Here is a 57671-nt window from a genome sequence, read left to right as displayed (position 1 = left end):
AAACGTCACCGCCCCCATGATTAACAGGGTGATCATCGAGGTCAAAATCATATCCAGGTTATCGGGTATACATTTGCGCACCGTACGTTCGACCCAGGCCCCCAGAATCGTGGCGATCAGCACGCCGATAATGCTGCCTCTGGGATCGATAGGCAGGCCAAAGAAACTGTCGATACCTGAATAATAACCGACCTTGGCGTCCGGGACGTAGCCAAGCACAAACAGCGAGGCAATAATGGCGCCATTCACTCCCGTGCCACCAAATGCCTTTTGCGCATTATAGCCAATCAGAATACTCAAAAAAGCAAACAAGCCTTTACTGAATACTTTCATGTAGCCGATGATGCCAATCGTCCAGGCATTGGGTGACGCAACGCCGATGACCAGGCTTTGTTCTAGCAGAGTGGCAATCCCCAGCAGCAATCCGGCAGCGATAAAACCGGGGATCAGCGGGGTAAATATGGTGGCGAACTTGGTGAAAAAGTTCTGAATTGCGCTGTTTTGTTGCGATCTGAGCTGCTTTTTATTCTTTAAGGCGATGGCACCGAGGTCGCGGGGGACATCGGTGTCGTTGGTCTCAGCGCGGCCCAATAAGGCATTCATCATATCCGCAGCGGTTTGTGCTTTGCCAGGACCCAAAACGATCTGTAACTGCTGGTCTCCCTCGATTACGCCCATCACACCGGCGATTTTTTTCAGTGCATCCCGGTCGACTTGATCTTGGTCCTTAAGGGTGAGACGCAACCGCGTCATACAGTTACCGCAAACAATAATATTGTCGCGACCGCCAACATGATCAACGATGTGTTCGATCATTATCCCATTAATTTTTGCCATCGGATTGACGCCCTGTTCAGTTTCTGGTGAGACTGCCCGGATAATATTGTTGTTATTGTCAGTTTCGCGCCGCGTTTGGGCGTTGTCTATTGCGTAGATATCAATAACGTCGGTATTGATCCCAAGAGACAAATATAACGTAAAACGCCTATCGATACCTATTGATGAACCCTTTGCCTATTTCACAATAAATTACCGCCATTATAAGCACAGGATCTGCCCAAGCCAGGGCGGGCAGGTCAAAGCGGTTAGTGCGGTCGCCAACAGCGCGCCGGTATGGATATTAGCTAAGTCGAACGTTGACTTCAGTGGCCCAGCCTCACTCAAAGGCAAACGTATCGCCGTGGGCTTGGCACCCGGGACTTCCAATACCCTGTTGCTGAGATTGCTGCAGCAAAACCATCTTGACCCGAAAAAAGATGTCAAGATCCAGGAAGTGCAGAACGGCTCGGAGCTGGGACCCGTTCTAGCGGGTCAAGCCGATGTGGCGGTCGCCTATGAACCTCAGGTTGATCAGGGCGTGGGACAGGGATTGAAGGTTATTTATGATTTTACCAAGGACTATCCGCAGTATGCTTTTTCCACCATTAATACCTCGGAGAAACTGATTCAGGATAATCCGGATCTGGTGCGGCGATTTGTTGGCTCCATCAATGAATCCCTGGCATTTATCCGCCTACACCCGGATATCGCCAAACAAGTGGCGCGTAAGGAGTTTGGTTCGTTGGACGGCAAACTGGTGGATGCGGCGGTACAACGCATGATAGACAGCAACGTGTATCCCGCCAACACCCGTATCAGCCCCGAGGCGTTAGCCACCGCTATCAACATCCAGAAATTCGTCGGTAATATCACCGGCGACATGCCCTACGAGAAAGTTGTCGACCCACAGTTTGCCGCTCAACAATAAGGAAGAGTAAAATATGACATGTTTATCGGACGCCTCGGCGTTCGCCAGCATCGCCGCAACCCGGCGTCAATTGCAGGACGCCAAGGTGTCGCCCAGTGAACTGCTGGAGCATTTTTTCACCCGGATCGCATTACGCGATCCGCAGGTGAAAGCCTGGGTTCGGTTGAATGGGGACGCGGCGCGTCTGCGCGCGCGCGAACTGGATAAACAGCTGGGCGCCATTGCCAGCAAGACCGCGTTGTTCGGCATTCCTTATGGCGCCAAGGATATCTTCTTTACCCAGGGCATCGCTACCGAAGCCGGATCTCGTGTGCTCAAGGGTTTTGTACCTCAGGATAACGCCAGTGTCATCGACCGGTTGCACGCGCAGGGAGCGCAGTTGCTTGGCAAAACCTCCACGACTGAATTCGCCAACCTCGGTACTCCACCGGCAACCAGCAATGCTTGGAACCCGGCGCATACACCGGGGGGATCGAGCAGTGGTTCCGCTGCCGCCATGGGCGCACGCATGGCGCTGATGACACTTGGCACTCAGACCGCCGGTTCTTTGTCACGCCCTGCGGCTTTTAACGGCGTCTCAATATTGAAGGCCAGCTATGGCCGCATCAGCAAAGCCGGGGTGATCCCGGTGAGTGAGACATTGGATCATGTGGGTGCGTTTACGCTCAGTGTAGAGGACGCCATACTGGTGTATAACGCGCTTGCCGGCCCCGACGCCCGCGATCCCGCTACCGAGCGCCTGCTCTTCGCGCCCTTGGTCTGCCGGGAGTGTGGCCCCTTGCGCATAGGTATAGTAGAGCATCCATATTTCGCCAGCGCCGATGATGCTATTCTAAGCGCTTGCCAACAGGCGATGACACTATTGGAAAATGCCGGGACCAGTCTACAACCTGTTGGCATGCCGGACAGCTTCATCGCTGCCAATGCCGCCCATCAGACGGTAATGATGGCCGAATGCGCCAACTATCACCGGGAGACGTTCACACGCACCCCTGAGCGTTATGGTCAGTACCTGCAGGAATTTCTGCGCGAAGGCATGGCCGTGTCGGCCCATGACTATCTGCAGGCGCAGCATTGCCGGGCTCGTTACCAGGCAGAGTTGGCAGCGATGTTCGATGATGTGGACATTCTGATGACGCCCGCAACCCAAACGCTGGCGCCCCATGGCCTGGAACGCACCGGCTCGCCGGCGTTCAATATGCCCTTCACAAACGCGGGTGTGCCTACGCTCACTGTGCCGGTTGGGTTCTCCTCCTCTGGCCTACCTATCGGCATTCAGTGGATAGCCCGCACCGGCAACGAGCAGGCACTGGTGGATCTCGGTATGCGTTTCCAGCAGTTAACCGACTGGCATACTCTCCTACCCCCAGTTTGTCGGCAGTAAACGATCTCATTGCGCCTCTGTACTGGGGGCGCGACAGCCGGGCAGCTTCACCGTATAATATCTTTTCCTCGGCGCAACGTTGACTTTCATCTGAAATTCCAGGACACACCACCATGTACGATAAACTGCTGACGGTCTCCGATGCGGCCAGGATGTTAGGCATTTCCGCCAGCACATTGCGTCGGCTGGAGGAAAACGGTGAGGTCAAAACGTTCGGACTCAAGGTGGTCTATACCCCAGGTGGTCAGCGGCGTTATCTGGCCGACGAAATCCAGCGCATTTACGCACAGGTTGGCTTCGCTGGCAAAATTGGCTTCGGCCAGCGGGCAGCGGTGCTGGTGCGCGATGTCACCCATGCATTTTTGGATGTGGGTTCAACCCTGGCGATCAGCACACCGTTGGATAAAATAGCGCTCCATCGCCTACTGACCCAGGCCGGCGACCATCAGTTGCCGAGGATCTTCACGAAAACCATCTACCGGGCGGACCATGAATTTTCCCGGCTGTGGGGCAAAAAATTCCCCTCGCTGACCGTCCTCAAAGACGATAGCTATCTCAACCAGATCGATGATGCACTGGCTGATATCCCATTCGACCGCTGCCAAGAGACCTGCTACATTTCCGATCTCCATCATGATGATTTGATGGGTTATCTGGCCAGCCAGGGTATCGATACGCTTATCCTGGCGGGTGCTACTGCCAGCGGCAGCATCCGCGCCACCGCCATCGAGGCGTTCCAGCAGGGAATGCACGTCATCCTTCCCCGCGAGGTGATTGGCGATCGCAGTAAGTCGCTGCTGGATTTTACCTTGCTGGATTTGAACGCCCGTTATGCCGACGTGCTGAACGTTGAAGACGTACTGGCATGGATGGCGGAAAAGTAACAATTTTTCGCCCGGTTATACTCAGCGAGAATACCACTAGTGGTGATCCTTTTGTCTTCGGTCAGAATCCGGTTGACCTGCATCTCCGGCGATGCGCTGATAAAAGAAACGGTGACAACCCCCAACAACTCATATAGCCCTGAGCACTACAATACCCGGGGTCTTTCTGATGTAGGCCAAAAAGGGCGAGTCCACGACCTTTCGATACCCCGCGCGGGAAGACGCATTTCGTAATACCGGTCCTCGGTCGGTCATGATAAAAATTCCGGTATGGGTGACATCCATACCGGCCGTCGGGGTATAGATACCGATAAAATCGCCGCTTTTTAGCCGGCCGATGACCGCACTGCTGACAGCCTTGGCCGGGATATAGCTGACAGCACGGGTTTCAACGCCTAACGACGGAAAAATCTTGCCTCCGTTGGCAGTCTGGTTGAGCGTCTTAAGGATAGTGATGGCACTGGGGCTGACAGCGCGGGTAATATCCATGGCGTTTAAGGGCAATAAAGATGACCAGTCGGTAAAAAATTGTTTTCGGTGCGCGTAGCTGACATCACCATTGATATAGCGGGTTTGCCTGAGCCGATCGTTAAATTGTTCCGGACTGGTGGATTTACTCAGTGCATCGACATAATCCAGGTAAGTAAAACAATCGACCCCGCGAAAATCAATAACCAGCCGTTCCGCTACACGATGTGAACCCACCAGTCGGTTTGCGACATAAGGCGTGCCTAAAAAGTTGGCGGAAATGGCCGTGATGCGCTCACCCAGATCGCGCTGCGACGCCTGGGCGCGTTGGCCGACAATGATCTGGTCGATTTTGGCCAAGGTGCCGTTATCGATATCCACCGCGGGTAAACCGGCTTGCGCCATGGGCTGATGGCCACCAACGCATCCTATGAGTGAAACTGCCAGCAGCGCTGGTATATATTTACGCATGTCCTCCTCCAGAGAGGGTATTATGATGGCAGCCCTTGGCCGCCATCATGACAAAACCACAGTAGGTTAGCGCACCGTAACCTTTACTGGAAATCACTTCTGTTGCGCCGCATCCACAGGGCTTGCGGCGGAAAGATTCACCATAAGCGTTGCCATCAGCAGCAGACCGCAAGGATTGACCAGAACGAGCAATAGCCCATTCAGCCTGCGGGCCTGAAACTCCGTCTGCAAAAATCGAGGGAGCAGTGCTGGATTGGTCAGTTCATCACCAGAATTACCGGTCATGCCTGCTCCGTATTGCGCGATCTCTGGTGTCACATTGCCAACCCGCCATATCGCTGTGCACGAGGTTCATTCTAAAAGTATCGTCACTAGTATTTGGCGTGACTTTATAATATCACCAACTATCCAAAAACAGCTTTATTGGAAATAACGATGTAACCTTAATTTTCAATCTGCCCCAAAGGACGAGGGGCCTATTGCATTCAGACCGAAATCCACCTTGTCTCAGTAACTTCCTGTTTCATCAAGCGGCCTGAAGCGGCCCTCTCCACCGGTTAATACGACATATCCTGTTGCGAGAATTATAGAGAAACTATGCGGTGACTTTTCCAGCCGGTGTGATGGTATCGGTGTTAAATGAGTTGGAATGGGTGGTGAGAACGATTACGTTCTTTTGCTGATCAATGGCATTGCCGCAGTGAATGCTTTGGTTTACCCATAAAAAAACACCTTACTCAGTTAGGTGTCCAACTTTTGGGGTGCAGTTCAGAAGGCCAAGGTTATCGGTGCCACCAGATAAAAAAATACTGGCAATAAATGCGTATCGATAATAATTACGAGTAATTATTAATTGACCAAATCAACAAGTTCTTTTTCAGATAAACCGGTATATTTTTTGACCGAGGTGGTATCAAGGCCATCTAACATCATCGCTTTGGCGACGAAAAACAGTCCATCTACTCGCCCTTTTTCGAGGCCTTTTTCGAGGCCTTTTTCAAGGCCAACCTGTTCTAATTGTTGCGCATATGTCATTATTTCCTCCTGATAATCTTTATTCTGCAGCGCCAGTTTAGCAAAAAATGCCTTAACATCATCACTATCACCGGCCTTAGCAATATAATACAGCATGCTTTTACGTAGCCCCAACGAAAGCTGCGACTGGGACATCAACTCACTTATTCGATCAACCTGAGCGAGCAAATCACGTAAGAAGATATGCTTTTGCACCAACTCCAGGAGCGCAATCCGACGATGTGTCATTATCTCCTTATCAGGCATTGTTGCCACATCGACCAGCAGAAAAGGAGCAGAATAGATCTTTCTTGCTAGCCCGGTGTCAGCGAAACAGTCGAGCCAATCCGTGCTATAAGGGTAGGGCCGGGTTCCCTGATGAAATAGCAGGGGTATCACTACGGGTAATTGCTTAAAACCCTGATCTACATGTTGCTTCATCGCCGCTAAACTATAACGCAACAAGCGAAATGCCATCATTTTGTCTGGACGACTCTGGTGTTCTATCAAACAATAAATATAACCCTCACCGTAAGTTGTGTTTACAGAATATAACATATCGCAGGCATGATGACGCAGATCCTCTTCGATAAAGGTATTAGAACAGGTTTTTAATGTCGTAAAATCACATAACCTCTGTAATGAAGGAGGCAAATGTATCTTAAAAAAATCTTGCGCAACGCTCACCTCACCCAAAAAGGCTTTGAACATTGCATCATGATTACAATTATTATCTTTCATATTGATTACTTATATTGCAATGAGTACATTATTAACAGCAGGCTTTATAGAGACTATAAAATAACATGCAGCATAACTGTCCAAATCGGCACAGCCGAAATACTTCCGTTTTTATACGGCATTCGTACAGTAGCAGTGTTTAGCCATTAGCGGTTTTTCCCAATTCAAATGAATGACTTACATAATAGACATCCTTATTAACCGTCCTATTTAATAAAACACATAACGAATAACTAATTAATTTATCAGGAAAATAAACCATTCATTAAATCAATCACCTAACGTATTATTTACTTGACTGGCATTAACAACATTCACCATTATCGTCTTTTCATCACCTACTTTATCCAACGATAATCCAGTATAACGTCTACGATGATTAAATCACGCTTAATAAAACGTATAAGGTACTAAAAATTAAATATTGTGAAGTGATACTCAGTTTATAGCAACAACCGATGTAATTCAGTCAATGTATTAAAGGTACAGTTAATATCTAATCAATGAGAATTTTTATAAAAATAAAATTCGTCGTTATCCATCAAAGACCATGATGTGACCGAAATAATAAACCTTTGTCTTATACCGCAAGGTGAAGCATGTTTTTTTGTACTGGAAGGCCTACTCTGCTATTTGGATGAAACGCAAGTCGAAGCGCTATTTTCAGCGATGGCACAACACGCCGGTCCGCTCAGTGAGATCGTTCTTGATTATGTTCATGCCGAAGTGTTGCACACTGGAAAATGCCATCATCCTTAAATTTTCATGATCAAACTTGCCACCGAAACCAAGCAAAAAAAACGTTGCCGTTATTTCTTGTGCCGGGAATATAGGTGCCTTGGAATGTCATCTGTCGATAACTTATCGAGGCGAGTGGCAAAACAGCGGGTATAGGAATGTAACTATAGTTATCACGCGCGGTCACGCCTAAGGTAAAACCGATGCCCAGTTTAACATCACGGTTGACAAAGGGTAACCACCGCGACTCCCAGGCATAACCGGCAAAGGGCTCCCATTGGTTAAATGAATCCTTAAATATCATTGCATATAAAGCATGCCAGTTATCCTTGTTATCCTGGCGCGAAACGCCATACCCCAAACCCCACGGGTTTTCATTATAGCGTTGCAGATGTTCATCATCATACAAATATCGGTTATGCCAGGTAATTACCGGTATGTAAACATCCTGACTGTTGGATAAACTCCAGGTTTCCTTTATATTCTCAAAAAAGATTTCCGTTTTTTTTGCATGCTGTTCACCTATTTCATTTGATGGACTTGTTGCATAGGATGCTGGCATCACGAATAAAGCTGTTAATGGAATTGGCATCCATTTATTGAAGCCCATCATTATTATACTCCCCGGTAGTGATTTAATAGTCTCATCACTGGAACTGTGGCCATCCTGCCGTACAAGATCGGCGTCGACCCATTTATCATAAAATAAGCTACAGCCAGGCTTTATGCCACAAAACGGTTAAACAGTATTTAAACGACCCTTCAAACCCGCAATGTAAAACTGCCAGGCTAAACGGTTAACCCCATGGTTAAGCGCCTTCCATTAACAGTATAGCGTATGTCGCGCCAACGAATACCTGCGGTATTTTCACGACCACAGTTTTGGATTCGTTTGATGGGTCAATGCAGATTTGCCGGTCCACGTGGCCTTTTTTTGTTAAATATGGTTGATGAGTCACAGCGACCCAGCACCATAACAGCCATGATTTATCTTAGGTAAACAGGAGGTGGTCTATGCAAACTAACGACATCACTTTTTTGGCCGGACTCGCCGTGATTATCATCGGATTTGTGACATTTATGTACGCTTAAGATGGGTGATAAAATACCCTTGTTGACAGAAAAGCGCACCGACAACTTTTGCTGTACTCCCTCAGATGAGGAGGTAAGTAGCCGATGCGCTTTTATGTGAAATTGCCCCCATTAGCCCAGGGCAAAGGTGCTCAATAATTACCCTTCCCGGCGCTTATCTCCAGCACCCAATAGATTATCTTGGAGAAGACTCGGTAAAGGACGGCGTCATCCTAAGATTATTCTTAATTCTTATCAGTGATAGCAATCACAATTCAGTTGATCTCCACTTGGGATAAAGGGTACAGAGTCCACCCAGTTCCCCCCGGCTATGCCGCACCCTCCATATCGTGCTTAGAGCGGCCCGGCGTTGAACGCGTTGGGGGCCCGGCCCAGTCAGTACTCACTCTTTCATGTTCCTATTGCTGTTATGACAGCGTACCACCTGCTAGTCATAAATAACCCTCTCGTTTTTGCGATGAGATATTTTTATATTTATCCGGCGTATTATAGCGTTTATACCATCCCACCGAGTAAATTAAGCTCACCAGCGTGGTTAACAACGCGTCTGTTTTTTTGAATTTAACGGAGAATGAATATGACCCCATTGCATACACCGGTCTGGTTTATTACAGGTTGCTCTACTGGTTTTGGTCGCGAACTCGCCGCCTATACCCTGTCGCTCGGCTACCCGACCGTGGTAACCGCCCGGCATCCAGAACAGGTGAGCGATCTGGTTGCCGGCCATGAAGACCAGGCCTTGGTATTAGCGCTCGACGTTACCCAACAATCACAAATTGACGCTGCCGTTGGCGCTGCTATCACGAGGTTTGGCCGCATTGATGTACTGGTGAATAATGCCGGTATCGGTTATTTCGGTTCGTTTGAAGAGAGTGATTTAGCCGCCGTGCACCGGATGTTTGATATCAATGTTTGGGGGTTGACCGCGATGACCCGCGCCACGTTGCCGGTGATGCGTCAACAGCGTAGCGGTACCGTGGTCAATATTTCGTCCATTGGCGGCATAACCACCTTCCCCTCGCTGAGTTTTTATCACGCCACCAAATTTGCGGTGGAGGCGCTATCAGAGTCCCTGTCACAGGAAGTGGAGCCCCTGGGAATTAAGGTACTCATTGTCGAACCCGGTCCGTTTCGTACTGATTGGGCTGGGCGCTCGGCCGATGAAGCACCGCAGACCATTGCCGACTATGCCGAAACGGCCCATCTGCGCGCCCGCGCCAGCCGTGATAATAGTGGTAAACAAGCCGGAGACCCAGTACGTGCAGTAAAAGCTATCGTTAAGGCGGTGGAAGCCAAACAACCGCCGCTACGCTTGCTTTTAGGCAATCCAGCACTGGAAAATGCGCATAAAAAAATCGCGCTTTTGCAACGCGATTTCGATGGTTGGGCCGATGTTACCCGCGGAGCAGATTTTCCCTTAGATGAATAAAACCTGTCAACCGAGGCTTACGTCATTCGTCCGTAGTAGGCCGAATGACGGTTCACCAAACTATTAATGTGGCAAATATTCATTGGTGTAATACTGATCAGGCTTTAAGGGTTGTTTAACAATACCCAACGCTGAAACCGCATCCAACAACGCGCTCCAGGAACGGTCCTCAAGTTTCAGCCTGTCGACATCCGTCCGGCCCAATACGTCCATGGTGTCCCGCCACTGCTGCTGGACAAAAGCAGCATCGTAAGATTTGCCGTACTGGGCGACAAATGCAGCGGTGGCTTCGTCAGGATGCGCAATGGCGTAATTGATACTTTTGGCGGTAGCGCGCAAAAAAGCCTTGGCTAAATCTGGATGTTTTGCTAACCACTGCTGGTTGCCGGCAAACATAAATATTGGTGTGTCTGGAACACCGTGCGCTGTGGCCGGCAAAAATTCAGGTTTTTTCCCGGTGGTAACCGCAATTTCCGTCCCTTCCGCATTGGTGATACCGGTGGTGGCGTCAACCCGGTTTTGCAGCAGCAAAGGAACGGTATCATCGGAGGCGGCGACCATAGTGACGTCATCCGGGGTCAAACCAGCGCTTTTGAGCATCAACGTCAATTGCGCTTTGGTCCAGGCATCATTGTAGGTCCCGATTTTTTTACCTTTCAGCTCGTGCAGGCTGATAGGATGACCGTGCTGGGTAAAGATCCCCCAGTTATTACCAAGACCATATCGGCCAATAGCTATCACAGGGGCGCCCTGTTCTTTGGCAAAAATAATATCCATTACGGTAGTGAACGCCACATCAGCCCGACCGGTACCGAGAAACTTCATGGTATCAGCCACCGTGGGCGGAGCGACAATATTAAGATCAATACCTTCTTGGGTATAAAAACCCTTGGCCTTCCCCAATGTCCAAGGTATCCAGAACCCATCCGCCACCGGCCATTCCTGCACGAAAGTGACCTTGGTGGTTTCAGTGGGGGTAGTCTGTGCCCGGGCCGGCAGGGCAACCAGCTGTAGCATGAGTAACCCGACTGCGGCCCACCCCGCCCCGGTTGCACCCCGTCTAAACGGTGATATTCTGTTCACAAAACGCTCCTTGATAGGTCGATATGGCATTTAGTGATCCACACTCCGCCATTTCTTTATTTTGTTGTACATTATTTTGTTGTAAAAAGGCAGCGAAACTTGAGGGGGGTAAATCAGGTTGGGATGCAAGGTTCTCAGGTGTGGGAGGAATGCAGCCTCCTCCTCCCACACGGCTAAATTATAACGTTACCAACGTATATTTGCTTTTGAACCGATCAGAATTGATACTGTAAGCCTAATGCCACGATATTATCCTGCTTAATACCTGCTTTTTCGGTGAACTCATTCCCCTCAAGTAAATTAATTTTATAATCAATAAAGGTCGACATGTTTTTATTGAAATTATAGGTTACGCCGAGATCAATAAATTTGCGTAGATCTTGACGACCGTAGTTCTCAATGCGATGACCTTGGGTCTGTACATAAGCTAATGAAGGGGTCAGGCCAACGTCAAAAAGATATTGTGCAACCACTTCAAGTGTACTGGCCTTATTGGCAAAACCACTGATTTGCTCATTTTTCTGCTCCGTTGTTTTGAATTCACCAAAACGCAGCAGGTTATAACTTTGGCTATACATTACTGCCAAATAATATCTTTGAGCTTCATATTTTAGCGCCGCGGCATAGGCATTAGCTTTATCGCCACCATGACCATACGCGAGTGTCTTTTGCGCAGTAGTCCGGTTAGAGCTGGTAAAGGCACCGGTAGCGCTGATGCCAAAGCCGAAATCGTACGCAATGGACATACCGTAACCATTGCCGTTGGCGTACTGGACACTACGCCCCTCACTCACGGTCTCACCAGCACGATTTTCTGCTTGGTACTGTACAGCAACGTCCAGCCCATCCACCAGGCCGAATAAACCTTTATTGCGATAGGTAGCCAGGTTATTACCACGCTGGGAAAGATAATTGTCGGCACTGAAGGCATCACCAGCCAACTCCGGTTGACGGTCGGTCAACGCCAGCACATCATAAAGCACACCAAAATTACGACCGTAATCAAATGACCCATATTCGGCGAATTTGATGCCGACAAAACCCAGGCGGGTGAAGGATTCTTGGGTGCTATCTTTTTCCGCATGCCCCAGTTGCGCCTGATATTGCCACTGGCCGTAACCTGTCATGAGCGGATTGATTTGTGTTTCCCCCAAGAAACCGAATCGCGCATAAGAATTATCTTTGTCGACGCCACTGTTTCGGAAATGATGTACACCAGCCACCGTTCCGTTTATATCCAGTTTATGCCCATCCTGGTTGTAAATCTCAGCCGCGCCCACGTTGCCGGCAACAAGTAAAACGGGGATTATGTTACAAATAAGACGTGATTTCATTATATCATCCTCATATAATTATATTATTATATTTCCACTTGGCTACATATGAATTATTGGCGAGATAAAAACCTCACCAAGAATATATTTATGTGTCGAATCGCGATAATACTAAATAGAATTTAGCGTTTCAACCGCCAAAGAGTGTTATTGAAGATGGAAATTAAATACTCATTAAACCGTTATGTATAAATATCACAATTCCATTCTAATACAACACTCACAATAATGAGATGGCAATTAAATAAAGCAGGTAAATTAAATCAAAATAGAACGAAATAAAAAAATAATATAATTTTATTGACAGTACTATACTGCAATTAGAAGCCTAGAACCTACATCCTGCTTGTCATCGGTGTTATTATCACCAGCCCTACCCAGGTTACTCCCCCTGGCCAGGTTGTCGGCGACGAAAGGACCCGGCCAACGTCAAACTGATAATGGGCGCAAGCTTCAACGTTTTGCGTTTTGCGTTTTGCGTTTTGCGTTTTGTCAGCAGACATGCCATCGTCATTCCCGTTTTGACCGAGAACGTCGAGTCCGTTGGCCGATTCCATCGAATCGCCGTTGCTTGTTATGACTACATGTTTTTGGCAGGTCATTTATTGACGTGTCACTTTTCAATAATTTATTTCATTTTGCGATATCGGCAATAATATTCCAAGAATTAAATGATACCACGTGTAATTCATTGTTTAAAAATGCAGTATTTATATATTTGATTGTAAAAAAATGGAATCTTATCATTAATCAATAAAGTAAAAAATAAACGTTTTCTTATACGGCATATTTATTAAAAAATAATTAAACCAATAAAGTAAAGTAAGATATTTTTATAGCACTTTATGATAATTGAATTTAGCGCCCTTGTTATAGGATTATTGCTCTATCATCATTGAATTATCATTACTCCCTTCATGCTTTTTTATGCTTACTCTAGCCGGCTAAATCCGGTTTTTTTGTCTTCTTTAAACATATTAATATCCATTATTTTTTTATTCACTGCACTGTTCAATGTCTACAAACATAGCTAATTCTATTTTCAATGTGCCAAGTGGTACCTTCGTTTTTAAAAATTGATTTTGACGTTCTGGGGTATATTCCAAGGATGGCGACACATTCGCGGCAGGTTTTCTGGTCATCGAGACTTTCTTGGTACCGCCACTTCGTTATCAGCATAATCACATGGTACACTTTAACACCTGTTTCTTTCGCTGGCGCCCGGGAGTGGCCTATCAGGGCATGGGATAGCAGAGGTGAACATGCAACAAGATCAAGATATCGAGCTTATTTGGGGCCGCTTACAGCGTTCGGCCTTTCGGTCTGCTATCCAGCTTAATGCCAAAGATCAGACCTATTTGTATAAAAAAGGTCTGGAAACGGTGCAATCCCACGCACGGGATTTTATCGCCAGCCGGCTGGCGCCCGCGTTTCCGGCCAAAGACGGTAAGCAGACACCCTGGCGGGGTCATCCGGCGTTTGTCGCCCAACATGCCACCGCCACCTGCTGTCGGGGATGTTTGGAAAAATGGCATGGCATCATCAAAGGGCGGCCACTCAACGACACTGAACAAGACTACGTAGTACAAATCATCATGTATTGGCTCAAGCGCCAGTGCGACGAAAACATCAGTCTTGGTGATAATCTATAACCAATAGATGTTGAGTCGCTCGAAGGCGGCAACGCAAAGACAAATCTGTCTGGCACAGAGTTGAACAGCAATAGGTATTACGCTTTATGACAACGACGCTCACAACAGAACAGCGCGCCGCACGACCAGTACGTAATGCTACCCGTGCCGTCTTTTTTATCGCCGGTTTTGGCATGTCCGCATGGGCTCCTCTGGTGCCCTTTGTGCAGTTGCGACTGCAACTCAATGACGCCTCGCTGGGGTTGTTACTGCTGTGTTTGGGCATTGGTTCCCTTGTTGCCATGCCGCTCGTTGCGCCAATGGCCGGACGTTTGGGCTGTAAGCCGGTAATTATCGGTGGTGCCGTACTGTTGTGTTTAACCTTGCCAGCGTTGGTGTTGACCCCGAATAATGTGTCTCTCGCAATCGCACTTTTACTGTTTGGTGTGGGCCTTGGCATCATAGACATCGCCATGAATATCCAAGCGGTAACGGTGGAAAAAGCCAATGGGCGGGCAATGATGTCCGGATTTCACGGTTTTTTTAGTATTGGCGGCATTGCGGGCGCCGGGCTGGTCAGTCTCTTATTATGGCTGAATTTAGGTCCCTTTTGGTCCATAGTGGTGGTCGATAGCGTCATTGTGCTACTGCTGCTGCTTAATGCCGCCCATTTTTTGTCAGACCGCCCACAACACAATAGCGAGCCGTTATTTGTCTGTCCCCGAGGCAAAGTGCTGTTTATCGGACTGCTGTGTTTCATTTTATTTTTAACCGAAGGCGCAATGCTTGACTGGAGCGCGTTGTTCCTGACGATGGAGCGGGGACTCGACAGTTCCAAGGGTGGACTGGGTTATGCCTTATTCTCCATTGCCATGACCGTTGGCCGTCTCAATGGCGATCGGTTGATTAACGCCATCGGCCGATATTACACCTTGCTGGCCGGCAGTCTGTGCGCGTCGGTGGGTTTCGCGCTGGCGATAGGGGTCAACCAGCCGTTTTTCACTCTGTTGGGGTTTATGCTGGTGGGTATTGGTGCGTCGAATCTGGTACCCTTGCTGTTCAGCATGGCGGGCAATCAAACCGATATGCCGCCCAATTTGGCGCTGGCGGCAATATCCGGCGTGGGTTACGCGGGCATCTTGGCCGGCCCGGCGCTGATTGGTTTTATTGCACATTTGACCAGCCTCAAGGTTGCGTTTGGCTGCGTCGCATTATTATTACTGCTGGTGACCCTTAGCGCGCGACGGGTCACTCGGTGAAGCTGGTGTTATAGTGTCAAAATGCATATCAAAAATTTGAAGTTAACCTCAACTGCACTTACCCGCAGCCTGATGGGGTTTATCGTTTTATTGTTGCTGTCCATATGGCTATTGGGTTTCCATGCGGTCAATGCTTATCTTATTGAAAAAAAGCACAGCATGAATACCATCACCGTGGCACTGCAAAAACGCATCGACACCTATCGGTTTGTGGCAGATCAACTCTATGATAACGCTAGCGTCAACGGTGGGCCGTTAACCCCGGCTAACGAGGTGCATGAAACCCGGTTGCGTTCCGATGTGTTTTATGTTGAAAAACCGCATATCAAAACCGACAGTCTGATTTTTGGCGCCCATGAGCCCTCTACCCTGGCTAACGCGGTAAAAATGTCCGATTATCTGGATGTGTTATGGGGTTCGGAGACCAACAACTACTCGTTATTTTATCTTAATGGCATCGATAACAGCCTGACGCTGATTTCTACCCAACCGCTACGCGAGATTGCGCCGCGTTTCGAAGAAAGTTATATCAGCACGCTGGTCAAATCCCGTCGGACCGAAATGTTGCAGCAGGCGAATATTCTTGATGAGCGGGAAAGCTTTTCAGCGCTGCGCAAATTTCGCTTCCAGAATGATTATTATTTTACCCAATGTATTACCATCAACCAACCCGGCCACCTTGCCACCATTATCGCCTTCGACCTGCCGATAAACGACATTATTCCACTGAATATGGCCCGGGCCAATTTTTCCCTGCTCTCCTCAGAAACCACTAGCGGCGTTGAAGATGATGACGGACCGCGACAAACTCAGCCGGTAATAAGCCAGGTCAAAGGGGCGACACTTGAGATCACCGCTCCGTTTACCAACGCACCGTTAAACATGGTTTATCGGGTGCCGTTGACCAGTCTGACTATCGACCTGTTACGCAATAATCTTTGGCTGCTCACGATTGACATTGTTTTAATAGCCCTTTCTTTGTTGGGTATTTACCTGGTTCGTCAACATTTTCTGCGGCCACGCGAAAATATGGAACAAGCATTGCACTCCCACCGCATCCTGAGTGAGGAGGTGGTGGCCAATCTGCCGTTGGGTTTGCTGGTCTACGATTTCAGCGATAATACTCTGGTGGCCAGCAACAAGATTGCCGAGCATCTGCTACCCCATCTCAGTCTACAAAAAATAGCTAACCTGGCAGAAAGCCATCAGGGAATTATCCAAGCGACGGTGAATAATGAAGTGTATGAAATTCGCATGTTCAAAAGCCAACTCTCGCCACAGACTTATCTGTTTCAACTGCTGGACCATGATAAAGAAGTGTTGGTGAATAAAAGACTGCAACAAGCCCAGGTGGAATTGAACAAAAATCACCAGGCACGCCGGGCGATTCTGAGTAATCTGCAACATGAATTGAATCAACCGCTACTGGCCATCAATACATTGGCCGACGGCGTACTGCATGCCGCCAACCCGGATGAGCGAGAACGCTATCTGGTCAGGCTGCAAACGGAATCATCTCGCCTACAGGCACTATTTGATAATCTTCGCCTTCTTACCACACTCGAGATCCAGGACTGGCAAGCGCAAGCCCAGCCTTTTTCCCCAGCCAAAATTATTGACAGTCTGCTAATAGCACGCCTACCCGCGTTTAGCCGCAAGGGACTGGGGCTATTCAATCACTACCATTTACCTTTCAATCAAAAATATATTGGCGACGCAGTCGGATTCAGCAAGATAGTGGCATTGCTACTCGATTACAGCATCATTAGTACCGATTACGGTAAGATTACACTGACCGTTGATCAGGACCAAAGTAAACCCGATCAGCTGATATTAACCATTAACGACACTGGACGTGGTGTCAGTGACGTCGAAATGACCAACCTTCAACAGCCGTTCGTCAGCCCAGGACCGGTGGATTATGATCAGAAAGGGTCCGCCCTCACGTGGTTTTTATGTAACCAACTGTGCAAAAAAATGCACGGCGGCCTGGAGATCAAGACCAAGGCGGATATTGGCACCCGCTATCGGGTACACCTGACGTTGCCGGTAGAACAGAGCGAGACGCATCAGGACGATCAGGAGAAGATCCTGGAAGGCACGCAGGCATTGCTGGATATTTCCAACGAGGAGGTGCGCCGGATTATCAGTACAAGACTGAGCCAGTTAGGTGCGCAGATTCTTTACCCCGACGAGCATCTGGTGACTCAGCAACACGATCTGTTCCTCACTGATGAGATTACCCGCATGGAAGATTATGCTCTGCTGTTGCTGGCCGATGAACCTGGCATTACCGCACTCACGCCGTGCCGTCTCAGGGTCAGTTATAATCTTGGCGGAATGCTGCTCGACGCCATGCTGCAATTGCTGGAGCTCAGGTTGTCCCAAGAAGAGAGCGACGACGCGGCGCAAACAGCATTGGCGCAGGATGATGCCGGCGTATTGGAGCAGTTGAGTGCCAGCGGCTATTTAACCCTGTTTGCCGAGACAGTACCCGATGACGTCAAGAGACTGTATACTGAATCCGCGGCCGGGGATCTCCAGGCTCTAGCGCAGACTGCGCACCGTTTAAAGGGTGTTTTTGCCATGCTCAATTTGGTTTCTGGCACATTATTATGTGAAACACTGGAACAACATATTAAACAAGCTATTATAGAAAACGATAATTCAAAAATAGACAACGATATCCAACAAATTGATGTTTTTGTCATTAAACTGCTACAGCATGCAAGGTCGCTTACGCTATGAATACTCTTAACGTCATCATTGCCGATGACCATCCGATAGTTTTGTTCGGCATTCGCAAATCATTGGAACAAATAGAATGGGTTAATGTGGTGGGTGAATTTGAAGATTCCACCTCACTTATCAATAGCCTTAGCAAACTTGATGCAAATGTGCTGGTTACCGACTTGTCCATGCCGGGTGAAAAGTACGGCGATGGCATTACACTTATCAAATATATCAAGCGCCACTATCCCCAGTTGGCGATTATCGTATTGACCATGAATAATAATCCAGCCATTTTGAGCGCCGTGCTGGAACTGGATATCGACGGTATTGTGCTCAAGCAGGGTGCACCCACCGATCTCCCCAAAGCGTTGGCTTCGCTGCAAAAAGGTAAAAAATATACCCCCGATAGCGTCGCAAAACTATTGGAAAGGATCAGCGCCGGCGGTTATGGCGACAAGCGTCTCTCACCAAAAGAGAGCGAAGTATTGCGTCTGTTTGCCGAAGGTTTTCTGGTCACTGAAATTGCCAAGAAGCTCAACCGCAGCATCAAGACCATCAGCAGCCAGAAAAAATCAGCCATGCTCAAACTCGGTGTGGAAAATGATATCGCACTGTTGAATTACTTATCCTCGGTGACCATGGCACCGGAAGGCAAAGAATAACCTAGCTTGACGGCATCCTATCAAGGCATGCCAGCACTGCGGGAGAGGCCACCCCATTTCGGGCACGTGGCCTGGTAGCTCGGTACATCAATATTAAGACCAACAGAGTACCCGTAGTGGTTAGTGTCAGCCGCGAAGTTCCAATGTGTGCCGATGCATTGGAGCAGCGGGTTCGTGCAAGTCTAGTGCCCTTCCCCATTGGTTGGGTGGTGACGATGATCTCGTATCTGTTGCCCGTATTGAGCCAATGCCGGTTGCAGTACACTCAGTGTCACCGGTTTTGATAAACAACCGTCCATTCCCGCATCCAAACAGCGCTGTTTCTCTTCCGCCAGTGCATTGGCGGTCACGCCAATGACCGGCAGCGTAACGCCCTCGCTTCGCAAGCGGCGGGTGAGTTGGTAGCCATCCATATTGGGCATATTAACGTCAGTCAGGATAATATCAACCGACTGCTTTTGCAGTAGATTCATGGCATCGATGCCATCATTGGCGCTGATAACCTGGTAACCAATGGATTCAAGCTGGTCGGACAATAACCGACGGTTAATCGGGTGATCATCAACGACGAGAATACGAATATCCTGGTTTTCATCATCGACCGGCGGCTCACAAACCGCCACCAGTGCCGGCGACAAGAGGTGATCAACCCGATAAATTTTTAACAATAGCGGACTCAACGCATCAGCGAATGCCGGGCTAAGCCACCACTCGCCCTCGCTGATTTCCAACGCCGGGCCAATATGGGTGATCATAAAGCGGATCCAGACACTGGGTCGGGTTGGCGGCGTCCGGTCGTTATCACTGATAAATACCGCATCTGCGTCAATCTCCTGCCACGTATGTCGTTTTACCGTTAGGCCATGACGGGTTAATAACAGGGTAAGGTAGGTTTCCAGTGCCACGTTGCGCACCGAAAGCCAGCATACACGACCACGCAGTTCATTATTCACTACCGACGGAGCATAGCTGGCTTGATACAGCGGCAGTCGGATAATGAACATACTGCCCAGATCGGACTCAGATTCCACCGTAATATCGCCATCCATCAAATTGACCAGCTTTTCGCAAATGGCCAATCCCAAACCGGTGCCCTGGAATTGCTGTTGGCCGCTGCTGCCCAATTGCACAAAGGGGTCGAACAGACGCAGTAATTCTCGTTGCCCGATACCCACGCCAGTATCACGGATGCAAAAATGCAGATAATCATCTTGGCAATAAACCCGGATTAAGATACAGCCGCTATGGGTAAATTTAATGGCATTATTCAGCAAATTGGAGAGAACTTGCTGTAAACGTACTGGATCGCCCAGCAGGGTAAGCGGTACGTCGGGATCGATAAAACAGAACAGCCCAAGGCGTTTTTTCACCACCAGAGACAGGAAATTACCGGCAATGTGACTGACGACCTCGCGCGGGGAAAAGCATTTAGGTTCGATTTTCAGCTGTTCGGATTCTATTTTTGAGAAATCGAGAATGTCGCTGATGATATTGAGCAATAATGCCGAAGAGTTATCCATCGCCATGACCAGACGATCGACCCCTTCCGGTAAGGCTTTAGTCTTAATTAAATCCAGGTTGCCGATAATACCGTACAACGGCGTACGCAACTCATGGCTTACGGTGGCTAAAAACATCGATTTCGCCTGGCTGGTCTGCTCCGCCGCTGCGGCCATCTCCTGCAATGACTCTTCCAACCGAACCCGGGCACTGATATCAACCAACACACAGATGGCAACATTTTCATTCAGGTAGCGCGAGTGAACAAAACTGATCTGCAGATTATTATTATTGCTGGTTATCACATCAACAACATTGACCTGTTGGCCGCAGATAATATGAATAATTCTCTGGCGATCTTCAACCGTGAGCAAACTGAGATAGTTATGAGCCAATTCATTACTGATAAGATTTGCACCGTCGCTGATACGCAAAATACAAATGCCTACCGGCGCGGAAGCCACAATTTTACGATTAAATTGTTCATTTTCCTCTAATTGCAGAGCATTTTTTTCCGCTGGCGCGATTATTTTGCGTTCAAATAACCAGGACAGCATTGCAATCAGAATGGCCGATAATAAATTGAGTAATAACGCGTTAATAATTGTCGACTTGAAATTTTCGATCACCATTTTTAGCGATAACGAATACACAATACTCAGCGTGGAGGGCGGCAGGTTTTTTTTCATTACCAGATTTTTATAACCATCGGTATAACCAAAAAAACTGGCCTGCATTGGGTAAGCATCCAACGCGGAGGCTTTACGTTCACCATCGGTCAAGGACATAATCTGGTTATTATTCTGGTCCAGCAGAGTGATGCCAATGGGTAAATTACTGGTGGTGGAAAAATCCTCCAGACGAATACTAAGCTCAATACCCAGTAATGCTTCGAGTTTATTAGCCACATAAATCGGCGTCAGTACATAAAGATAACCACTGCCGGCACGGTTGCCCGGTTCAACCCAATACAGATTATCCGTGCGCTCATTTTGCCGGGCATTGCGATATTTTATGACCTGTTGCTGCAGGTTCTTTGGTAATGAGGCCGCTGGCAGCGAGGTACTGCGGAAATTGAACTCGGCCATGCAAAGACTCTCGCCGTTGATGTAAAAGACCCGGTTGAGATCATACGCATCGGAAAAACTGTCCTTCCAATAGCTGAGGAAGTAACTGAGTGACTCGATGGCACTCTGATTTTCGCCATCGCTGTGAGGACAACGCGAGGTCGGGTAAAGGGGTATGTATTGAGGTCGGCTCACTTTGCCGGCAAACACACCATTGAGCATATCCAGGCCAGTAAGACTGGACGAAAGCCGATTCTCCGCAACATATTTAATTTCCCGTGCAATGGATGCGGTGCGGGATATATAGCTTTGTGCCTGACCAATGCTGGTGTAAAACTCTTGGCGTAGTTCCGCTTCGCGCTGATGTAGTAGACTTATAATATAAAAAGCCGACAACAAGGCGCCGAGCGACCATAACAATAGCGCCAGCGTGCGGAACAGATAGCGGGAAATTTTTACCGTGGTGCGAAATGATGAGAAGTATTTCAAGCCAATACCGTTCCGGTGAGATTGCCCGGTGCTCAGATTGCTCTCCGGGTAAGAATAAAAAACAATAAAAATTAACCGATGCCACTACAGTACCGACCCCGTATAAAAAAAGCCAGCGCAATGGCTGGCTTTACGGCGCGCCAGCCGCCGGCACTCGCGGCCGGTGGCTGTGGATTATCAATCACGCATCGCGATCGTTATCTTCATCGATAATGTCATCGTCGTCATTAACGTCGGTTTCATTAGCGTCGTTTTCTTCGAGGGTACTCTCTTCATCGTCGATGTCGTCGCCTTCCGACAGTCCTACAACACTATCAAGCTCTTCATCGTCCACCGGTTCGGCAACCCGCTGCAATCCAACAACGTGCTCACCTTCACCGGTACGAATCAGCGTAACGCCTTGGGTATTACGGCCAACAATGCTGACTTCCGAAACCCGAGTGCGCACCAGCGTACCGGCATCAGTGATCATCATGATTTGATCGCTATCGGACACCTGAACCGCACCCACCACCTCACCGTTGCGTTCACTCACTTTAATGGAGATCACGCCAAGTGTGGCTCTGGACTTGGTCGGGTATTCACTTTGCGCGGTGCGCTTGCCGTACCCGTGCTGAGTAACGGTGAGTATCGGTCCATCACCGCGCGGAACGATCAGCGATACGACCCGATCCTTGTCGGCGAGGTTAATACCGCGCACACCCGTTGCGGTACGGCCCATGGAGCGTACCTGGCTTTCCGGGAAACGCACCACTTTGCCATAGGCGGAAAACAGCATAACCTCATTCTGGCCGTCGGTCAGGTCAACGCCTATCAGCTCGTCGCCCTCATTGAGGTTAACGGCGATAATGCCGGCACTGCGGGGACGACTGAAATCGGTCAGCGCGGTTTTCTTCACCGTGCCACTGGCGGTTGCCATGAAGACATGGCGGCCTTCTTCATATTCGCGCACCGGCAGGATGGCGGTGATACGTTCATTCTGCTCCAGAGGCAGCAGATTGACGATTGGCCGGCCGCGGGCGCCACGGCTGGCTTCCGGCAGTTGGTAGACTTTCATCCAATATAACCGGCCGCGGCTGGAGAACAGCAGAATGGTATCATGGGTATTGGCCACCAGCAGGCGGTCAATAAAGTCCTCTTCCTTAATGCGAGCCGCCGATTTGCCTTTACCGCCCCGGCGCTGTGCTTCATAGTCCGTAAGCGGTTGATATTTGACATATCCCTGATGTGACAGGGTAACAACCACATCTTCCTGGTTGATCAAATCCTCAATATTAATGTCGGACATGTTGGCGGTGATTTCGGTACGGCGCGGATCGCTGTACTGATCTTTTATCGCATTGAGCTCTTCGCGAATCACTTCCATCAGACGATCGGGATTTTCCAGGATAATGATCAGCGCGGCGATTTGTTCAAGCAGCTCTTTGTATTCATCAAGCAGCTTTTCATGTTCGAGGCCGGTCAGCTTCTGCAAACGCAAATCCAGAATGGCCTGGGCTTGCTGTTCCGTCAGATAGTATTGACCGTCGCGGATACCAAATTCTGCTTCGAGCCACTCAGGCCGCGCTGCATCGTCGCCGGCGCGTTCAAGCATGGCCGCCACGGTACCCAATGCCCAAGGTTGGGCAATCAGTCCCGCTTTGGCTTGAGCCGGGTTTTGCGCATTGCGAATCAGCTCGATAATGGGTTCGATGTTGGCCAGCGCCACGGCTAACGCTTCGAGGATATGTGCACGATCGCGTGCCTTGCGCAATTCAAAAATCGTGCGACGGGTCACTACCTCGCGGCGGTGGCGCACGAAGGCGGAAAGAATATCCTTGAGCGCCATGATCTTGGGCTGCCCTTGGTGCAGCGCCACCATGTTGATCCCAAAGGATACCTGCAGTTGGGTCTGGGAGTAGAGATTGTTCAGCACCACCTCGCCCACCGCGTCGCGCCTGATTTCGATCACGATACGCATGCCGTCTTTATCGGATTCGTCGCGCAGAGCACTGATGCCCTCGATACGCTTGTCCTTGACCAGCTCGGCGATCTTCTCAATGAGACGGGCTTTGTTCACCTGATAGGGGATTTCGTGCACGATAATGGTCTCGCGACCGCTTTTCGCATCCGCTTCCACTTCCGCGCGTGCGCGGATCAGAATTTTACCGCGCCCGGTGCGATAGGCCTCTTCAATCCCACGCCGCCCATTGATGATGGCGGCAGTGGGGAAATCGGGGCCCGGGATGTGTTCCATCAGGCCTTCGATGCTGATATTTTCATCATCAATAAACGCCAGGCAGCCGTTGATCACTTCCGTAATGTTGTGCGGCGGAATATTGGTGGCCATACCCACCGCGATACCGGATGAACCGTTGATCAGCAGGTTGGGGATCTTGGTCGGCATAACATCCGGGATTTGTTCCGTGCCATCATAGTTCGGCACAAAATCCACGGTGTCTTTTTCGAGGTCCGCCAATAATTCATGGGCGATTTTCGACATGCGGACTTCGGTATAACGCATGGCTGCGGCGGAATCTCCGTCGACAGAGCCGAAGTTGCCCTGGCCATCCACCAGCATATAACGCAGCGAGAATGGCTGGGCCATACGCACAATGGTGTCGTAGACGGCGGTATCACCATGGGGGTGATATTTACCGATAACGTCCCCAACCACACGGGCCGATTTTTTATAAGGTTTATTCCAGTCATTACCCAGTACACTCATCGCAAACAATACGCGTCGGTGTACCGGTTTCAGTCCATCACGTACATCCGGGAGCGCACGTCCGACAATAACGGACATGGCGTAATCCAGATATGAGCGTTTCAGCTCTTCTTCGATGTTGACCGGTGTTATTTCTCTGGCAAGGTCGCTCATGCAGCCGCTATCCCTCTACTAATTGAAGCATCTACACCCGAAATAATTCGAGTTGCATAACACAGCACGCTCGCGACAACTCTGTCAGGAACAGATTTGAACCGCGCTTGCGACTGGCCCAACGGATGAACCTCGAGATGAGGTTCATCAATCCCCGGGAACATAGCTCACAACATAGATCACTAAACATAGATCTCTATGTGACTAGGGATGAGCGGGCGCAGCCGACGCACAGGCAACTTGAAGCATGGGGTATACCCGGATTTAAAGGTGCCAAAGTATACCATAAATCGACGATTCAGGGAAAATAGTCGGCGACTAAAACCGCCCACCACAGTGATTTCGGCTGGCAATGGTACAGGTGAGTTGCCAGGTTATAGGTATACCCGTCATACTTCAGGCTGCAGGGGTGTTAGCTGGCTTCGCTTACCCCGTTTTTTGACTGGCGTAAGCGACTGAATATTGATGAACCTTATCCCTGAGGTTCCCTTGTCAGGCCAGTTCACGCGCGGTTCAAATCAGTCCTAGACAGATTTGTCGCCGTGCTGCGCCTACCTGCAACACACATTATTTTGGGTATATACTGGCGATAATTACGCATGATGCGCGCCTAAAGGGAGCAGCCACAATGAATCCGCAGGTCAGTAGTAGTCACCAAGCCGTCGTCCGCCATGAGAATGTTGATCAGCAGGAAATCGCCAAGTTCGATGCTGTCGCCTCACGTTGGTGGGATTTGGAGGGCGAATTCAAGCCATTGCATCGCATCAATCCGCTGCGCCTGGATTATATACTCCAACACGCTGATGGGCTGTTCGGCAAAACCGTGCTGGACGTCGGCTGCGGCGGCGGTATTCTGGCCGAAAGCATGGTGCGCGAAGGCGCGCAGGTCACCGGGCTGGATATGGGCACCGAGCCGTTGGCGGTAGCCCGTCTGCACGCGTTGGAAACTGGGACTCAGGTGGAATATGTGCAGCAGACCGTGGAAGACCACGCCATGACCCATCAGGCACGTTACGATGTGGTCACCTGTATGGAAATGTTGGAACACGTGCCTGATCCGGCCTCTATCGTGCGCGCTTGCGCCAGCCTGGTGAAACCCGGCGGCGACGTTTTTTTCTCCACCTTGAACCGGAACCCCAAGTCATGGCTGATGGCGATCGTCGGCGCAGAGTATTTATTGCGCATCGTGCCGCGCGGCACGCATGATATCAATAAGTTTATCAAACCCGCCGAACTGCTCAACTGGCTGGACTGCACTGCGCTGCGTGAGCGCCACATGACAGGATTGCATTACAATCCGATCCGCGATCGTTTTAGCCTTGGCGGCAATGTTGACGTGAATTACATGCTGCATACCCAGTGTCAGTGACCCACCTCGCTGGGGGAGATGCACCCTGTGGGAAACGCCATGCGGTTTAGCCCACATTTTCGCCCCCAGCGTTTAATAAAACATCGAACAGTATCTTTTGTATTTTTTTGTGCACAGCCTTTGACATTAGCTAACCTCCGGTGGAATAGCACTTTACAGAATCCGTTAACATTTCACCCCCATGTTATCCACAAATAGAGACGTTTTCGTCCCTTGCAATAAGCGCGTTTTGTCACTATCTTGTTATCAAATTAACGTATAAACCCCTACATATAGTGTTTCAGTACCACACGGGACACTACTTTTGCTTATGCAACTGCATAATCTTGGGGATCACTCAGACAGGTAAAAAGTCTCATGAACCAGAGTCTGCTCGTAACAAAACGCGACGGTACCAAAGAAAAAATCAATCTCGACAAGATTCATCGGGTGATTGATTGGGCGGCGGAAGGATTGGAAAATGTATCGGTCTCACAGGTAGCACTACGTTCCCATATTCAGTTCTATGACGGCATCAAAACTGCCGATATCCATGAGACCATTATCAAGGCGGCGGCTGATTTGATTTCGCGCGATGCGCCGGATTATCAATACCTGGCCGCGCGCTTGGCGATTTTTCATCTGCGCAAAAAGGCCTACGGTCAGTTTGAGCCGCCGGCGCTGTACGATCACGTGGTGCGCCTGGTTGAGATGGGCAAATATGATCAGCATTTGCTGGAAGATTACAGCGCCGAGGAATTTGCCCAAATGGACGGTTTTCTCGATCATTGGCGCGATATGAATTTCTCTTATGCCGCGGTTAAACAGCTCGAAGGTAAATACCTGGTGCAAAACCGGGTGAGCGGCCAAATTTACGAAAGCGCGCAGTTTTTGTATATGCTGGTGGCGGCCTGTTTGTTCTCCGGCTACCCACGCGAGACCCGCCTGGACTATGTCCGTCGTTTCTATGATGCCATTTCCACGTTTAAAATATCACTGCCGACGCCGATCATGTCGGGCGTGCGGACCCCAACACGTCAGTTCAGCTCCTGTGTGTTGATCGAATGTGGCGACAGTCTGGATTCCATTAACGCGACCTCCAGCGCCATTGTGAAGTATGTCTCTCAGCGTGCCGGCATCGGCATCAATGCCGGTCGTATTCGGGCGCTGGGCAGCCCGATTCGGGGTGGCGAGGCGTTTCACACCGGCTGTGTTCCGTTTTATAAACATTTTCAAACTGCAGTGAAGTCCTGTTCCCAAGGCGGCGTGCGCGGCGGTGCAGCCACGCTGTTCTATCCGATGTGGCATTTGGAAGTGGAAAGTCTGCTGGTATTAAAAAACAACCGCGGGGTTGAAGGCAACCGTGTCCGGCATATGGATTACGGCGTGCAAATCAATAAGCTGATGTACCAGCGCCTGGTTAAGGGTGAGGATATCACCTTATTCAGCCCGTCCGATGTTCCGGGCCTGTATGACGCTTTTTTCGCCGATCAGGTGCTGTTCGAACGGTTGTACACCCAATATGAAGCGGACGACAGTATTCGTAAAACCCGCATCAAAGCGGTAGAGTTGTTCTCGCTGATGATGCAGGAGCGCGCATCTACCGGGCGGATCTACATTCAGCATGTGGATCATTGTAATACCCATAGTCCGTTCGACGCGGCGATTGCGCCTATTCGGCAATCCAATCTGTGCCTGGAAATCGCACTGCCGACCAAACCGTTGGATGACGTCAACGATGAAAACGGTGAAATTGCCCTTTGTACCTTGTCGGCATTTAACCTTGGCGCGCTCGACAGCCTGGATGATTTGCAAGAACTGGCGATTTTGGCGGTCCGGGCTCTCGATGCCCTGCTGGATTATCAAGATTATCCGATTCCGGCCGCGCAACGTGGCGCCATGGGCCGTCGCACGCTGGGCGTTGGCGTTATCAACTATGCGTATTATTTGGCGAAAAACGGCGTACGTTACTCCGACGGTAGCGCCAACAACCTGACGCACCGAACCTTTGAGGCCATCCAATATTATTTGCTGAAAGCATCCAACGAGCTGGCTCAAGAACGCGGTGCTTGCCCATGGTTCAAAGAAACCACCTACTCCCAAGGTATTTTGCCCATCGATACCTATAAGAAGGATTTGGACGCCATTTGCTCTGAACCCTTGCACTACGATTGGGAAACCCTGCGCGGCGAGATTAAACGTCACGGGCTGCGTAATTCAACGCTGTCGGCACTGATGCCCTCAGAAACTTCATCGCAGATTTCCAATGCCACCAACGGTATCGAACCGCCGCGCGGATACGTGAGTATCAAACAGTCAAAAGACGGTATCCTGCGTCAAGTGGTGCCGGAGTCGAATCGGTTGAAGGATGCCTACGAGCTATTGTGGGAAATGCCTAACAATGACGGCTATCTGCATTTGGTAGGGGTGATGCAAAAATTTGTCGATCAGTCTATTTCATCCAATACTAATTACGACCCGGCACGTTTTCCCGCGGGCAAAGTCCCGATGAAACAACTGCTCAAAGATCTGCTGACCGCCTATAAATTCGGTGTTAAGACGTTGTATTACCAAAATACCCGTGACGGTGCCGAAGATGCGCAAGAAGACATGCTGGCCTCAGTTGACGTGGATGATTGCGAAAGCGGCGCCTGTAAAATTTAATGCTGGCCACGGGCGGCGCTGATGCCGCCCGTGGCTAACGGGAGAGACCATGGCCTACACCACATTTTCACAAAACAAAAATAACCAGTTACTTGAGCCGATGTTTTTCGGTCAGTGCGTAAACGTGGCGCGTTTTGACCAGCAAAAATACGATATTTTTGAAAAGCTGATCGAAAAACAACTGTCCTTTTTCTGGCGACCGGAAGAAGTAGACGTGGCGCGAGATCGCATCGATTTCCAGGCGCTGCCGGAGCATGAGAAGCATATTTTCCTCAGCAATCTCAAATATCAGACGCTGTTGGATTCAATACAGGGACGCAGCCCCAACGTTGCACTATTGCCGTTGATCTCCATCCCCGAGTTGGAAACCTGGGTGGAAACATGGGCTTTTTCGGAAACCATCCATTCCCGCTCTTATACGCATATTATTCGCAACATTGTTAACGACCCTTCATTGGTGTTCGACGACATCGTCACCAATGAAGAGATACTAAAACGCGCTAAAGATATCGCTGGGTATTATGACCAGCTTATCGAACTGACCAGCTATTATCATCTGCTGGGGGTCGGCACCCATCAAGTGGATGGGCGCGAAGTGGTGGTTAATTTGCACGAACTGAAGAAAAAACTGTATTTGTGTCTGATGAGCGTCAACGCGTTAGAAGCCGTCCGCTTTTATGTCAGTTTTGCCTGCTCATTCGCCTTTGCTGAACGTGAGCTGATGGAAGGCAATGCCAAGATTATCCGGCTGATCGCTCGCGACGAAGCACTGCATCTTACCGGCACCCAGCATATGCTCAATCTGCTGCGTTCCGGTGAGGATGATCCGGAAATGGCGGAGATTGCCAAGGAGTGCCAGCAGGAGTGTTATGATTTATTTGTGCTGGCGGCGCAGCAGGAAAAAGAGTGGGCCAGCTATCTGTTTCGTGATGGTTCAATGATCGGCTTAAACCGAGAAATACTCTGCCAGTATGTGGATTATATTACCAATATCCGCATGCAGGCGGTCGGCCTGGACCTGCCCTTTGCTACCCGTTCCAATCCGATTCCCTGGATCAATACCTGGCTGGTGTCCGATAACGTTCAGGTGGCACCGCAGGAGGTTGAGGTCAGTTCCTATCTGGTCGGTCAAATCGACTCCGAGGTCAACGCCGACGACCTTAGCGACTTTCAGCTCTAGACGATGGAACAGCCTATCGTCAGCCTGCATTTTCTGGGAACGCAACTCGCCTGTGGTGAGGGTTGCCTCTCGCTGCTGGAGGCACTGGAAGCCCACCAGGTGGCAGTAGAATCACAGTGCCGCTCAGGCTATTGCGGTGCCTGTCGTTTGCGTTTGCTTAGCGGTCAGGTTACCTACCGGCAGACGCCGCTGGCGTTTATCAAACCTGGCGAGATCCTGCCCTGCTGTTGCTTGCCGAAGGGCAATATCGAATTGGCGTTATAGCCGGGACAAAATGTCGGCTCGACTCAGCATGGGTCGGGGCAAGTTTGCGGTTATTATTAGAATGACAAACAGGTCGCCATCAGCACGGCGGCCGATTGCCCGCCAGGCCCGATGGCTATTATTGCTTGATTACGCCAATGTGGCGGCAATACGTATCCAGCCGTGTTCCGCATACACCGGCCATCCGTTTAACCAGCGACGCAACATATTCAATGCCATCAGCGCGACCACTTCCTGCCGGGTTTTCAGGCCATGCCGTTGGATACTCACAGCAAAGGTGACGGTTTGGGCATAATCGCGCTCCGGCGTATGCAGCGCCAAACTCACCGTATCGTGCGCCAAACCGCCCACCACCAGCGCCAAAGATGCCCCTTGACGGGCAGCCAGTGCGGCTGCCTGTTGCGCCAGATCACACAACGTTTGGTCTGCACGATTGGCCGGCACGGCAGTAGCGCCACCGGTCACAGCTGCCGTACTGTCATCATCGGTTAACCATTCGCCACCCACTACAGGCATACCCGCACTTTGGCACTGCCAAGTCAGCATACCGGCGGTAAAGATCTCGCCAATGGCCACGTTGAACAGGCGCTGGCGGAGTCGCTGTGCCAGTTGGGTCGGCAGATCATCGGTTCCTTCATAAATGGCGCTTTCCCCCGCCACCTCACGCACCTGTTGCCAGGCGAGTTCCATCGTTTCCCGCTCATGTGCCGGACCGGTGAGTTTTAATTCAATAATCGGCATGGAAGAGCGATAACCCAACACCACCTCTTCTGGCAGCACCAGACTATCGAGTTGGCTGGCCAGCTCGCTTTCCGCGCGACCGAACGTCGTCAGACGCAGGCATATCGGCGGATCGGGCAGATCAAAACGATCGCGCAGGCGCGGCACGATTTGCTGCGCGACCATTACTTTGAATTCCGACGGCACCCCAGGGGTAAAAAACATCAGGCAGCGGTTAAGTTTCAGCGCGAAACCGCAGGCTGTGCCGACCGGGTTGTCGATCATTTCAGCATTGGCCGGGATTAACGCCTGTTTGCGATTGCTGGGTGCCATGACCCGGCCTCGTTCGGCAAAAAAGGCTTCGATTTTTGCCAACCATTCCGGGTGTTCCACCAATTCCTCACCGGCAGCGGTGGCGGCAGCCAACGCGCTGAGATCGTCGCTGGTAGGGCCAAGGCCACCGTTAACAATCATAATATCCGCACGCAGGCTTCTCTCAGTTAATGCCGCCACCAGCGCGGATAAATTATCTCCCACCGTCATGCGTGCGCTCATGGGCAACCCTTGCTCAAACAAATAATTCGCCAGCCAGGCCGCATTGGTATCGATAATCTGTCCATGCAGAACTTCGTCGCCGGTGCACAGCATTTCTACCCTAAGCATGCTTCTCTCCTATGATCTTTATACCGCCACTTTAGAAAGCCGGCCCAACAAACACAACCTTTCTTTAATGATTTAATGGTAATTGCGCCGCAACCCATTCTCTGAGCCGGTTACGGGGGATTTTAATGCTGCCGTCGCTGGGAGCAATCGGTTGCCCAGACGCCATATTGTCTGCTGCTAACGCTTGTTGCAAAGAGAAAAACGCTACCGGGCGCTGCCAGGGCGACAACAACGGTTCCAGCCATGCGCGCAGCTCGCTAAGTGGGGTATCTGCGTCGACGATCGCCACTGGCCGTTGGCCGAACTCTGCATCGTCCACCGGTACCACAAAGGATTGGCGTACGGCCGGATGCGCCGCCAGAGCGCGTTCGACGTCTTCCGGCTGAACCGCTTCGCCGCCGCAAAAAAACAGGTTGTCCAGCCGGCCGGTGATATGCAGTTCACCGTCCACAAAGCGGCCACCGTCGCGGGTATGAAACCACCCGGCATCGTCAGTCAATGGTATCAAGCGTCCCTGTTGCCAATAGCCCGAGGCCATGCTGCTGCCCCGTAGCCAGACCTCATTATCCACCAACCGAACCTCCCGGCCGCGCAGCGGTGTGCCCACGCCGGGGGATAAATCAGCACGCTTGCCGCACACGGTGGAGGCAAACTCCGTCAATCCATAGCCGGACCAACAACGCACCCCAAGCGCTTGTGCCTGTTGGGTCAGATCGGTTGGAATGGTCGCGCCGCCAAGCAGTACGTCACGCAAACTCAACCCGGTCGTGTCGCCGCGCAGCAGCCGCCATAGTTGGGTCGGCACCAGCGATGCATGGGTATAACCCGCCAGGGCCTGTTCCAATGGCAGCTCCTGCGCCAGCCCGATGGTGGCTCCGCTCGCCAGCCAGCGCCAGACGATACCTTGCCCTGAGACGTGGAACAGCGGCAATGAGAGCAGCCAACTATGGCGATGCTGAAAATCCATCAACTCGATCACCCCTTGCGCACTGGCCAGGTGGGCGGCAAACGTGTGGGCAGCCGCCTTAGGTTGGCCTGTGGATCCCGACGTCAGCGTAAGCGTCGCCAGCCGATTCACCTGCCAGGCAGGGGTGAGGGAACCACCGGGCGGCAGTTCGGTCAGATTAAGCGCCACGATTCCCGCCCCCCAGGGCAAACCTTCGGCGCACCAGCCAAAGTCTATATTCAGCGTGGCGAGACGTTGGGCCATCGCCTCTGCAGGCAACTGTGGGTTAATAGACAGCACCCGCGCGCCGCATTGCAGCGCCGCCAGATAGGCCAGCAACAGTTCCAGCTGATTTTTGCCACGTAACGCCACGCCGCTGCTCACTGTAACGCCCACGTGCCGCCAAGCGGCGGCAAGGGCGTCGATACGGGCCGTCAGGGTACGCCAGCTCATATCGGCACCGCGTGCCCGCAGAGCAATGCTATGGGGTGTCAACTGGGCCCAATGCTGCCAAGGCCAGGTGTCAAAAGTTATCATAATTGCGTATTCTTTATGGTTACCCACCGCAATGGCTGCGCCCGTTAGGAAAACGTAGCGATCGGTGCGAGTTGATCCAAGGTGATTAACGGTAGCCGGCTCCCCGGCCAGGGCCGGATAAGCTGGGACCCCATCAGGGATAATGTATCCAGTCCGGGCAACACCCGCGGCGTCAGCCAACCGGCCAGGCGTGATAGTTGACTCAGACCCAGGCTTGATTCTATAGCTGAACTGATGACCGCCGACAGCCCGGCCCGCTGCGCCTGCAAAATCAGGGAACGGCACAAACACAGGCTGCCGGTCAGCGAAGGTTTGATGACCAGCGCCGCGACGCCCGGCTGAGCAACAAGTTGAAAACCCGGCTCACGGGCGCTTTCATCCCAGGCGATAGGGATACCGGTATTCTGGGCAAAGGCCAGCGATTGATCCGGGGTAACGCAAGGCTCCTCGATAAAGTCAATGCGCCGGATCACCGACGGGTCGAGGTGCTGGGCAAAATAGGCAGCCTTGTCCGGCGTCCAGCGGCGATTGGCGTCCAGCCGTAAATACAAATCCGGCACTGCCGCGAGCAACCGGTTAACCACCTGACTATCGTGGATGACGTCATGCATGCCGACTTTCATTTTAGCCTGTTTTTTACCGGGCTGGCCCAGCAGTATTGGCAACAACATATCGGGATCGCGGGTGCATAACGGCACGGTTAACCAGGTGTTCATCTCGGGCAATTGCCCTGCCAACTCAGCCAGTGCGCAACTGATGCCAAAGGCTACCGACGGCGGCGTGGCGTTGCCGTCGGTTAACCCCATCAGGGGGGCTTGGTTAGCAGCGCGATCGACCGGCTCACGGGTCACCCACGCGTCAAGCATGCCGCACGAAGCCGCTTTTGCCTCAGCAAGCGTCTCTAGGCTAAAACCCGGCAGCGGCGCGATTTCGCCCATGCCGATCCGTCCGTTGTGTTGCAAAACCGCCACCAGGCCATCGCGGCTGTTCAACAGTGGATTGCGTAACACCACCCCGGCATCCATAGGCACACTATAACCATAAAGCGTCGCGCTGCGCATCAGGGGTTCCGTTTAAATTTACTGAAATCCGGCTGGCGTTTTTCGACAAAGGCGTTGCGGCCCTCTTGGCCTTCTTCGGTCATATAAAACAACATGGTGGCGTTGCCCGCCAGCTCTTGCAATCCGGCCTGGCCGTCACAATCGGCGTTCAACGCAGCTTTGAGACAACGCAGCGCCATGGGGCTGTTTTGCAACATTTCTCGACACCAGCGCACCGTTTCCCGTTCTAGGGAAGCCAGGGGGACCACCGTATTGACCAGCCCCATATCCAGCGCCTGCTGCGCATCGTATTGCCGGCAAAGAAACCAGATTTCACGGGCTTTTTTCTGGCCAACAATGCGCGCCATGTAGGCTGCACCCCAGCCACCGTCAAACGAACCGACTTTTGGCCCGGTCTGGCCGAAAATAGCATTGTCCGCCGCCAGAGTAAGATCACACATCATATGCAGCACGTGGCCGCCGCCAATAGCATAGCCGGCCACCATCGCCACCACCGGTTTCGGACAGGTACGGATTTGCCGTTGAAAATCCAGAACATTCAGATGATGCACGCCACTGTCGTCTTTATAACCGCCGTAATCGCCGCGCACTTTTTGGTCGCCGCCGGAACAAAAGGCCAGATCGCCGGCACCGGTCAGGATAACGACGCCGATACCGTCATCATAACGCGCGTCAGACAATGCCAGGATCATCTCTTTGACCGTCAACGGACGAAAAGCATTACGTACCTGCGGACGATTAATGGTGATTTTAGCGATGCCATCGGCAGACTTATGGTAATGAATATCTACAAAATCACCGCTGCAGTCGCGCCAATCGGTAGGCGCGTACCAGGTTTCTTCGCTAGTTTTAAGCATCATGGGTTCCTTTAATAAGCGGTGCCAGTTGGGAAAGTAACAATTCAGCGAAAGCGGTGGGGTTGCCTTGGTGAGCATTATGCCCCGTCCCGGGCACCAGGGAAATCGGCAACCGCCCCTGTTGGGCCAGGGCGGAGAATTTCTGGTCCCGTTCGCCGCACAAATAACCAAAGGGTACGTCCAGGTTTTGCAATTCAGGCAATAAATCGGGCTGTCGTGCCAGTGAGGTGGCCGACAGCATAGCGGCGACGGCGACCCCATTATTATTGCCGCGCCGGACACACAGTTGCCAGCGCTGAGAGGCGGTTAAATCACTAAAAACCGGTTGGCGATACCACTGGGCCAACACGCTGGCCATCGAATGCTGGCTAAAGCAGCGTGCCCAAGCCAAATCATGCTCCAGGCGCAACTCACGCTCCGCCCGATCGGCCAGCCCAGTATGCGCGCCCTCGACAAACAGTCCGCATAGTCCGGTAGCGCGATCGCGGCAGGCATGGTATAGCGCAATGCGGCCACCGAGGGAATAACCAATCAGTACATAACGCTGGATCTTCAGCGCAGCAAGCGTGCGGGACAACCCTTGGGATGCCTGTTCAAAATTCCTTACCTCGGTGCTGGTTGAGTCGCCATGTCCCGGCAAATCCAGAGTCACCTGCGGCCAGTCCGCGAACCACGGCAGTACCGACGACCAGTCGTCGCCGCTGCCAAGCAGACCGTGCAACCAGACCAGACAAGGGCGAGATGCATCGCCACCCGGTTTAACATTTGCTGCCCATGTTGCTGTTTTCAACGTCATAACTCAGCCATCCCCGCAACCAACTGGCGAAAAACTTCAGCCCCTTCATGGGGGTCGACATTAAGTTCCACCAGGGTGGCGGCTCCGGCGGCGGTTTGACGCCAAACCTGGTTGATACATGCGCTCAGCGCTGCCATGTCGCGCGGCTGCCGGTAATGCAGACCAAACAGCGCCGCTGCATGACGAAATTCCACCTGTTGCGGCATGACGTAAAAACGTTCGCGCACCGACTCCGCAGTGGGTAATAAGGAGAAAATTTGCCCACCCTCATTATTTATCACCACAATGACCACCGGGACGATGCTATGGCGAAATAGAGCCAAAGCATTAAGATCGTAGAGCGCCGACAGATCACCCACCACCACCAACAGCGGTTTATTTTCCGCCCTCAGCACCCCGGCGGCAGTGGACAGCAGGCCGTCAATTCCGCTGGCACCTCGATTGCCGTAGACCGGGTAACCCACCGGCAGTTGCACTAATGCATCCACCAGCCTAACGGTCAGGCTATTGCCGATAAATACCCGGCCCTCCGGCGGCAGCAGTTCATTCAGCCGGTGGGCCACCTGGGCCTCGCCCAAATGGTCGGCCAATTTCAGCGCAATATGCCGGCGTGCCAACGCGACAGACTCAGTCAATCCTGCGGCCCAGGGGACTTGCCTTATTGCAGGATGCCGCTCAAGCCAAGGGCTTATCGGTGCAACTATCCGCCGCCCTTGGTGATGAGCGGGATCAAGCCTGCCGGGCAACGGGTCAACCAGCCAAAACGCCTGCGGCCGGCATTGCTCCAGCCATTGTAATAGCCGTTTGCCGGTCAGACTGCCGCCAAACTGGATCACCAGCTCAGCTTGCTGCAATAGGCGTTGCGCCCCGGGATGAGCCAGCCATACGTCGGCAAACGGCAGCGGCTGACCAGTTTGTGACAATACGTCGCCGATCAGCGGCCAACCGAGCTGCTCGGCCCAGGCCGCCAGCCGCGCGCCCTGCTCCACCGGAATTCGCCCGGCAATAATCACACCTTTGCGTTGGCGCCATTGGCCCCAATCCGCTTGCGTGGTCAGGGCACCTGCGTGCGCGTCGTCCCATGCCATGGTCAGCCAAGGTTGTTCACTGTCCCACCAGTCACCCAGGGCCAGCGACCATTCATCCGAGATCGCTTCATCCTGACCATATAACGGCTCGGCAAATGGGCAATTAACATGTGCCGCGCCGTGATGCGCCGTGGACAACACCTGATCCAGGGCACAAACCAGCCAACGCGCCGGGATATCTGGAGTCGGGCGCGGTAAGTCAAGGCGCTGCCCAGCAAAGTCGCTAAACATGCCCGGCTGTCGAATAGCCTGGTTGGCGCCACAGTCAATCAATTCAGGTGGCCGATCGGCGGTCAGCATAATCAATTTTTCGCCGGTCAAACTCGCCTCGATAATGGCGGGATAAAGATTAGCCGCTGCCGTGCCTGAGGTGACGATCACCGCTACCGGCTGACGCGATGCCTTGGCCAACCCCAAAGCCAGGTGCCCCAGTCCCCGTTCATCGAAATGGGTATGGCAAATCAATGCAGGGTGCATTGATGCGGCCAAGGTTAACGGTGTGGAGCGCGAGCCGGGCGCAATGCAGATATGACGTACCCCGTGTCGGGTCAAGGTTTCTATCAGCACTTTTGCCCAACTACGATTAAACTGCGTTGAAAGCATGATAATGACGTACCCGTGGTTAGAGAGCCAGACGTTGCTAAGGCTGCATTATATTTTGTTCAGCCGGCGGGGTTTTGATATGACCCCGGATTAAGCGACTTCATCGTGATTCCCGTCGCCATTGACAAACAGGGTTCTCATGCTGGCGGCCTTATTATCCACCTCCCGCCACTCCTGATCGGCATCAGAGCCGTCAACAATGCCGGCACCGGCATACAACCATAACTCCCGTTGTTCCAACAGGGCACAGCGTAACGATACGCAGAATTCCGCCTGGCCGGTGGACAAATAACCTGCTGAGCCGGCATACCACTGCCGATCAAAGGGTTCATGGCGGGCAATGAATTCCCGCGCCACGCCACGCGGCAACCCCGCCACTGCGGCAGTTGGTTGCAACATGGACAGGCAGCGGGCATCGCTGGCGCAGGTTAACCGCGCTTGAATGCTACGCCGCAAATGCTGTACGGTGCGCAGTCGGACGATTTCCGGCGGCATCACATCCAATGACAGCGCCGCTGGCCGCAGGCGCTGGCAAATATCGTCCACCACCAACAGGTTTTCACGTTGGTTTTTATCATCATTCATCAACCAGTCGGCCAACTGGTCCGGCGTGGCATTCGGGCTATAACTGGCCACCGTGCCAGCCAGCGCTTCAGTGTCCAGACAGTCATGACGCCGCCGGTAGAGTCGCTCTGGGGTGGAGCCTAAAAAAGCCCGCGTCGGCGACCAGGCCAACATAAAATGGTAAGCGTCGTGATTGACCCGACGACTGGCGGCCATCAGCGCTGCCGGGCTCAACTCACCGTCAAACACCAGTCGGGTGCGTCGGGCTAACACCACTTTAGTCAACTCCCCTTGGCCTAATGTCTTCAGCGCCTGGGAAACCAACTGCTGCCAATGGCGCTTGGTGGGTTGATGAATGGCGTCAAGCAGTCGCGCGGACCAGGGCCGCAACGCACTCGTCGGCGCCAGATGTTCAAGCGTGGCTAAAAATTCCCGCGCATCGGCATTTAATGATACTCGGCTGGCCAAATTCAGGATGAGCACATGATTTTGTCGTTCTCGCTGCCAGATAAGCCTGGGCAGGAACAGATAACTTTCCGGCTCGCCGTCGCCACGGCCAAACGCGTTAAGCCCCCACAACCGCAACGAGGGCGTCGCGGCGTATTCGGCTAAAAACGCCTCGGCCTGAGTGAGCCGAGAGAAACTCACCAATTGGCCACAAGCCGCCGTTTCCTGTGCACCCTGGCGATCTTGCCAATAAAACTGTGGGTAAAGGGTGGATGAATTTAACCAGTCGAGCATCGGCACATGGGCGCCGGGTGACCAAGAAATGGTAATTTGATAAACACCGGGATCGGCGGGAATACCCGCATCTATATGCTGTTGCAGCGATGTTTTGAGTAACGACAGCATCACGCCCCTGCTCCCATAACCTAAATAATAAGGGGGATTATACGGTTGAAGGCGACAAAAACGAAAGGATAGCTGAACTAAGTATTATAAAAGCCGACATTATCAGGTTGATGAGTAGGCGCATTGATAGGATCACCGGCAAGCAACCATGACCAAACCGACACGGGCAACATAGCACGCCGCAGGGTTATCGGCCGGTCATGGCAATCCAGCTTAAAACAGATTAACGACGTGCCAACAACAACCCCAGCACCAGCCCCACCGAGGCGCCGATACCCACCCCATGCCATGGGTTTTCCTGGACATAATCATCGGCACGGTACACCGCCTGTTTGGCGCGGTAATAGTAGTTATCGGAGGCATTGCTAATACGGCTTTTAACCTCGTCCAGTGCAATCTGAGCGCGGGTTTTTAGCTCGACATACTTTTGATCCGCCTTATCTCCGGAATAGGCCAGCACTTCTGCAAGCGTTTCGGATAGCAACTGCACGTCATCATCTACATGAGTTTCATCCGGTTGAGTGGGATCAGTCTGGTTTACCATATTTTTCTCCGTGTTCTGATGAATTGCGTCATCCTAACTATAGTCAGAATTTGGCGCCTAGGGTGAAAAAATACGTCCAGATCATTCTCAAAATCAACTCACTACTGTGCAGCGTCGCCGGCAGGCACCGGAGCGAGCGAACGAATATAATCCGCCAATCCTTGAATATCCTCATCACTCAGTCCCTGTTTAACACGCTGTGAGGTGCCGCGGGTGGGTATGGTCCCATCCCGGCGGTCGGTCAGGGCAGAGACCAACTGTTCCCGGCTTAACGATATCAATGGCGGCGCTTTACCAAAAGCCATACGGTCGGCCTTGCGTCCATGGCAGTCTGCACAACTTTGAGCATACTTTTGTGCACCATCAGAGGCTGCCAGCAGCGGCCAGCAGACCCCGTATAACAGGGCACCCAACAATAGTTTTTTCATGATTTATCCTGCTGTGCGTGTTTGAACATGGCGGCCAAGGCCGTTTCACCACGCAGTCCCTGATGAATTTCCAGTACTTGACCTTGTGGATTAAGCAGGTAAGAGGTCGGTGTCCCGATGACGGCATAACGTTCTTTAGTGATCCCCATTTGGTCACGAACCACCGGGTAGCGAATATGCAATCCGCTGATAAACCGGGTGAGATCCGTCTGTTGCGGATCGGTATTCACCGCCACCACCACCAGGCGGTCGCCATAAGTATCGCTCAGTTGTTGTAAGGTGCGCATATCTGCCGCGCATCCGCCGCAGTCTGCTGACCAAAAAGTTAAATAAACCGCTTTGCCGTGCCATTTTTCCAGCCCGGCAGGCTGACCGTTAAGATCGAACGCGGCCAGTGCCGGGGCCGGGGCACCAATGGCGACTCGCTGCTCTTTACACCCCAACAGCCCGGTGAGCATGATCAATAGGCCGATAGTCTTAACCCTGTGGCGCCAGTTCATGATGAAGGGTCTCCTCAGCTAAAAATTTACCATGCTGCAAGCGGATAATGCGATCGGCAAACCGGCCTAACTCCGGGTTATGGGTCACCATGACAATGGTACGCCCCTGGCGGTGCAGATCGGTCAATAATTCAAGCACTCGCTGTTCATTTTCCTCGTCCAGATTGCCGGTCGGCTCATCGGCAAACACCACCGGTGGCTCATTCACCAGCGCTCTGGCGATACAGACCCGCTGTTGTTCTCCACCCGAAAGCTGGCTGGGCAGATGGCCAACGCGCTCACCGAGCCCCACCCGGTCGAGCACCGCCCGCGCTGCTGGCTCATCCACCACACTATGGTAGTGCTGTGCCAACATGACATTTTCCAGCGCGCTCAGGAACGGAATTAAATGAAATTGCTGGAATACCAGGCCGATTTTCTGCGCGCGAAAAACCCGTCGCCCTTCGTCGTCCAGCGCAGCAGCATCGACGCCGTCGAGCAACACCTGACCGTCGCTGGCAGTATCCAGACAGGTCAGAATATTCATCAGCGTGGTTTTACCTGAACCGGATGCCCCCATAAATGCCACGAACTCTCCGCGCCGGATGCGAATATTGATATCGTCCAGAGCAGTGACTTTACCGAACCGTTTAAACAAACCGCGTGTTTCGATCACATATTCCGTCGCGGGCAGCGTTGGCATGCCGTCAATGGGTAAAGCCATAACTTATTCTCCTTTCAGGACCAGCGCCGGTTCGACATGCAAAGCACGCCGTACCGGCACAATGGCCGCGGCCGCCGCCACCAGCAAAGACAACACCAGTGTCAGCGGAAAAACCTGGGCGCGCAGGGCAATGGCGGCGTTAAACACCGCATGACCCAATATCTGCGCCAATATAAAGCCGATCAGGCTGCCGCAGATCACCGCAGCCAGGGCGATAATGCCGGTTTCCGCCAGCATTTGTAGGCTAATATCGCGAGCACTGGCACCGAGCGCCTTTTGCAGAGCAAACTCCCGCGAACGTTCACCCACGATGGCCATTAGCGTGGTATTCACGCATAAGGACGAGAGGATCAGAATGACCACCGACACCAGTCCCATCAAGCCTTTGATTTTATCCAATACCTGCCCTTCAGATGCCGAGATCTTAAGGATTGGCCGCACATCCAGATCCGGATAGCGCTGCTGCACTCGATGGGCGAACGCATCTACTTGGCCCAGATCGTTGTTGACACTGAACATGGCGTCGCTGATCGCACCAGGCTGATGCAACCATTGCTGCGCCAGATCCAATGTCACGATCAGCATATTATCGGTAGCATCACCGGCTTCAACTATCCCTTTGATCTGCAGGCTATGACGCTGTTGACCTTCGACCAATACCACCCGGTCGCCGAGTTTAACGTGCAAATTCGCGGCCAATTTAACGCCGATCATCGCATGGCGATCGTCAAAATTGACGCCGATCCAATCGCCAGTCACCTGCCAGTAGGGCACCAGACGCGGGAGGGAATCAAACCAAACCCCCATCAATACCACCTTGGCCAATTCGGTGCGCGCCATGCCGTACAGATAAGGGCTGCCGGCATTGATCAGCCCGGCTGGCGCACCGTCAATGATCGGCTGCAGCGTAGCCAGTGCCAGGGTGTTGTCATGGCCGGGACCAATATAAAAATTGGCACCAAAGGTACGCAACTCCTGGCTCATTTTGGCGTTAATGTCAAAATAGACCGACGCCATCGCAGTAACGATAGCCGCACCGACCGTCAGCGCAGCAAACACCACCGCCACCCGCTGCATTCTCAGACGCAGCGCTCTGACCACCAGTAGCCAAAACATGTTATCCAGTCCACTGCCCTGGCGTTTAACTCCCTTGCCCTTGGCGAAGGACACCGCTGCGGCACGGTTAATTGCCATACAGCACCTCTACCGGATAAAGTTTGGCGATGCGACGGGCCGGGAACCAGGTACCAATAACGGCGATCAACATGGACACCACCAACACGCTAGGCACCACCACCCAGGCAAAACTCAGCGGGGTACCAAACAGCATCAGACCTATGGCCTTGGCCAATCCCCAGCCGGCCACGCAGCCGAGCATACCGCCCAGCGCGCCGCTTAACACCGCTTCAAGATAAAACAACAGCATAATCTGCCACTGATGCGCGCCAAGCGCCTTCATCAACCCAATCTCACGCGAGCGTTCCATAATCGTGCTGGTCATCAGCGACGCAATGCCCATGGCCGATGCCGCCAGTGCCGCCAGGGTCACCACCGCCAACAGCAGTTGGATCTTTTCGATAACCACCCCTTCAGAGGCCGCCACCTGCCAAATGGGGTGTACCGCCGAACCGGAAATGGCTTCTTCCAATTGGTGGGCAATGGATGAAACAAACGCCGTACAATACCAACGGTCATAGTCAGCAGCCGACAGACCGTCGAGGTTATCGCGCGCGCGGCGTGAGAGATCGTTTTCCGGCACCGTCAGGGCCGATACCCTTACCGCCTGTACCTTGCCCGGCAGGCCCAACAATTGCTGCACCAGCGCCAACGGCATGATCAGCCGATTTTCTTCATCGCCGCCGCTGGCCAATACCCCGCTTATCACCACGCTCTGCTGAGCATGAGATCCTTGCAACGTCAGCGTATCTCCGGTTTTCCAGCCGCTACGCTGGGCCAGTTGCCGGCCGATCAAGACATCAGCGGTCTGCCCCTGAACCCAGGGTTCATTAGGATATCGGCCGGTGACCTGCCAGTAAGGACTGATAATGCGTTGACCGGTATGAAAATCTGTTTCGTCAGGCACATTGACTGGTTGAGAGAAAAAAGTCCCTAATACCGGTATCGATTTTCCTTGCACTCGGACCTCACCACTGAGCAGCGGCGCAAAACCAATAATATTATTGCGCCAAAAAATATCCTTGATATTAGGCAGTTCGGACTCATCGATCAGATCCTGACCTGACAGGGGCGCACTACGATTGCCGAACAATGCCGGCAGCACCGCCTGACCCGCCGGCTCAATCAAGATATTGGCGCCGTAGGATTTCAGTTCGTGCGCCATCTTGTCACCGATATCGATGGACACCGCCAACAGGGCGGAAATCAGCCCGGCGGCCAGGAATACCGTCAACACCGCCAGGAATTTGCGCCGAAGATTTTTACGCCACGACTGCAATAACATGCGCCACATCATAAGCTACTCACCCTCGGTAGTATTCCCGGCCGCAGCGGGGACGAACTGCGTCGGCTTGGCGCGGAAGCGGTTATAATTGGCCTCGCTGGCAAAAAAATACATTTTGCCGCCGTAACTGTACTTGTATTCGGCCTTGGTGTTGGTCAGCTTGCTAGCGTCCACCGGGTCGGTCACCGACAAGGTGATCACAGTGGTAAAATAATTAACCCCTGCCACCAGCGCCGGTTTGCCAATCGTCAGTTCGTGGTCGTCGAGGCGCCAGTCATCAATGGGAATAGGGTTACAGCCGCCAGCTTTGCCGATGGAGGGAATGAAAATATGCACGCCACAGGCCACGCAAACCACCTGATTACCTTCCATAATATATCCCTGGTCGCCGCACAGCAGGCATGCATCAAATACCACCCCGAGCCGCAGACGATCCGGGTAACGGTTGATCACCAGAAAACGCACCGCCTTACCGTCGTCCGCCACCCACACAAAGCGGTGCAGCTTACCGTCACGTACCTGCTCGAGCGGAATATGCACCAGCCCGTCACTGGCGATGGTGACGGGTACTGCCTCGGACAGGCGTGGCGGTTGCGACGCCACCAAATCCCAATACAGCTGACCAGCCAGCACCACCAGCATCACACCTGACAGCGTGAGTGCGGTGCGGCGGGCGTCCCGATAGCGGGCGATGGCCTGGCGCCTGGGGATTGGTGTGTTTAGCCGGCGATAGTCGGCACGCAGCGCCAGCAGCGGCCGGACAAATCCGGCCAACAGGGCGCCTAATGCCAACACACTAAGATAATTCAGCCATGGGGCATGGTTGGTCACTTGGGCGACAAAACTCAGCCGTGTCTTGGTCAAACCCAGCACGTCCAGTTTCATTAGCAGCAGCAGCGCCTGGCCGCACAACGGCAATAACAGCACGGTAACCAAGACCAGTAACAGCGGCCAGCGCCACCGGGCCAAACGCCGGACTAGCATTGCCGTCAGCACCGCGCTTAGTGCGATTATCACCACCGCCAGGACCACGGCGCTGAGATTCAGCAACAGCTCGGTATTAATCACGCCGGCAGGCGTCAATGCACTTAAATTGGGATCCTTACTCCACTGCATTGCCGCACCGGCAACCAGCAAAGCTTGCCAACAGTAGCCCATGCGGCGAGAGGCTGAGTATTGGCTTAATAAAAACAGGAGTAACGCCAGCAGTTGCAGCAGCGTCAGCGTCAATTGTACCGGCTGAGCGGTGGGCAAAGAGATCCCGGCCAGGGTACCGATCGTCAAGGCAAACAGGTTAACCCAAATCAGCGCACGCACGGAGGGTGCTGGACGTCGTACCCAGAGCAACCCGCAGAGCAAAACCACCGGCAGGAAAGCCTGTAATGCGGTAACAAAAAAATAATTCATGACGCCTACTCAGAACCGCTAAATCATTATCATGCGGTGGTCTGCTCAACCACCGCGATTCCCAAAAGAACCGCCACCATTGTCTGGCAACCGTGGCGTGGCGTGACTATTTCAGACCGACGTATTTAAAATTGTAGGTCACATCAAAAGGTTTCCACCATGGGCCAACACCGGTTTGCGTATCGGTATGACGATACATACCGGCTTTGGGTGGCGGCTCAATATGGAAAGTGACTTTATAGTTACCCACACCCATCATTTTTACATTCTGACCGTAATGCGGGCCGTCGTTGGCGACCATCGCCATAAAAGTGCCGTCTTGTTTATCACCGGTATCGGTATTCACCAAACTGTAGCTGATGGTCAAATAAGGCATCCATTCACCGGCACCGAAACCGTTTTTATTACCTTGTACCGCGTGAATATCAGTCTCCAAGTGCACATCCGCCTTAGCGGGGGGCAAGCCCATGCCACGCGGTTCCATCTCAATTGGCTCCAGATACACAGCAGCAATTTGCATGCCGTTCATGGTAATGGCTTCGCCAGCCGGATGTTCCGTGGCGAAAGCGGCAGGCGCGCTCAAGGTGCCGGCGGCAACCACCGCGACCCATAGTGGGTTATTTATCTTCATCAACATCATCCTCAGTCATTAAAAGTCAAAAGCTATGGGTATAGAGCGTTCTTATAGTGTGTCTTGGTGTGGCAATACGGCAATGGAGCGCCGGCGCATAACCCATAGGGCAAAAAAAGCGGCCACTATTAACATAAGTTGTGGAATCAAGGTTTCAACATACGGGTAGATACCCAGCCAACTGATTTGCGGGACGCCCTTTAATAAGGTGGGTTCAAACAATTTACCCTCGATCAGCTCCAACACCCCGCTACCGGCAAACACAAACGCCATCAAGTACATAAAACCACCGGTGAACATAAAAAACGGCTTGAGCGGTAGTTTCACCACCGTATAACGCATCAGGATATAGGCCAGTAACAGGATCACGCAGCCGATCAGAAACCCGGCCAGAATCGCCAGATGCCCGGCCATGTCGCTGGCATCCCCCACCAGAGCGGCATAAAACAATACGGTCTCGGCACCTTCGCGATACACCGCCAGAAAGCTGGTGAACCACAACCCCGCCAGCGACCCACTGGTGAGCGATAGCGTCAGTTTACCTTCCAGATAGGCCTTCCACTGCCGTGCTTCAACCTTGGACAGCAGCCAGTAGCTCATGCAAAACAGCGTCACCACCGCAATCATCATGGTCGCGCCTTCAAGCAACTCACGGTTGGCGCCGGAGTTGGCGAACAGCCATTGGAACAGTGCTGCCGTGACCATACTGGCCAACAACGCGATCCAAACCGATTGGCGAATCACCGGCAGCTTATCCTGATGCTTATTCTTGACCAGGTAAGCAACGATCGCAGCGACGATTAATAGGGCTTCCATACCCTCCCGCACGATTATCAGTAGGCTGTAAACCAGCAGCGTCCAGCGACTTTCACCACCCTGCCCCAACATCTCCACCGCATTGGACAGATCCTGACTCAGCGCGTCGGCCTGCTGTTGTATCTGGGCGACCGGCGCACCGGCTTTCATCAGGCTGACCAGCCGGGTGAAATAGCCCTCCAGCGTGGTTTTGAACGCCACGTCACGCGAGCCGACCTTATTTTCCATGCCGCTGCCTTCGAAGTGATCGAAATAGGCATCTTGAATGGCCATCATGCCGTCCTTGGTTTGGCCGGCTTGGTATTGGCCGATGGCGGCGGCGATGGCGTTATTCAGATCGCCGCTGACCTGCCGCCAATTGGCATCTGGGCCGCTAGCGGCAACTCCCACGGATGCATTGGCGATGGCAGCCGCTGATACCGGCTGTTCGGGACGGGTGGTGGGTAGCCCCGGCAACAGATCTTCAATATCCTGCAGCAGAAGGGTATCGGCATAGGCCACGGCATTTATTTGGTTGGGCTGCGTCGTCAGCGTCACCAGAGCGCTAAACTGCTGATTGATGGCCGCCGCCTGCTTTGAGGAGCGGTTATTGCGTACCGACATTTCCATTTCAGAATTTTTAAAACCCTGGAAATAAGCCTGCTGCACGCTTTGGCTCGCGGCGGCGTACTGCTCTGACTGGTACTGAGTCAACGCGGTGGCCAGCAGATTGTCGATGATTTTAAATTTTTGTTGCCAGTACAGGGCAATCTGTTCATTACCCACCACCGCATTTTGCGCGCTGGCCACTAAGGTATGGCCGTCGGTCAGCAGCGGTAAGACACTGGCCAAATCCTGCTTCAAGGTGCTGATGTTGTCTTGCACCTCAGACAACGGTTTGCCGTCGCTGATCATTTGGCGAATGTCACCAAACGCATTTTCCATCTGATAACTTTTTTGTGCCGAAATATTGATGCGAATAGGCCCTTCCAGGTTTTCAAACACCTCGAAATAGGCCATCTGCACTTCACGCCGCGCCTCATCCTTTTTCTGCTGCTGGTACAGATGCGCAGTGGTGTCTAGACGTGCCTGAATATCGTTAATCCAGGTTTGATAATCGTCCGCCGCCCAAGCAAACGACAGGCTTAACCAGCCGATAACTGCATAAATAAGGAATTTGCAAACAGGAGTGAACATCAGAGTGAAGCCAAACGTCAATGAGAGTTATTTGCATTATCACTTAATGACATAAAAAAACAATGATAGACATCAATAAAAACATTATTAAACGAGAATTATTTCACTAGCTTTCCGCGTCGCATTACCACAACACAGGCTCGTAGTTTACCGCAGGATAAGAATTGAACCGCCGGACGGCGGTTCAATTGAGGACAGGTTTATTACATCAGGGATTACATCAGGGGTTGCGCCAAACGCACCAACGAGATCAGTGGTTGCGGATAGATACCCAGCAGCAATACCAATAGTGACGAAATAAGCACCACCACACCGCCGGCGGTCAATGCCCAGTTACTCGGCGTATCACGACGCAGTCTTTCCGGTGGGCTAAGATAAAGGCTGACCATCACCCGCAGGTAATAATATAAACCGATGGCGCTGCCGAGCACCACGGTGCCGGTCAGCCACCACAAATGTGCACCCACCCCGGCAGCCATGATGTAGAATTTACCAATAAAACCCAGGGTCATGGGGATCCCGGCTAAAGACAGCATCATTACCGTCATCACTGCCGATAAAATCGGCTTATGCCAGAACAGTCCGCGATAAGAATATAACGAATCGGCGTCCGGACCGCTGTAGGGACTGGACATCAGGCTGACCACCCCAAAGGCACCCAAACTGCTGAACAGGTAACCCGCCATATAGACACCTACCGCTTCCATGGCCAGTTGGTGTGCCTGAACCGCAATCAGTCCAACTGTCAGATACCCCATATGGGCAATGGAGGAATAGCCCAATAGGCGTTTGATATTGGTCTGCGCAATGGCCATCAGGTTGCCGAACAAAATCGAGCAAACGGCGATAATTCCCAAGACCAGACGCAGTGCATGGCTATCAACCACCGGGGTATATAGGAACAAACGCATCAATACCGCAAAAATCGCGATCTTGCTGGCGGTGGCGAGGAAAGTAGAAACCGGTGCCGGCGCCCCTTGATAAACATCAGGGGTCCATAGATGGAAAGGAACCAGCGACAGTTTGAATCCCAGACCGACCAGCATCATGCCCAGACCCGCCAACAGTAGCGGCTGGTGTAACACGGCGTCAGTCAGGCTGCCTGCCAAACCAACAAACGACAGGTTGCCGGTATCGGCATACACCAGCGCCATACCAAACAACAGAAACGACGACGCTGCGGCAGACAACAACATGTATTTCAAGCTGGCTTCCAGCGATCGTTTTTGGCGGTAGGCGTAGCCTATCAAACCAAACAACGGCAGGGAGATCAGTTCAATGCCCAGGAACATCGAGGCCAGGTGATTAGCCCCCGACAGTAAAATGCCCCCCATGGCGGCGATCAGCACCAACAAATAAAACTCATCGCGATTGCCAGGGTAACCGGCAAGCCAGGGGTACGCAAAGGTACTGGTGGCAAGACTGGCGGCCAATACCAGTCCGGTATAAAACATGGAGTAGCCGTCTACCCGAATCAGCGGGGTGACGTCCATGGCGCCAAGCTGGCCGACAAAAAACAGCGACAGTAAAGCCAGGTTAAGACCGATAACGGTCAGAGTAGCATTGACAAAGTGGTTGCGTCGCCACGCAATGCACAGCATCACAACCACCACCGTCAATCCGACGATCAACAGCGGCAGCAGCGCGATCAGTTGTTGAGGAGTTATTGTCATGGCGAATTACGGCCTTGTGGTTAAAATGGTTGAACCCGCTTCGTGTAAGGCGAACCAGTGCTGGACATTGGTCATCGCCGCCGAGGACGTGTTTAGGATCAGCTGCGGGAAAAAGCCCAACAACACCAACAACACCGCCAGCAGCATCACGATCGACAGTTCACGCATCGACATTCCCGGTAGGGGTTCGCTGGATTTGGCCGGGCCATAAAAAGCGCGCTGGATCATGCTCAACGAATAAACGGACGCAAAAACCAAACCGAAAGCGGCGATCACCGTAATGATCGGCACCACCGGGAAGCTACCGAACAAAATCAGTATTTCACCGACGAAGTTACCGGTACCCGGTATCCCAAGCGTAGCAACGGCAAAAAATAGCGACATGGCGGGAATGATTTTTATCCGCCCCCATAGGCCGCCCATCTGGCGCATATCGCGGGTATGTAGACGTTCGTACAACTGTCCGCAGATGATAAACATCCCGGCGGCAGACAACCCATGGGCAATCATTTGCACCACCGCGCCCTGAAAGGCCAGTTGACTACCGCTGTAGATGGCGATCAACACGAATCCCATATGGGAAACACTGGTATAAGCAATCAGGCGTTTGATATCTGTCTGGGCAAAAGCCATCCAGGCACCGTAAAAAATCCCGATCACACCCAACCACATGGCAATGGGTGCAAATTGATGGGATGCCTCGGGGAACAGCGGCAGACAAAAACGCAGCATGCCGTAAGCGGCGGTTTTCAACAGGATACCGGCCAAATCCACCGAACCGGCAGTCGGCGCCTGACTATGGGCATCCGGCAGCCAGCCGTGCAGCGGTACCACCGGCATTTTCACCGCGAAGGCGATAAAGAAGCCAAGCATCAGCAAGTATTGCACCAACGACGACATGGGGGTATGCAGCAGGTCATCGTAATTAAAGGTCCAGACACCGGTGGCATTGAAGTGCACAAACACCAGCCCCAAGATCGCGACCAACATCACCAGGCCGCTGGACTGGGTATAGATAAAGAACTTGGTCGCCGCGGCGATGCGGGTTTTACCGTCCGATGCCTTGTGACCCCACAAGGCAATCAGGAAGTACATGGGCACCAACATCATTTCCCAGAAGAAAAAGAACAGGAACATGTCAATGGCCAGGAACACCCCGATAACGCCGCCAAGGATCCACAGCAGGTTAAGGTGGAAAAATCCCTGATAGCGCTGGATTTCACGCCAAGAACACAGAATAGCCAGCACGCCCAACAGGCCGGTCAGCACCACCATCAGCAGGGAAAGCCCATCCAGCGCCAAGTGGATTGAAATACCGAAGCGAGGTATCCACGGCAGACTGTATTCGGATTGCCACTGCGGCAAACCCTGCGCCGAAACCAGTGTATACCCCCCCTGCAACCATAATTGCAGGGAGAGCGCCAGTGTCAGCCCCATCGCGATCACGGCAATCCAGCGCGGTACCCGGGTACCAAAACGCTCGCATTGCCAACATAGCAGACCGCCAATGAAGGGGATAAGTATTAGCCAAGGTAGTAGCATGGCGTTGTGCGTCCCTAAATTGAAATAACCTGAAATTTTGCTGCGGAGCGAAGGCGGCGATACAACCGGTGCCACTTTCGCTCCTCACGTATCATTAATGCTATTGTTATACAAATATCAGCAGCGCCACCACAATCACGGCGCCTAAACTCATGGATGCCGCATACCAGCGCAACTGTCCGCTTTCGCTTAAGAGCAGACCGCGCCCGCCCCAACGGGCCAACACCGCCGGAATGTTAAGCATGGCATTTAGCGGATCCCGCTGCAGTAGCCGGGCAATACTCAGGAAAGTTCTGACAAACAGTTTGTCGTATAACCAGTCAAATCCCCAGGCGTTATACCACCAGACCGTGAAGAAACGGCCTGGTGCACTGGCGGCCACCGCATTGACCAGGCTGCGTTTGCCAAGATACAACGCTGCGGCGATCAGAATGCCGATAATAACGATCGCACCGGATACCATCTCCAGCATCATTTTACCGTCTTCGCCAAAGTGGTTCTCTGGTAACACGCCCGCCAGCGGTGGTGCTATCAGCGCGCCGATAAAGGTCGACAATGCCAGCAGTATCAGCAGCGGCAGATGATGGCTAATGCCCTTGCCTGCGTGGGCCTTGATCTGTTCTTTGCCGTGAAACACGATAAAGATCATTCGGAAGGTATACAGCGAGGTTAAGAGCGCCCCGATGATTCCCGCGAACATCAGATTAATATGGCCGTTGGCCATGGCACCCCACAGAATTTCATCCTTGCTGTAGAATCCGGCAGTGACAATCGGCAAAGCCGCTAGCGATGCGCCGCCCACCAGGAAGCAGATGTACACCAGCGGCAGCGATTTACGCAGCCCACCCATGCGGAAGATATTCTGCTCGTGGTGGCAGGCCAGGATCACCGACCCCGACGACAGGAACAGCAGTGCCTTGAAGAAGGCGTGCGTCATCAGGTGGAAGATCGCCGCATCCCAAGCATGAACACCCAGCGCCAAAAACATATAGCCGATTTGGCTCATGGTCGAGTACGCCAGTACACGTTTGATGTCGGTTTGTACCAGCGCAGCAAATCCTGCCAGCACCAGCGTCACCGCGCCGACCACACCGACCAGGTTGAGTACCTCGGGCGCCATGAGAAACAGACCGTGGGTACGGGCGATCAGATAGACCCCGGCGGTCACCATGGTAGCGGCGTGGATTAACGCCGAAACCGGGGTAGGACCGGCCATGGCATCGGCCAGCCAGGTTTGTAACGGCAGTTGAGCCGATTTACCCACCGCGCCGCCGAGCAGCATTAGCGTCGCCCAGTTAATCGCGGTGGATCCTGCCGCCAAATGTTGTGGTGCCAGCACCATCAACTCGCGGAAATTCAAGGTACCCAGTTCGCGGTAGAGAATAAACATGGCAAACGCCAGCAGCACGTCGCCGACACGGGTCACGATAAAGGCTTTCATCGCTGCGGCGCCATTTTTCGATTCGCTGTAATAAAAGCCAATCAGCAAATAGCTGCACAACCCTACCCCTTCCCAACCGAGATACATCAACAGCAGATTATCACCCAGCACCAGCAGTGCCATGCTGGCGATAAACAGGTTGGTGTAAGCGAAAAAGCGCGAATACCCTTTGTCACCGCGCATGTACCAGGACGCAAACAGGTGGATTAAAAAACCCACGCCGGTCACTACCGACAGCATGGTCAGCGACAGGCCGTCCAGGGTCAGGGTGAAGGCAATCTTAAAATTATCCACCGCGATCCAGGTCCACAACGGCTGGTTGAATACCGCAGTATCGCTGGGACGGTGACTCAGGTAGTCAATGCCTACCCACAGAGTGGTCAACGCAGCCAGCCCAATGCAACCCACACCGACGGTGGCAGAGAGGTTTTCCGACCAGCGGCCGCGCGAAAACGCCAGCAGCACGTATCCCAGTAAGGGAATTAAAATTGTTAAATAGAGTAGGTTCATCCGTGCATCTCGCTGGCTGAATCGATATTCAGGGATTGCCGACGGCGGTGCAACTGCAGTAACAGCGCCAGACCGATACTGGCCTCAGCCGCACCGAGGCTGATAGTCAGGATATACATCACCTGCCCGTCCGCCTGCCCCCAGTAACTGCCGGCGACCACAAACGCCAAAGCACAAGCGTTGATCATGATCTCAAGCCCCAGCAACATAAACAGCAAATTGCGGCGAATCAGCATCCCGGTCAAACCCAAGACGAACAGGATGGCGGCCAAAACGAGTCCGTGCGTTAACGGGATCATGATTGCTCCTCCGATTTTCTTTTAGTGGCATTGGTGACGTTAGGCCCTTTATTGTGCGTGTCGCCTTCGCGATCTTCACGCCCCAGGTGAAACGCCACCACCAGCCCGGCCAGCAGCAGCATGGAAGCCAACTCCACAGCCAGAACATAAGGACCGAACAACGCGATACCCACCGACTTGGCGCTGATGATATCGCCAGTGATGCCGTGATCGCGCAGATCGATAATCGCCCGGATCAGCACGCCCAGCAGCAGCAAGGACATAATGCTTGGCCCGATCCAGACCGAGGGGGTCAGCCAGGCACGTTCTTGGCGCACATCCGCAGCCCCCAGATTAAGCATCATCACCACAAACACAAACAGCACCATGATGGCGCCGGCGTAAACGATGATTTCCAGCGCACCGGCAAAGTAGGCCCCGAGCGAAAAGAACACGCAGGCAATCGCCAACAGCGAGATGATTAAATACAACAGTGCGTGCACTGGATGCGTGTGGGTAATCACCCGCAGCGTAGCCAGTATCGCCACCAGTCCGGACAAATAAAAAGCGACTTCCATGCTTAACTCCTTAGGGCAGCAAACCTTTGACGTCGATAGGCTTGGCTTCGTTTTCCGCTTCGCCTTTATCTTTCCCATCGATCGCCATACCGGCCATCCGATAAAAATTATATTCCGGATATTTACCCGGCCCCGAAATCAGCAAATGTTCTTTTTCATACACCAGATCCTGACGCTTAAACTCGCCCATTTCAAAATCGGGCGTAAGCTGGATAGCGGTAGTCGGACAGGCTTCTTCGCATAACCCGCAAAAAATGCAGCGGGAGAAATTGATGCGAAAAAACTCCGGATACCAGCGGCCGTCGGCGGTCTCGGCTTTTTGCAGCGAAATGCAACTGACCGGACAGGCCACAGCGCACAGGTTGCAAGCCACACAGCGCTCCTCACCGTCCGGGTCGCGCGTAAGCACAATGCGGCCACGAAAACGCGGTGGCGGATTCACCGGCACGTCCGGGTACATTTGCGTTTCACGCTTGCTGAACGCCTGCATGCCGATCATCCAGATACTGCGTAGCTGGGTGCCTGCACCATACACTAACTCTTTTAACGTCATGGTTTATTCACCCCTCATTGAGCGTTGTATAAAATGACCGCAGCCGTCGCCAGCAGATTCAGCAGCGTCAACGGCAGGCAGATGGTCCAACCGAAGGACATCACCTGGTCATAACGCGGTCGGGGTAGCGCCGCTCGGATCAGGATAAACATCATCATAAAAAAGGCGGTTTTGATGGCAAACCAGCAAAAAGGCGGTAACCACGGTCCCTGCCAGCCACCAAAAAACAGCGTGACGATCAGCGCCGATACCGTGACGATGCCGATATATTCACCGACGAAAAACAGACCAAACTTCATGCCGGAATATTCTATATGGTAGCCATCCGCCAACTCCTGCTCTGCTTCCGGCTGATCGAACGGATGGCGGTGACATACCGCAATACCGGCCAATACAAAGGTCGCAAAACCAAAGAACTGCGGAATGATATTCCACAAATGGGCCTGTGAAGCGACGATGTCGCCCAGACTAAAGGATCCGGCCCGCGCAACCACCCCCATCAGCGAGAGCCCGAGGAACACCTCATAGCTCAGCGTCTGCGCCGAGGCGCGCATGGCACCTAACAGGGAGTATTTATTATTGCTTGACCAACCGGCGAACAGCACCGCATATACCGCCAGCCCCGCCATCATCAAAAAGAACAGCACGCCGATATTCAGATCCGATACCACCCAGGTGGGGCTGACCGGAATAATCGTGAACGAGACCAACAGCGCAGTGAACGCAATGACTGGCGCCAGGGTAAAGATCATGCGATCGGAAAACGGCGGGATCCAGTCCTCTTTAAAGAACATTTTCAGCATATCCGCCACCAGCTGCAGCGAACCGCCCCAGCCGACGCGGTTAGGCCCGTAACGATTCTGGAACAGACCGAGCAGGCGCCGTTCGGCAAAACTCATATACGCGCCGCAGGTCACCACCACCAGCAGAATCACTATCGCCTTTAATACCGTCAATATGATGTCAATCACATCCGATGTTAACCAACTCATAACGCGGCCTCCCGTACATGCTCAATGCGTTGCCCCACCCATACCGGCGGAATGCCGGGCAGACCGAGCGGTAGCCCCACTTGGCCAGCAGCCAGAGCGTCGCTAAAACGCACCGGCAGACGCAGGGATTGTCCATCACAGCTAAATTCCAGCAGTGTACCGCTGTTCACTCCCAGTCGCTGTTCATCCTGGCGGCTGACCATGATATAAGGCTCGGGCATCCGCTCTTGAATGACTGCCGAGCGTTGGGAGGTCTCTTCGCTGCCAAACAGATGGTAATACGGCGCAACACGCCAATGACCATCATCTATGGCGATGTAAGCTGCCGGAATCTCGGTAAAATAGGCTAACCGACCCTCACCGGCCTCCAACAAACGCACGCCGGGATCGCCATGGCGCAAATGGCCACCCACTTCATCCTGGAATTTATTCCAGGCCTGCGGCGAGTTCCAGCCAGGTGCCCAGGCAAAAGCCACCTGCTTGCTTTGTCCCTGTGGGCTGCTGTTGCCTTCCATTGAAAAGGCAAACATGGTGTCTTTATCCTGCGGCTGACGCGGTTCATGCACGTCAATGTTGGCGCGCATGGCGGTACGGCCGCTGTAGCGATGCGGTTCACGCGCCAGTTTCTGTCCGCTAACGCGGAAGTTGGCGTTCGGCGCAGCCTCGATAATACCGGCCAATTGTGGCAACGCCTCAGCGCAAGCAGCAATAATCTGATCGAACTGGGTCCAGTCCACATGGCGTTTAAGATAGGTGGAATGCAGCGAATGCAGCCAACGCCAGCTCTCGAGCATCACCACCGTATCGTCATAATAGGCCGGATCGTAAACCTGGAAAAAGCGCTGCGCACGTCCTTCCTGATTAACCAGCGTGCCGTCGCTTTCAGCAAAGCTGGCTGCCGGCAAAATCAGATTGGCGTGATCCATAATGGCGGTGCGTTGGTGGTCAACGACAATCAGATTAATGACCTTGGCCAGCGCCGCATCCACTCGCTGCGCTGGTGCATGACGATACAGGTCGTTTTCCAACACAATAACGCTATCCGCCGCGCCCTGTTCGACTTGATCCAGAGCCTGGTCAAGGGAACCGCCGCCGATCAGCGCCAGTCCCATACTGTTGGCGTACTGCGCGACAAAACTGATGCCCACGTCAGCACCGCGTGCTTTTAGCGCTTGGGCGACGTTGGCGGCGGCGCTAATCATGGCCAGACTACCGGCACCACTGCCCGAAATGATCAGCGGTCGGCGGGCGCCGGCCAAGGCCTGCACGACAACGTCGAGCTTAGACCGCAACGCATCGTCCAAATCAGACACTGCCGGTGCATTTTCGTCCAGAGCATGGGCGATGGCGAAGCCCAGACGAGCCTGGTCCTCCACCGGTGCCCGATAGCTCCAGGCAGCCAGATCGTCGAGCCTGGTGCTATCAACGCTGGTAATAAACAGCGGGTGCTTGGCATGCTGACCGATGTTTTGAATAGCGGCGATTTGCCAATCGGCAACTTTCTGCGCAGCGGCCATTTCCCGGGCTTTGCCCTTCACGGCCTGGCGTACCGCCAGCGCAATGCGCGCACCGGTCTGGGTGACATCCTCGCCCAGGATCAGCACGGCGTCATACGTTTCCATATCACGCAGGGAAGGGGTATGGATGCCCCCGTCGCGCAGCACGCTGAGCATCAGCTCCAACCGTGCCTGTTCGTCCCCGGAGACACCGGTATAGAAATTATCGGCCCCCACTAAATCGCGCAGGGCGAAATTGCTCTCCACGCTGGCGCGCGGCGAGCCGATGCCGATCATTTTTTTCGCCTGGCGCAGCGCATCGGCTGCACCTTGCATCGCCTGCTCGGCGTTCAGGGCAATCCAGTCATCGCCACGGCGTTGTAACGGGTGACGTGGGCGATCCTTAAGATTGACATAGCCGTAACCAAAGCGACCACGATCGCAGAGGAAATAGTGATTTACGCTGCCGTTAAAGCGGTTTTCGATACGTCTGAGTTCACCATAACGCTCGCCAGGACTGGTATTGCATCCCACGCTGCACTGTTGGCAGACACTGGGAGCGAACTGCATGTCCCATTTGCGATTATAGCGTTCTGAGTGGGTTTTATCGGTAAACACGCCGGTGGGGCAAACTTCCACCAGGTTGCCGGCAAACTCGCTTTCCAGCACACCGTCCTGGGGACGGCCGAAATAGACGTTATCATGGGCGCCATACACCCCGAGATCGGTACCGTCGGCATAATCTTTATAATAACGTACACACCGGTAACAGGCGATGCAGCGGTTCATCTCATGAGAGATAAACGGGCCGAGATACTGATTGTGATGAGTGCGTTTGGTAAAGCGATAGCGGCGGAAATTCTGGCCAGTCATGACCGTCATATCCTGCAGATGGCAGTTGCCACCCTCCTCACACACCGGACAATCGTGCGGGTGGTTGGTCATCAACCATTCCACGACGCTTTTGCGAAATTGCTGCGCCTCTTCGTCCGCTATGGAGATAAAGGTGCCGTCAGTCGCCGGGGTCATACAGGACATGACCAGACGTCCGCGCGTATCTTCGGCGTTTTGGTATTGCTTAACCGCGCACTGGCGGCAAGCGCCGACGCTGCCCAGCGCCGGATGCCAGCAAAAATAAGGAATATCGAGTCCCAGGGAAAGACAAGCCTTTAGCAGGTTGTCGGACCCGTCAACTTCGTATTCTTTGCCGTCT

General features: G+C 52.6%; 46 protein-coding genes (2 of these 46 only partly in view). 13 read left to right on the top strand and 33 right to left on the bottom strand.

The genetic code is table 11. The features are described 5' to 3' along the window. Nucleotides 1-837, bottom strand: partial view of a PTS N-acetylmuramic acid transporter subunit IIBC gene (murP, locus tag SJI19_RS01300; protein ID WP_323476436.1) — the 5' portion only. It extends 609 nt beyond the left edge of the window; only the first 837 of its 1446 coding nucleotides appear in the window; its start codon is at nucleotides 835-837; its stop codon lies off the left edge, out of view. Nucleotides 838-952: 115 nt separating this feature from the next. Here murP and SJI19_RS01295 point away from each other — a divergent pair, with 115 nt between their 5' ends. From SJI19_RS01295 to SJI19_RS01285, 3 genes are all read left to right on the top strand, one after another. After that, the gene (locus tag SJI19_RS01295; RefSeq protein ID WP_323476435.1) at nucleotides 953-1747 is read left to right on the top strand and encodes an ABC transporter substrate-binding protein; all 795 of its coding nucleotides are present in this window, start codon (nucleotides 953-955) and stop codon (nucleotides 1745-1747) included. A gap of 13 nt (nucleotides 1748-1760) precedes the next feature. Next, nucleotides 1761-3131, top strand: coding sequence for an amidase (locus SJI19_RS01290; protein ID WP_323476434.1), 1371 nt, complete (start codon nucleotides 1761-1763; stop codon nucleotides 3129-3131). A gap of 113 nt (nucleotides 3132-3244) precedes the next feature. Beyond that, nucleotides 3245-4015, top strand: a complete 771-nt coding sequence (locus SJI19_RS01285; protein ID WP_323476433.1) for an isochorismatase family protein — start codon at nucleotides 3245-3247, stop codon at nucleotides 4013-4015. Nucleotides 4016-4144: 129 nt separating this feature from the next. Here SJI19_RS01285 and SJI19_RS01280 read toward each other — a convergent pair whose 3' ends face one another. From SJI19_RS01280 to SJI19_RS01270, 3 genes are all read right to left on the bottom strand, one after another. Beyond that, nucleotides 4145-4954 (bottom strand): DUF1460 domain-containing protein, encoded by an 810-nt coding sequence (locus SJI19_RS01280; RefSeq protein ID WP_323476432.1) that lies wholly within the window; start codon nucleotides 4952-4954, stop codon nucleotides 4145-4147. A 93-nt stretch (nucleotides 4955-5047) separates the two neighbouring features. Beyond that, entirely contained in the window at nucleotides 5048-5239 is a 192-nt protein-coding gene (locus SJI19_RS01275; protein WP_323476431.1) for a hypothetical protein, read from the bottom strand. Nucleotides 5240-5803: 564 nt separating this feature from the next. Beyond that, nucleotides 5804-6709: an Rpn family recombination-promoting nuclease/putative transposase gene (locus tag SJI19_RS01270; protein WP_323476430.1), complete on the bottom strand. Its 906-nt coding sequence runs from the start codon at nucleotides 6707-6709 to the stop codon at nucleotides 5804-5806. A 555-nt stretch (nucleotides 6710-7264) separates the two neighbouring features. Here SJI19_RS01270 and SJI19_RS01265 point away from each other — a divergent pair. Further along, the gene (locus SJI19_RS01265) at nucleotides 7265-7468 is read left to right on the top strand and encodes a hypothetical protein (protein ID WP_323476429.1); all 204 of its coding nucleotides are present in this window, start codon (nucleotides 7265-7267) and stop codon (nucleotides 7466-7468) included. 10 nt (nucleotides 7469-7478) lie between these two features. On the opposite strand, the gene pagP is transcribed toward SJI19_RS01265, so the two are convergent. Next, nucleotides 7479-8057 (bottom strand): lipid IV(A) palmitoyltransferase PagP, encoded by a 579-nt coding sequence (gene pagP, locus SJI19_RS01260; protein ID WP_416347483.1) that lies wholly within the window; start codon nucleotides 8055-8057, stop codon nucleotides 7479-7481. A gap of 1059 nt (nucleotides 8058-9116) precedes the next feature. On the opposite strand from pagP, the gene SJI19_RS01255 reads away from it, so the two are divergent. Beyond that, nucleotides 9117-9968, top strand: coding sequence for an oxidoreductase (locus SJI19_RS01255; protein WP_323476428.1), 852 nt, complete (start codon nucleotides 9117-9119; stop codon nucleotides 9966-9968). Nucleotides 9969-10031: 63 nt separating this feature from the next. On the opposite strand, the gene SJI19_RS01250 is transcribed toward SJI19_RS01255, so the two are convergent. Further along, entirely contained in the window at nucleotides 10032-11051 is a 1020-nt protein-coding gene (locus SJI19_RS01250; protein ID WP_323476427.1) for an ABC transporter substrate-binding protein, read from the bottom strand. A gap of 215 nt (nucleotides 11052-11266) precedes the next feature. After that, complete coding sequence (locus tag SJI19_RS01245; protein ID WP_323476426.1) at nucleotides 11267-12385, bottom strand: porin; 1119 nt, start codon at nucleotides 12383-12385, stop codon at nucleotides 11267-11269. Between the two features lie 1262 nt (nucleotides 12386-13647). Between SJI19_RS01245 and SJI19_RS01240 the strand changes: the two genes are divergently transcribed. The 4 genes from SJI19_RS01240 to rcsB all read left to right on the top strand — a co-directional run bounded on the left by SJI19_RS01240 (nucleotide 13648) and on the right by rcsB (nucleotide 18670). After that, nucleotides 13648-14037: a DUF4186 domain-containing protein gene (locus SJI19_RS01240; protein WP_323476425.1), complete on the top strand. Its 390-nt coding sequence runs from the start codon at nucleotides 13648-13650 to the stop codon at nucleotides 14035-14037. An 86-nt stretch (nucleotides 14038-14123) separates the two neighbouring features. Next, entirely contained in the window at nucleotides 14124-15275 is a 1152-nt protein-coding gene (locus SJI19_RS01235) for an MFS transporter (protein WP_323476424.1), read from the top strand. A 21-nt stretch (nucleotides 15276-15296) separates the two neighbouring features. After that, complete coding sequence (gene rcsD, locus SJI19_RS01230) at nucleotides 15297-18023, top strand: phosphotransferase RcsD (protein ID WP_323476423.1); 2727 nt, start codon at nucleotides 15297-15299, stop codon at nucleotides 18021-18023. Further along, nucleotides 18020-18670, top strand: a complete 651-nt coding sequence (gene rcsB / locus SJI19_RS01225; RefSeq protein ID WP_323476422.1) for a response regulator transcription factor RcsB — start codon at nucleotides 18020-18022, stop codon at nucleotides 18668-18670. Before rcsD ends, rcsB begins: the two co-directional genes overlap by 4 nt. Before the next feature lie 182 nt (nucleotides 18671-18852). On the opposite strand, the gene rcsC is transcribed toward rcsB, so the two are convergent. Both rcsC and gyrA read right to left on the bottom strand, forming a co-directional pair. After that, on the bottom strand, nucleotides 18853-21726 hold the full coding sequence (gene rcsC / locus SJI19_RS01220) for a two-component system sensor histidine kinase RcsC (protein ID WP_323476421.1): 2874 nt from the start codon (nucleotides 21724-21726) through the stop codon (nucleotides 18853-18855). A gap of 181 nt (nucleotides 21727-21907) precedes the next feature. Beyond that, nucleotides 21908-24586, bottom strand: a complete 2679-nt coding sequence (gene gyrA, locus SJI19_RS01215; RefSeq protein WP_323476420.1) for a DNA topoisomerase (ATP-hydrolyzing) subunit A — start codon at nucleotides 24584-24586, stop codon at nucleotides 21908-21910. 628 nt (nucleotides 24587-25214) lie between these two features. On the opposite strand from gyrA, the gene ubiG reads away from it, so the two are divergent. The 4 genes from ubiG to yfaE all read left to right on the top strand — a co-directional run bounded on the left by ubiG (nucleotide 25215) and on the right by yfaE (nucleotide 30042). Then, nucleotides 25215-25955: a bifunctional 2-polyprenyl-6-hydroxyphenol methylase/3-demethylubiquinol 3-O-methyltransferase UbiG gene (gene ubiG, locus SJI19_RS01210; RefSeq protein ID WP_323476419.1), complete on the top strand. Its 741-nt coding sequence runs from the start codon at nucleotides 25215-25217 to the stop codon at nucleotides 25953-25955. Between the two features lie 357 nt (nucleotides 25956-26312). Then, complete coding sequence (gene nrdA, locus SJI19_RS01205) at nucleotides 26313-28598, top strand: class 1a ribonucleoside-diphosphate reductase subunit alpha (RefSeq protein WP_323476418.1); 2286 nt, start codon at nucleotides 26313-26315, stop codon at nucleotides 28596-28598. 49 nt (nucleotides 28599-28647) lie between these two features. Next, complete coding sequence (gene nrdB / locus SJI19_RS01200) at nucleotides 28648-29778, top strand: class Ia ribonucleoside-diphosphate reductase subunit beta (protein WP_323476417.1); 1131 nt, start codon at nucleotides 28648-28650, stop codon at nucleotides 29776-29778. Nucleotides 29779-29781: 3 nt separating this feature from the next. Continuing rightward, the gene (yfaE, locus tag SJI19_RS01195; RefSeq protein WP_323476416.1) at nucleotides 29782-30042 is read left to right on the top strand and encodes a class I ribonucleotide reductase maintenance protein YfaE; all 261 of its coding nucleotides are present in this window, start codon (nucleotides 29782-29784) and stop codon (nucleotides 30040-30042) included. A 129-nt stretch (nucleotides 30043-30171) separates the two neighbouring features. On the opposite strand, the gene SJI19_RS01190 is transcribed toward yfaE, so the two are convergent. The 24 genes from SJI19_RS01190 to nuoG all read right to left on the bottom strand — a co-directional run. Further along, nucleotides 30172-31425, bottom strand: coding sequence for a nicotinamide mononucleotide deamidase-related protein YfaY (locus SJI19_RS01190; RefSeq protein WP_323476415.1), 1254 nt, complete (start codon nucleotides 31423-31425; stop codon nucleotides 30172-30174). 64 nt (nucleotides 31426-31489) lie between these two features. Next, on the bottom strand, nucleotides 31490-32908 hold the full coding sequence (gene menE, locus SJI19_RS01185; RefSeq protein ID WP_323476414.1) for an o-succinylbenzoate--CoA ligase: 1419 nt from the start codon (nucleotides 32906-32908) through the stop codon (nucleotides 31490-31492). 44 nt (nucleotides 32909-32952) lie between these two features. Further along, nucleotides 32953-33969: an o-succinylbenzoate synthase gene (gene menC, locus SJI19_RS01180; RefSeq protein WP_323476413.1), complete on the bottom strand. Its 1017-nt coding sequence runs from the start codon at nucleotides 33967-33969 to the stop codon at nucleotides 32953-32955. Next, complete coding sequence (gene menB, locus SJI19_RS01175; RefSeq protein WP_323476568.1) at nucleotides 33969-34826, bottom strand: 1,4-dihydroxy-2-naphthoyl-CoA synthase; 858 nt, start codon at nucleotides 34824-34826, stop codon at nucleotides 33969-33971. The genes menC and menB overlap by 1 nt, the downstream gene beginning before the upstream one ends. Then, nucleotides 34819-35622, bottom strand: coding sequence for a 2-succinyl-6-hydroxy-2,4-cyclohexadiene-1-carboxylate synthase (gene menH, locus SJI19_RS01170; protein ID WP_323476412.1), 804 nt, complete (start codon nucleotides 35620-35622; stop codon nucleotides 34819-34821). The genes menB and menH overlap by 8 nt, the downstream gene beginning before the upstream one ends. Next, nucleotides 35619-37313 (bottom strand): 2-succinyl-5-enolpyruvyl-6-hydroxy-3-cyclohexene-1-carboxylic-acid synthase, encoded by a 1695-nt coding sequence (gene menD / locus SJI19_RS01165; protein WP_323476411.1) that lies wholly within the window; start codon nucleotides 37311-37313, stop codon nucleotides 35619-35621. Before menD ends, menH begins: the two co-directional genes overlap by 4 nt. Before the next feature lie 90 nt (nucleotides 37314-37403). Further along, the gene (gene menF / locus SJI19_RS01160; protein ID WP_323476567.1) at nucleotides 37404-38729 is read right to left on the bottom strand and encodes an isochorismate synthase MenF; all 1326 of its coding nucleotides are present in this window, start codon (nucleotides 38727-38729) and stop codon (nucleotides 37404-37406) included. A 223-nt stretch (nucleotides 38730-38952) separates the two neighbouring features. Further along, nucleotides 38953-39273 carry a stress response protein ElaB gene (elaB, locus tag SJI19_RS01155; RefSeq protein WP_323476410.1) on the bottom strand — a complete coding sequence of 107 codons (321 nt, stop codon included), beginning with the start codon at nucleotides 39271-39273 and terminating at the stop codon, nucleotides 38953-38955. A 101-nt stretch (nucleotides 39274-39374) separates the two neighbouring features. Then, a complete protein-coding gene (locus tag SJI19_RS01150; RefSeq protein ID WP_323476409.1) occupies nucleotides 39375-39701 on the bottom strand; it encodes a c-type cytochrome in 327 nt (108 codons plus the stop codon). Then, on the bottom strand, nucleotides 39698-40201 hold the full coding sequence (locus SJI19_RS01145) for a TlpA disulfide reductase family protein (protein WP_323476408.1): 504 nt from the start codon (nucleotides 40199-40201) through the stop codon (nucleotides 39698-39700). The genes SJI19_RS01150 and SJI19_RS01145 overlap by 4 nt, the downstream gene beginning before the upstream one ends. Next, nucleotides 40179-40904, bottom strand: coding sequence for an ABC transporter ATP-binding protein (locus tag SJI19_RS01140; protein WP_323476407.1), 726 nt, complete (start codon nucleotides 40902-40904; stop codon nucleotides 40179-40181). Before SJI19_RS01140 ends, SJI19_RS01145 begins: the two co-directional genes overlap by 23 nt. A 3-nt stretch (nucleotides 40905-40907) precedes the next feature. Further along, the gene (locus tag SJI19_RS01135) at nucleotides 40908-42020 is read right to left on the bottom strand and encodes an ABC transporter permease (protein ID WP_323476566.1); all 1113 of its coding nucleotides are present in this window, start codon (nucleotides 42018-42020) and stop codon (nucleotides 40908-40910) included. Nucleotides 42021-42087: 67 nt separating this feature from the next. Next, entirely contained in the window at nucleotides 42088-43377 is a 1290-nt protein-coding gene (locus SJI19_RS01130) for an ABC transporter permease (protein WP_323476406.1), read from the bottom strand. Between the two features lie 3 nt (nucleotides 43378-43380). Continuing rightward, nucleotides 43381-44772, bottom strand: a complete 1392-nt coding sequence (locus SJI19_RS01125; RefSeq protein ID WP_323476405.1) for a Fe-S-containing protein — start codon at nucleotides 44770-44772, stop codon at nucleotides 43381-43383. Nucleotides 44773-44878: 106 nt separating this feature from the next. Then, nucleotides 44879-45403, bottom strand: coding sequence for an iron transporter (locus SJI19_RS01120; RefSeq protein ID WP_323476404.1), 525 nt, complete (start codon nucleotides 45401-45403; stop codon nucleotides 44879-44881). A gap of 51 nt (nucleotides 45404-45454) precedes the next feature. After that, nucleotides 45455-47395 carry an FTR1 family protein gene (locus SJI19_RS01115; protein ID WP_323476403.1) on the bottom strand — a complete coding sequence of 647 codons (1941 nt, stop codon included), beginning with the start codon at nucleotides 47393-47395 and terminating at the stop codon, nucleotides 45455-45457. Between the two features lie 215 nt (nucleotides 47396-47610). Next, nucleotides 47611-49068 (bottom strand): NADH-quinone oxidoreductase subunit NuoN, encoded by a 1458-nt coding sequence (gene nuoN / locus SJI19_RS01110; protein WP_323476402.1) that lies wholly within the window; start codon nucleotides 49066-49068, stop codon nucleotides 47611-47613. Nucleotides 49069-49074: 6 nt separating this feature from the next. Continuing rightward, complete coding sequence (gene nuoM / locus SJI19_RS01105) at nucleotides 49075-50610, bottom strand: NADH-quinone oxidoreductase subunit M (protein ID WP_323476565.1); 1536 nt, start codon at nucleotides 50608-50610, stop codon at nucleotides 49075-49077. A 106-nt stretch (nucleotides 50611-50716) separates the two neighbouring features. Beyond that, the gene (gene nuoL / locus SJI19_RS01100; protein ID WP_323476401.1) at nucleotides 50717-52561 is read right to left on the bottom strand and encodes an NADH-quinone oxidoreductase subunit L; all 1845 of its coding nucleotides are present in this window, start codon (nucleotides 52559-52561) and stop codon (nucleotides 50717-50719) included. Then, nucleotides 52558-52860 (bottom strand): NADH-quinone oxidoreductase subunit NuoK, encoded by a 303-nt coding sequence (nuoK, locus tag SJI19_RS01095; protein WP_323476400.1) that lies wholly within the window; start codon nucleotides 52858-52860, stop codon nucleotides 52558-52560. Before nuoK ends, nuoL begins: the two co-directional genes overlap by 4 nt. Next, complete coding sequence (gene nuoJ, locus SJI19_RS01090) at nucleotides 52857-53417, bottom strand: NADH-quinone oxidoreductase subunit J (protein WP_323476399.1); 561 nt, start codon at nucleotides 53415-53417, stop codon at nucleotides 52857-52859. Before nuoJ ends, nuoK begins: the two co-directional genes overlap by 4 nt. 10 nt (nucleotides 53418-53427) lie before the next feature. Next, a complete protein-coding gene (gene nuoI / locus SJI19_RS01085) occupies nucleotides 53428-53970 on the bottom strand; it encodes an NADH-quinone oxidoreductase subunit NuoI (protein WP_323476398.1) in 543 nt (180 codons plus the stop codon). Between the two features lie 14 nt (nucleotides 53971-53984). Beyond that, complete coding sequence (gene nuoH, locus SJI19_RS01080; protein ID WP_323476397.1) at nucleotides 53985-54962, bottom strand: NADH-quinone oxidoreductase subunit NuoH; 978 nt, start codon at nucleotides 54960-54962, stop codon at nucleotides 53985-53987. Further along, nucleotides 54959-57671, bottom strand: the 3' portion of a protein-coding gene (gene nuoG, locus SJI19_RS01075; protein WP_323476396.1) for an NADH-quinone oxidoreductase subunit NuoG. Its footprint extends 17 nt past the window's final position; only the last 2713 of its 2730 coding nucleotides appear in the window; its start codon lies beyond the right edge, outside the window — the gene reads right to left on this strand; it ends in the stop codon at nucleotides 54959-54961. The genes nuoH and nuoG overlap by 4 nt, the downstream gene beginning before the upstream one ends.

It is taken from the genome of Acerihabitans sp. TG2 (genome assembly GCF_035013185.1).
Taxonomy (GTDB): Bacteria; Pseudomonadota; Gammaproteobacteria; order Enterobacterales; family Enterobacteriaceae; genus Acerihabitans.
The sequence above is the reverse complement of the archived record's forward strand: the minus strand, read 5'-3'. Positions and strand labels throughout refer to the sequence as shown.

Coding starts and splice junctions, on each gene's coding strand:
- SJI19_RS01235 (WP_323476424.1), top strand. CDS start 14,124: ATGACAACGACGCTCACAACAGAACAGCGCGCCGCACGACCAGTACGT.
- SJI19_RS01135 (WP_323476566.1), bottom strand. CDS start 42,020: ATGTTTTGGCTACTGGTGGTCAGAGCGCTGCGTCTGAGAATGCAGCGG.
- nuoI (WP_323476398.1), bottom strand. CDS start 53,970: ATGACGTTAAAAGAGTTAGTGTATGGTGCAGGCACCCAGCTACGCAGT.
- nuoN (WP_323476402.1), bottom strand. CDS start 49,068: ATGACAATAACTCCTCAACAACTGATCGCGCTGCTGCCGCTGTTGATC.
- gyrA (WP_323476420.1), bottom strand. CDS start 24,586: ATGAGCGACCTTGCCAGAGAAATAACACCGGTCAACATCGAAGAAGAG.
- SJI19_RS01240 (WP_323476425.1), top strand. CDS start 13,648: ATGCAACAAGATCAAGATATCGAGCTTATTTGGGGCCGCTTACAGCGT.
- SJI19_RS01125 (WP_323476405.1), bottom strand. CDS start 44,772: ATGAATTATTTTTTTGTTACCGCATTACAGGCTTTCCTGCCGGTGGTT.
- nuoK (WP_323476400.1), bottom strand. CDS start 52,860: ATGATCCCGTTAACGCACGGACTCGTTTTGGCCGCCATCCTGTTCGTC.
- nuoH (WP_323476397.1), bottom strand. CDS start 54,962: ATGAGTTGGTTAACATCGGATGTGATTGACATCATATTGACGGTATTA.
- SJI19_RS01270 (WP_323476430.1), bottom strand. CDS start 6,709: ATGAAAGATAATAATTGTAATCATGATGCAATGTTCAAAGCCTTTTTG.
- pagP (WP_416347483.1), bottom strand. CDS start 8,057: ATGGGCTTCAATAAATGGATGCCAATTCCATTAACAGCTTTATTCGTG.
- elaB (WP_323476410.1), bottom strand. CDS start 39,273: ATGGTAAACCAGACTGATCCCACTCAACCGGATGAAACTCATGTAGAT.
- menH (WP_323476412.1), bottom strand. CDS start 35,622: ATGACGTTGAAAACAGCAACATGGGCAGCAAATGTTAAACCGGGTGGC.
- rcsD (WP_323476423.1), top strand. CDS start 15,297: ATGCATATCAAAAATTTGAAGTTAACCTCAACTGCACTTACCCGCAGC.
- nrdB (WP_323476417.1), top strand. CDS start 28,648: ATGGCCTACACCACATTTTCACAAAACAAAAATAACCAGTTACTTGAG.
- SJI19_RS01190 (WP_323476415.1), bottom strand. CDS start 31,425: ATGCTTAGGGTAGAAATGCTGTGCACCGGCGACGAAGTTCTGCATGGA.
- SJI19_RS01275 (WP_323476431.1), bottom strand. CDS start 5,239: ATGACCGGTAATTCTGGTGATGAACTGACCAATCCAGCACTGCTCCCT.
- SJI19_RS01120 (WP_323476404.1), bottom strand. CDS start 45,403: ATGAAGATAAATAACCCACTATGGGTCGCGGTGGTTGCCGCCGGCACC.
- menC (WP_323476413.1), bottom strand. CDS start 33,969: ATGCGCAGCGCGACGCTTTATGGTTATAGTGTGCCTATGGATGCCGGG.
- SJI19_RS01280 (WP_323476432.1), bottom strand. CDS start 4,954: ATGCGTAAATATATACCAGCGCTGCTGGCAGTTTCACTCATAGGATGC.
- SJI19_RS01140 (WP_323476407.1), bottom strand. CDS start 40,904: ATGGCTTTACCCATTGACGGCATGCCAACGCTGCCCGCGACGGAATAT.
- SJI19_RS01285 (WP_323476433.1), top strand. CDS start 3,245: ATGTACGATAAACTGCTGACGGTCTCCGATGCGGCCAGGATGTTAGGC.
- menD (WP_323476411.1), bottom strand. CDS start 37,313: ATGCTTTCAACGCAGTTTAATCGTAGTTGGGCAAAAGTGCTGATAGAA.
- SJI19_RS01245 (WP_323476426.1), bottom strand. CDS start 12,385: ATGAAATCACGTCTTATTTGTAACATAATCCCCGTTTTACTTGTTGCC.
- nrdA (WP_323476418.1), top strand. CDS start 26,313: ATGAACCAGAGTCTGCTCGTAACAAAACGCGACGGTACCAAAGAAAAA.
- ubiG (WP_323476419.1), top strand. CDS start 25,215: ATGAATCCGCAGGTCAGTAGTAGTCACCAAGCCGTCGTCCGCCATGAG.
- rcsB (WP_323476422.1), top strand. CDS start 18,020: ATGAATACTCTTAACGTCATCATTGCCGATGACCATCCGATAGTTTTG.
- menE (WP_323476414.1), bottom strand. CDS start 32,908: ATGATAACTTTTGACACCTGGCCTTGGCAGCATTGGGCCCAGTTGACA.
- SJI19_RS01290 (WP_323476434.1), top strand. CDS start 1,761: ATGACATGTTTATCGGACGCCTCGGCGTTCGCCAGCATCGCCGCAACC.
- nuoM (WP_323476565.1), bottom strand. CDS start 50,610: ATGCTACTACCTTGGCTAATACTTATCCCCTTCATTGGCGGTCTGCTA.
- SJI19_RS01130 (WP_323476406.1), bottom strand. CDS start 43,377: ATGATGTGGCGCATGTTATTGCAGTCGTGGCGTAAAAATCTTCGGCGC.
- nuoL (WP_323476401.1), bottom strand. CDS start 52,561: ATGAACCTACTCTATTTAACAATTTTAATTCCCTTACTGGGATACGTG.
- nuoJ (WP_323476399.1), bottom strand. CDS start 53,417: ATGGAAGTCGCTTTTTATTTGTCCGGACTGGTGGCGATACTGGCTACG.
- menB (WP_323476568.1), bottom strand. CDS start 34,826: ATGCTTAAAACTAGCGAAGAAACCTGGTACGCGCCTACCGATTGGCGC.
- SJI19_RS01150 (WP_323476409.1), bottom strand. CDS start 39,701: ATGAAAAAACTATTGTTGGGTGCCCTGTTATACGGGGTCTGCTGGCCG.
- SJI19_RS01115 (WP_323476403.1), bottom strand. CDS start 47,395: ATGTTCACTCCTGTTTGCAAATTCCTTATTTATGCAGTTATCGGCTGG.
- SJI19_RS01145 (WP_323476408.1), bottom strand. CDS start 40,201: ATGAACTGGCGCCACAGGGTTAAGACTATCGGCCTATTGATCATGCTC.
- menF (WP_323476567.1), bottom strand. CDS start 38,729: ATGCTGTCGTTACTCAAAACATCGCTGCAACAGCATATAGATGCGGGT.
- yfaE (WP_323476416.1), top strand. CDS start 29,782: ATGGAACAGCCTATCGTCAGCCTGCATTTTCTGGGAACGCAACTCGCC.
- SJI19_RS01255 (WP_323476428.1), top strand. CDS start 9,117: ATGACCCCATTGCATACACCGGTCTGGTTTATTACAGGTTGCTCTACT.